This window comes from Sphingomonas daechungensis, assembly GCF_014489495.1.
GTDB classification, from domain to species: Bacteria; Pseudomonadota; Alphaproteobacteria; order Sphingomonadales; family Sphingomonadaceae; genus Sphingomicrobium; species Sphingomicrobium daechungense.
In genome coordinates this window covers 57,672-113,028 of record NZ_CP060780.1, presented here as the reverse complement: position 1 = coordinate 113,028, position 55,357 = coordinate 57,672, and the positions used below count along the sequence as shown (strand labels likewise).

Sequence of the window (55,357 nt, the reverse complement as noted above, 5' to 3'; positions counted from 1 at the left end):
GATCTTCGATCCGGTGGAAGTGCAGGCGACCGGGCTTCGCAATTATCCGCATTGCCAGCTCGGAAAGTTCACCGTCGTCAGCGTTCCAACCCGGAAGCCGTAGTCCGCAGGCCTATCTCGAAGGCTTCGGCGGCACCGGTTTCCGCTGTTCCAACAGCCACATCCAGAGTGCAGGATCGTTGTAGGCAGGCACCCACGACCAGTGATCGGTGTTCGGATAGATCGTCAGCCGTGGGGCAGGGGTTGAACCGCACTTCTTGAGCGCGTCGACCATCTCGAAGTCGCCGCGCGTGTCGACGGCGTCGTCATGGTCCCCGTGGAACGCCCAAATGGGCACGTCCTTGGCATTGCACGCATTCTTGGGATCCCGAACGCGGCGACTGGCGCCAGTGCAGCGAAATGTTCCGGATGGGTTGTGCCCCATTCCCAAGTGGCGATCCCACCAAGACTGAGACCGGTGAGGTAGACACGCGAGGGATCGACCCGGAGGGTCTTCATGGCGTGCGTCAGGATCGCCTCCAGCGGCTCGACCGGCCAATAGCGGCCGACCGTCGCCGATTGCTCCGGAAGCTGCGGCGAGATGACAATGAACGGAAAGGCGGGGTCCTTTTCCACCAGCATGGGTGGCCCGTGCTTCTTCACGACATTGATGTCGGTACCGCGCTCGCCAGACCCATGCAGGAAAATGAGCAGCGGCCAGCGATCAGTACCGCTCTCGTTGTAGCCCTTCGGAACGAACAGCAAATAGGGATAACCGTCATCCGCCACAGGCGGCTGGGCGGTCTGGCCCTCGACGGCGGGCGGTTGCGAGGCAGGTTTCCTGGCTTCCGCCAGCGTCGGCAGGCTTAGGACAAGGCAGGCGAGGGCGATGGACAAACGCATACGGCGGCTCCTTGAACAGAACCGCCGCAACGTTGCACAGCAATCGGCGAAAAACGATGCCTTAGAGGCAGGCCTCCAGATACGGCTGATCGAAGCCGTACTGCTTGGCCTTGTCGAGCGTGTAGGGGCGCAGGCCCATCGAGCGGTATTCGCCGACGATCTTTCCGTCCGCTGTCTCGTCTAGATACTCGAACTTGAACAGCTCCTGCGTGACGATGACGTCGCCTTCCATGCCGATCACTTCGGTGATGTTGGTCGTGCGGCGCGAACCGTCGCGGAGGCGCTTCACCTGGACGATCAGGTCGACCGAGTCGGCGATCTGGCGGGAGATCGCCTCCTTCGGAATCTTGATGTCGGACATCATGACCATGTTTTCCATACGGGCCAGGCATTCGCGCGGGCTGTTGGAGTGGAGCGTGGCCATCGAGCCGTCGTGGCCCGTGTTCATGGCGGCCAGAAGGTCGAAACACTCCTGACCACGAATTTCGCCGAGGATAATGCGGTCGGGACGCATACGCAGGGCGTTGATGACGAGGTCGCGAATGGTGATCGCACCTTGTCCCTCGAGGTTGGCCGGACGGGTTTCCAGCGGAAGCCAGTGGGGCTGCTGGAGACGAAGCTCGGCCGCGTCTTCGATCGTGATCACGCGCTCGCCCGGGTCGATCATCTTCGACAAAGCGTTGAGCATGGTCGTCTTACCGGAACCGGTACCGCCGGAAATGACCACGTTCATGCGGCTGGCGCCTGCGATCTTCAGCACCGTCGCCATCTTCTCCGACATCGAGCCGAAGCCCTTCATCATGTCGAGCGTGATCGGCTTCTCGGAGAACTTACGAATGGAGATGGCCGTACCGCGGAGCGACAGCGGCGGAATGATGACGTTGACGCGGCTGCCGTCCTGGAGGCGGGCGTCGGCGAGCGGCGTCGTCTGGTCGACGCGGCGACCGACCTTGTTCACGATGCGCTGGGCGATCTGGAACAGGTGCTCCTCGTCGCGGAACTGGATCTGGGCCAGCTCAAGCTTGCCTTTGCGCTCGACGAACGTCTGGTCGGGTCCGTTGACCATGATGTCGCTGACGGCCGGGTCGGCGAGGAGCTCTTCGAGAGGCCCAAGGCCGAGAAGCTCGTCAACCAGCACTTTCTCGAGGGCGAACTGCTCGCGGCGGTTCAGGGTGATCTTCAGCTCGGCGAGGACTTCGCCGATGATCGGACGGAATTCCTCCGCCAGCTCATCCTTGCTCAGCGTCGCAGCGGCTTCGGGGTCGACACGTTCCAGAAGGCGCGGGAGCACCTGCTCCTTGATACGGTGAACTGCTGCTTCGAATCCTTCGGTCTTGCTGCTTGCAGCATCGCCGCTGGCGTTCTGACGGCTGTTGAGCCTGTCCATCGCCGCCGTACCGGCATGAGTCGGCTCGGAAGCGCTGTCGAAGCTCTCGGTTAGGTCGTCGACTGGCGGAAATTGCTCAGCCTCATCCGGCACAGACGAGGAAGCACCACCCGACGACGATTTCATCGGTTTGGCGACACCGAACTGAGGACGACCATTGCCGCCGCCCAAGCCGCCACGTTTGCCGAATGCGTTCATTCTTAACCCGTTTCCTGCGGTTCCGCCGAAATCAGGAATGGTGAATAGGACTCAAACTTTTAGAAAAAGCTAACCGACTTTAGTTTGGCCCGCGATGAAGGGAGGGGTTTTGGCATGCTGTTGATGCTTGCGGCGTTCGTGGCGGAGGTTACTCCGCGTCCGGTCTTGCCGGTGTGGCTTACCGGGTGCTGGGAAAGCGAGGCGCACGGCAAGTGGATCGAGGAGTGCTGGAACGATCCCCGGGCGGGAATCATGATGGGAAGCGGTCGTAGCGGTCGCGCAGACGCGCTCGCAGACTGGGAAGTCATGCAGATCCAAATCGACCCAGCGTCATCGAAAATGACATTTTATGGCTCGCCCGAAGGCCAGAATCGAACCGCCTTCGAGTGGACGCCGAGCTCAGAGTCCGGAGTGACATTCGTCAATTCCGAGCACGATTACCCGCAGAAGATTCGCTACTGGCGTGAGGGCAGGGAGCTTGTCGCCGAAGTGTCACTGGCCGACGGCGGCAAGGCCCGTCGCTGGCGTTACCAGCCGAAGACGGATTAGGTGCCCGCGCTCTCGGCGAGCACGGTCAGGCCATTTTCGCTGACCTCGGCGAAGCCGCCCGTGACTGGGATGCGCTCCGGCTGGCTGCCGGCGGTGCGGTAGACGGCGAGTTCACCGTCCCGCAGCGTCGTCATGTAAGGCGCGTGGCCGGCGAGGATACCCGACTGGCCTTCGGTGCCGGGAACGACGACCATGTAGACGTCGTCCGACATCACCAAGCGCTCTGGCGTCACGAGCTCGAACTTGAGATCGGCCATTATTCCTTACCTTCAATCGCCGCGTCGAACGCGCTTGCTGCCTTTTCGAACTTGTCGCGGCAGCCGGTGTTACAGAAGCCGACGACCTTGCCCTTGTAGAGCGCCAGGCTGTCGGCGCTGACCGGCTCGCCCGACCAAGGGCACGTCTCGTTGACGCAGTCCTCGATGGCAAGCCGATCGGCCATTTTCGCTTAGGCTTCCTGAGCCAGCTTCTCGGCCTTGGCGACCGCTTCATCGATGCCGCCGACCATGTAGAACGCTGCTTCCGGAAGATGGTCGTATTCGCCTTCGACGACTGCCTTGAACGACTTCACCGTGTCTTCGACCTGCACGAACTTGCCCGGGATGTTGGTGAACACCTCTGCGACGTGGAACGGCTGCGACAGGAAGCGCTGGATCTTGCGGGCGCGGCTGACGACCAGCTTATCCTCTTCGGAAAGCTCGTCCATGCCGAGGATCGCGATGATGTCCTGCAGCGACTTGTACTTCTGCAGCGTCTCCTGAACCGCACGAGCCACTTCATAGTGCTCCTGGCCGACGACGGCCGGGTCAGAACGCGGCTGACGGAATCGAGCGGATCGACGGCCGGGTAGATGCCCAGCTCCGAAATCGCGCGGCTTAGCGTGGTGGTTGCATCCAAGTGGGCGAACGACGTCGCCGGCGCCGGGTCGGTCAAGTCGTCCGCCGGCACGTAAATGGCCTGCACCGAGGTGATCGAGCCCTTGTTGGTCGACGTGATGCGCTCCTGAAGGGTGCCCATGTCGGTCGCCAGGGTCGGCTGGTAGCCCACGGCCGAAGGAATGCGGCCGAGGAGCGCCGACACTTCCGAACCCGCCTGAGTGAAGCGGAAGATGTTGTCGACGAAGAAAAGAACGTCCTGCCCTTCCTGGTCGCGGAAATATTCGGCCTGGGTGAGGCCCGAGAGAGCGACGCGGGCGCGGGCGCCCGGCGGCTCGTTCATCTGGCCGAACACGAGGGCGACCTTGGAGCCTTCCGGCGTCGGGTTGCCGTCGGCATCCTTTGCGATGACGCCCGCCTCGAGGAACTCGTGGTAAAGGTCGTTGCCTTCACGGGTCCGCTCGCCGACGCCGGCGAACACCGACACGCCGCCGTGGCCTTGGCGATGTTGTTGATCAGCTCCTGGATGAGCACGGTCTTGCCGACGCCGGCGCCACCGAACAGGCCGATCTTGCCGCCCTTCGCGTACGGAGCGAGGAGGTCGATGACCTTGATGCCGGTGACGAGGATGGCGGCTTCGGTCGACTGGTCGACGAATGCCGGAGCCTCGGCGTGGATCGGAGCGGACAGGTCGCTGCCGATCGGGCCGCGCTCGTCGATCGGCTCGCCGATGACGTTCATGATGCGGCCGAGCGTCTTCGGTCCGACCGGCACGCGGATCTGCGAGCCCGTTGCGCGGACGATCTGGCCACGGGTGAGACCGTCGGTCGAGTCCATCGCGATGGTGCGGACGATGTTCTCGCCAAGGTGCTGGGCAACCTCAAGGACGAGCCGGCCGCCCTGGTTCTCCGTCTCGAGAGCCGCGAGGATCGGGGGAAGTTCGCCTTCGAACGCGATGTCGACGACGGCGCCGATGACCTGCGCGACGCGGCCGGTCAGGTTGCCGGTCTGCTGCTCGACTGCTCCGCCGGCGCCCGTGGCGGATCCGGCGTCGCCCTTCTTGGCGCGGCTGCGGGTCTTGGTCTCTGGAGCGGCGGTTGCCATGTCTGTCTTCCTTGGCTTCGTATCGGGTTAGAGCGCTTCGGCGCCGGAAATGATTTCAACGAGTTCGGTCGTGATCGCGGCCTGGCGCTGGCGATTATACTGGATCGACAAGCGGTTGATCATGTCGCCGGCGTTGCGGGTCGCATTGTCCATGGCGGTCATCTGCGAGCCGTAGAAGCCAGCCTGGTTCTCTAGCAGTGCGGTGTAGACCTGCACCGAAAGGTTCCGTGGCAGTAGCTCGGCGAGGATGCTTTCCTCATCGGGCTCATACTCGACAGCGGAAGGCGCCGCAGCGGTCTTGCCCTGCTCGGCGGTCCCCGACGGCAGGACGGGGAAGATCTGCTTGACGACGGGTTCTTGCGCCAGGACCGACTTGAACTCGCTGTACGCAAGGTGCGCGACGTCGAACTCGCCCTGCTGCAGGCGGCCGATGATATCGTCGATGATGCCCTGCGCGTCGGCATAAGCCGGCGACTTCATCTGACTGGTGTCGTACTGACCGATGATCGCCTTCGGAGCGATCCGCTGGATGGCCGGACGGCCCTTGCGGCCGACGATGTAGAACAGGACGGTCTTGCCCTCGGCCGTCAACTCGGTCGCCTTGGCACGGACAGCGCGCAGGATGTTCGTGTTGAACGCTCCGGCAAGTCCGCGGTCGCTGGTGACCACGACGATCAGGTGCGTCTGGTCCTTGCCCGTGCCGCGGACCAGGACCGGCGAGTTGTCGCTGATCGTGATCCGGCTGACGAGGCGCTCGACGGCTTGCGTCAGCCGCTTCGAGTAAGGACGGCCCGCCTCGGCGTTCTGCTGGGCACGGCGCAGCTTCGCCGCGGCGACCATCTTCATCGCCTTGGTGATCTTCTGCGTCGACTTCACCGAGCCGATGCGGATCTTGAGGGCCTTCAGGCTCGCCATGTTATGCGAACGTCTTCCCGAACTCGGTCAGCGCGTCCTTGAGCTTCGCGGCCGTGTCGTCGTCGAGGGCCTTGCTGTCGCGGATCGCCTTCAGCACGTCGGCCTTGTCGCTGCGCAGGAAGCTGAGCATCGCGGCTTCGTAGCGGACAACGTCCTTCACATCGACGCTGTCGAGGAAGCCCTGGGTACCGGCGTAGATTGACGCGACCTGCTCTTCGACCGGCATCGGGCTGTACTGCGGCTGCTTCAGCAGCTCCGTCAAACGCGCGCCGCGGGCCAGAAGGCGCTGGGTTGCAGCGTCGAGGTCCGAGCCAAACTGCGCGAAGGCAGCCATTTCGCGATACTGCGCGAGCTCCAGCTTGATCGAGCCGGCGACCTTCTTCATCGCCTTGGTCTGCGCGGCAGAGCCGACGCGGCTGACCGAGAGACCGACGTTAATCGCCGGACGAATGCCCTGGTAGAACAGGTCCGTCTCGAGGAAGATCTGGCCATCGGTGATGGAGATGACGTTGGTCGGGATGTAGGCCGAAACGTCGCCTGCCTGGGTTTCAATGATGGGCAGCGCGGTCAGCGAGCCATTGCCGTTAGCGTCGTTCAACTTCGCGGCGCGCTCGAGCAGGCGGCTGTGAAGATAGAAAACGTCGCCCGGATAGGCTTCGCGGCCCGGCGGACGGCGAAGCAGCAGTGACATCTGGCGGTAGGCCACGGCCTGCTTCGAAAGGTCGTCGTAGACAATGACGGCGTGCATTCCGTTGTCGCGGAAATACTCGCCCATCGCGGCGCCCGTGTATGGCGCAAGGAACTGCAGCGGAGCGGGCTCGGAAGCCGTTGCGGCGACGACGATGGAATATTCCATCGCGCCATTCTCTTCGAGGGCGCGCACGATCTGTGCGACGGTCGAACGCTTTTGCCCGACAGCGACGTAGATGCAGTAGAGCTTCTGGCTCTCGTCGCCGGACTTGTTGGCGTCCTTCTGGTTGATGAAGGTGTCTAGAGCGACGGCAGTCTTGCCGGTCTGGCGGTCGCCGATGATCAGCTCACGCTGGCCGCGGCCGATCGGGACGAGAGCGTCGAGCGCCTTGAGGCCAGTCTGCACCGGCTCGTGCACCGACTTCCTCGGGATGATGCCCGGCGCCTTCACTTCGACGCGGCGGCGTTCCACACCCTCGAGAGGGCCCTTGCCATCGATCGGGTTACCAAGAGCGTCGACGACACGGCCGAGCAGGCCCTTGCCGATCGGAACGTCGACGATGGTGCCGGTGCGGCGTGCGGTCGAGCCTTCGCGGATGTTCGCGTCCGAGCCGAAGATGACGACGCCGACGTTATCGGCTTCGAGGTTCAGGGCCATGCCCTTCACGCCGCCGTCGAACTCGACCATCTCGCCGGCCTGGACGTTGTCGAGGCCGTGGATGCGGGCGATGCCGTCGCCGACCGACAGCACGGTGCCGACTTCGGAGACCTGCGCTTCGGCATCGAAATTCGCGATCTGGTCGCGGATTACGCGGGAAATTTCAGCGGCGCGGATGTCCATATTCAGCCTTTCATCGCCTCGGCGAGTCTGTTGAGTTTGGTGCGGATGGATGCGTCGATCATCTGGCTTCCCAGCTTGACGACGATCCCACCAGGATTTCAGGATCGATGCGCGTTTCGATCGCGACGTCACGGCCGGCGCGCGCGCGAAGCTGCTGCTTCAGCGCGGCAAGCTGGTCGTCCTTCAGCGCGTGCGCAGTCACGATTTCGGCCGTCGTTTCGCCGCGATGTTCTGCGGCGAGCCGTCGGAACGCGCGGATGACGGCCTGAAGCTGGCCCTTCCGGCCGTTGCGAGCGAGCACGCCGAGGAAGTTGCTGGTGATCGAATCGATCGACAGCTCCTTGGCAACGCTCGCAAAGGCCTTGCCGGCTTCGTCGCGACCGATCAGCGGGCTTGAAACGAGCTCCGCGAAATCGGGCGAATCCACCAGCGCCTGCGCAAGCAGCCCAAGGCTGTTGCTGACCGCATCAATCTGCCGTTCGTCGCGTGCCAGGTCGAACAAAGCCGAGGCATATCGCCCTGCTAAGCTAGCCTGAATGCCGCCGGAGGTTTCCACCGCGCTTTAAGCTCCAGAACTGGAATTGCCCCCATGCGAAAAACGGGGCGCTCCCGGCGGTTAGACCGTGCGCCCCCATGGGTTGGCGCGCCACTAGCAAAGGGTGTTTTGCGATGCAAGGTGGTGGACGGCCAAGCTACAGCTTTAGGCTGAGAAATCGCGTGAAAGGCGTATCCGGATATCCGGCGAAGGGGTCGGACGGCCGAAATCCCTCGGATTCGTAGAGCCGAAGTGCTGCGGCAAAGGGTTCGGTGGAGCCGGTTTCGAGGCTCACTCGCGCGTAGCCGCGGCCCTCGCTTCAGCGATCGCGTGTCGCAGCAGGAACCTTCCGACGCCTCGGCCTAAAGCATCCGGGGCGGTTCGCATCGACTTGATCTCGCCATGGCCCGGCTCGAGCCGCTTCAGCGCGCCAAAGCCGAGCAGGTAACCGTCCTCGCGCAAGGTCCAGAAGCTGATGTCGTTCGATCGTAGGCCGTCTCCCGGAAGGACATGGCAGGCTTCGGGCGGAGAATTGCCCCTCATCTCGGCGAAATGAAAATCGAGGAGATACCTGACATCTTCTCGGTCCAGCTCCCCGAATGAATTGACCACCCATTCAACGGTCGCACGTCCGCAGACTCGCGACGGATGGAATCGGTGCCTGCGGGCGATCGAGCCGAACCGAACTCATCCGCTCTTTTTGAGCGAGAAATGTTTGACCGCAAGGTACGGGACGCGCTCCCGCCAGACGCCCGGTAGGTGGATCCTGACGAAGGAGACCCTCTCATGCCGACCTACCGCGTCAGGGGCCTGGACCCCGAGCCCTACAAGCCGCTCTTCGGACTCTCCGACGATGAACTGAGAAGTCGCGGCGTCGTTCGGATGACCGTGTCCAGCCCGACCTTTCCGTGCCGCGTCAGCCTGACCGACCGTGCGGTCGGGGAGAAGGTCTTGCTTTTGAATCACGTCAGCCATGATGTGGCAAATCCTTATCGCGCCGCCCACGCGATCTTCGTGACCGAGACGAACCAGCGGGCGGCGGAATATGTCGATGAGATCCCGCCGGTGTTCGAAAAACGGGTCCTCTCGCTTCGCGCCTTCGACGCAGAAGGCATGATGGCCGAGGCGATGCTCACCCAGCCTGGCGAAGCCGATGCCGGGATTCGCAAGCTGTTCGCCAACCCGGAGATTCGGACCATCCACGCTCATAATGCGACGCGAGGATGTTTCTCCGCCAAGATCGAAAGGGCCTGAACGATGGAAGCGCTTGCACGCAAAGCCAGCGAGCATAAACGGGAAGCCGTGACGAACGTGTCGCGCCTCGATGCCGATACGGCCTGGGCCGCATTCATGCGCCGCGACCGCGGCTGGGACGGCCGGGTGATCGGTGCGGTGAAGACCACCGGAATCTACTGCAAGCCGAGCTGCCCGGCGAAGCGCCCGAAGCGCGAGAACGTCGAGTTTTTCGCGACTGGAGCCGACGCACTCGAGGCGGGATACCGTCCATGCCTTCGTTGTAAGCCGGACGAGGTCGGCCGTGACCGCGAGGCGGTAGCGAAGGCCGTGAGTCTGATTGAAGCGGCGGAAGAAGCTCCGAGCCTCACCGCCCTTTCGGCAGCGGTCGACTACGCGCCGCACCACTTCCAGCGCATCTTCAAGCGCGACCTCGGCGTGTCTCCTGCGGAATATTGGCGTGGCCTCCGCGCCAAGCGCGCCGCCGACGCGCTCGCCGAGACCAGCCAGGTCACCGAGGCGATCTACGAGGCAGGCTATTCCGGCCCCAGCCGATTTTATGCGGACGCGAAGGATCGTCTGGGAATGACGCCGTCGGCTTGGCGCGATGGCGGGCGCGGTGAAACCATTCGATACGTCGTCACCGAAAGTCCTTGGGTCCATTGCTCGTCGCGGCGACGTCAAAGGGCATTTGCCGATTGACCTTCGACGAAGACGAAAGCGCGCTGGCCTACCGCTTCCCCAACGCGACGATCATACCCGACGACGGGACCATCTCGGCCTGGGTGGAAGGGGCATTGGAAGCGATCGAGCATCCGCATTCAGCGCCGGAGCTTCCGATCGACGTTCGGGGACGGCCTTCCAGGAAGCTGTCTGGCGCGAGCTCCGCCGGATCCCGCTCGGCGAGACGCGGAGCTATGCGGATATCGCAAAGGCCGTGGGACAGCCGGACGCCGTTCGCGCCGTCGGGACCGCGAACGGATCGAACCCGGTGGCAGTGCTGGTTCCCTGTCATCGCGTGATCCGGTCGGATGGCTCACTAGGAGGCTATGCCGGCGGGCTCGACCGGAAACGCAAGTTGCTGTCGGCCGAGGGAGCCGACCCGCTGTTGATCTAGCTGCCAGCGGGCTGTTCGTCCTTCTTCGACTTTCCGGCCTCTAGCGCGCCCTGAAGATCATTCGCGTCGATGCGTTCGATCATCTTGCGGGCCAGCTCGGCCGACCGTGTCGCGTGCGGGTCGTAGGCGACGGGTGCCATCGTCTGCCGCGCCATCTTCGGGTCCTTGTCCCGGAGATATTGATAGGCGGACATCAGGCGCAGGCTCGCGTCTTGCGGCACGAGAACGGATGCTCGGTGGAGAGCTTCGATCGCCCTCGCGCTCGGGCTTCTTCAGCCACTGCATAGGTGCGGAAATACTCGAACAACGGCTCAGGGTCCTGCGGGTCGGCGGAGCTCGCCTGCAGAAACCACTCGCGGGCGGTTGCAATCAACTTGGGATCCACCTTTTTGTCCGCTCCCGCCTTCGCGAGGAGCGCTCGTCCCTTGTATATCATCCCGTCGACGGAGCCGCGGTCGTTCGCTAGCACCCGGTCCGCCGCCGCCTCTGACGCATCGAAATGTCCGGCATCCAGCTCCGCTTCGGCAAGAGTGATCTCAACCAGGGATCGTGGGGAAACTGAGCCCGGATTTGTCGGACCTTGACCGCCAGCGGCTCCGCCGTGTCCTGGTTGACGCCGACCTTCGACTGCAAGCGAAGCGGCATCACCGCCGCCGCGCCCGGTGACAACGGAGTGATGGTGATTTGCGGCTTCGGAAAGAAGCTGGGCGGGATCTGAAGGACGCTAACCTTCCGCTGCAACCGATACGCCGTGAGGTTGCGATCGAGCTCCCGCAAGTCTCCAAATGCCTGCTTGGCGGCATCAAGCGGACGTACCCCGCTGCCGATCAGGCTGATGTACCGTTCCAGCTGACCTTTTCGTTCCGGTGCGAAGGTCAGATAATGGGTCAGCAGCCAGCCGCGGCCGTAGACGGATTCCTTCAGGCCGTCGCTGACCTGTCCGTAATCGGCCGAAAGCAGCATCTCGAGCGGCATGCTCTCACCCCAGAACAGCCCCATCGAACGATGCTGGGCCACCCGACCGAGCCAGACTGCGCCATCCTTTTCAAAGCTTGCCGTCGACATCATCTCGGCGAAGCCCTCGATCACCCATTCGGGTAGCGGTGCATTCAGCCCTGGAACATCAGGTGGTGAGCATATTCGTGGAAGAATATGGTCTCCGCAGAGAACTCGACTTCCCACGTGGACCCGCCGTTTTTCGGTACGACGGCAAGCGGACCGTTCACTCGCCCGATGTAAAAGCCGCCCGCGTTCTGGTTGCGGATCAGCTTCGCCACTTGCTCCATGTCTTTGACGACATAGACGGTCAGCCGGTTGCCATCGCCGACTTCGCTGTCCTTCATCTTGCGCGCGAGCCGAACGGCCCTGTCGAACTTCTCGAGCCGTGTCGCGAAGGTCGTCAGCTTTTCCGGATCATCGTCCGCGTAAATGATGAAGTGACGCGTGCTGACCTTTTGCCATGCTGCGTGCGCGGGTTGAGCGAGGCCCGCCGCAAGGAGGGCGGCAGCAGTCAGCAATGTCCGCATTCGACCCCCTTTAGCTTTCCCGCTGGCGCTTCTTCTCATCCTCATCGAGCATTTTCAGGGCACCGGCCGTATCGCCGGTGCTGATTTTGTCCATGATCTCGAGGTTGCGGCGCTTTTCCTTGGGGAAGTGGGGACTGTAGGCGATCGGCCCGAAGATTTCTTTCGCGTTGGCCGAATCGCCTTCCTTCAGCAGTTGGCGAACGGCCGTCCTGCGGAGGTCGAAGCCGCGCGGGACCAATTCTACTGCGAACAGCAGCCCATCGACTGCCTGAGCCGGTGGCGTCACCCCTGATCGACGAAGGTGTCGTAGTAATACATCAGCGGCTGCGGCGCGCTGGGATCCAGATGGTTCGCTTTCGAGAACCACCCGCGGATGGCGGACCAGTTCGCCGACTGAGGGCTTTTCTTGGCGAGTTCCAGCTCGGCCCGGCCTTTATAGACCAGGGCTTTGGGTGACTTTGGCTCGATGGCCAGGACCTTGTCCGCCGCCGCCGACGCCTCGGCATAGTTCTTCGCCTGGAGCTCGGCCTGGGCAAGAACCTCGGCTGCCGCAGCGCTTTGCGGATAGCGCGCGACGACTGACCTTGCCGCGCTGACTACGCCACGAGCAGTGGCGGAATCTTCGATCCGTGCCTCGAGCTTCATCCGGAGCGGAACGACGGCTTCTTCGTTTTCCGGCAATGGGCGGACTTCGACGGGCCGATCTTAATCATCGACGCAGGGATAATCCGCGTCGGGAGAGTGTCTCGCTCGTGATATTTCTCGAGCTCCCTGTCGAGTTGCCGCAAGTCGCCGAACGCCTGCTTTGCCGCGTCTAGCGCTGGGACACCTTTCTGGATCAGGTCGATATATTTGGACGCTTGGCCACGACGCGACGGCTCGAACGCGAGATAGTGGGCAAGCAGCCAGCCGCGACTGTACTGCGACACCCATTCCTGCCCCGTCGTCTGGTGATAGATGCCGCCAAGCATGTCTGGCAGCGTCATCCCGCGAAGGAGGCGCAGTTCGGCTCCACGATAATCAGGCGGCTCACCAAACTCGACGGAACCGTCCGCCAGGAACTCCGCAGGCGCGAAGAACTCGGCATATCCTTCAGTCATCCACGTTGGATATGCCTTGGCAGCGTCCTGCAGCATCAGATGGTGCAAATATTCGTGGAAGATCACGGTTCGCCCGTCGAGGTCCCAGCGGTTGCGCTTCGGCTCGCCGCTGGCAAACGAGGTCGCGCCGGACGCTCGACCAAAATAGACGCCCGCGATTCCGCCGATCCCTGTGACGTTTTGAACCACGCCGGAGTCGCGAAGCACGAAGAGAGTCACGCGGCTGGTGGACGTAGGCGGAGGGTCCTTCATCTGCCGGACAGCGCGAACTCCGCTGTCGAACCGCTCCAGGTCCGAGGCATATTTGCGCAACACCTCAGGTGACTGCTCCGAATAGATGATGAAGTGATTGGTCCTGGCTTCGCTCCATCTCGCGAAGGCCTGGGACGGCACGAGAACGAGCGCCGCCAGCGCAGTAACCCTTAGAAACATTGATGATTCCCTCGATACGAGGGAGAAAGTACCGTTGCTGCAACGGGAGTCTAGAGGAAGCTGTAAGGGTCGACGTCGACAGTCACCCGAACCTTGGGCTCCATTCGATCTCGGACAACCATTCACGGATGACGTCCTGGACGTCGAGGCTTCGGGCGGCGTGAACCAGCAAGCGTTGCCGGTGGCGCCCGCGCAGCATGGCTAGTGGGCCGGGGCAGGTCCGAAGACGGCCATTCCTTCAACCTCCGGTGCAGCATTGCCAATGCGCCGTGCGGTCGTTTCTGCCTGGGAAGACTCTTCCGCCGAAATGACGATGGCGGCGAGCCTTCCAAACGGCGGCATAGCGGCCTCGCGCCGGGCATCGGTTTCGGCCGAATAGAAGCCGGGCCCGTCTCCCGAAACGAGCGCCGCAATGACCGGTGCATCGGGTTCGTGGGTCTGGACGAGGACGCGTCCGGGCTTGTCGCCGCGCCCGGCCCGGCCGGCAACTTGCTGGATCTGCTGGAAGCTTCGCTCGGCAGCGCGGAGGTCGCCGCCAGCGAGCCCGAGATCAGCATCCACGACGCCGACCAAGGTCAGGTTCGGAAAGTGATAGCCCTTTGTTACCAGCTGGGTGCCGACCACGATGTCGATTGCGCCGGCTTCCATTTGCGCGACGAACTCGGCGGCGCGAGCAGGGACCAGATCGTGTCCGAGGTCACGATTGCCGTTCGCGCCTCGGGAAAGAGTGCAGCGACTTCGTCCGCGATCCGTTCGACACCGGGCCCGCAGGCGACCAGGCTGTCTTCCTCGCCGCATTCAGGGCAGGCCTTCGGCGGCGGCATGACGTGACCGCAATGGTGACAGGCGAGCCGCGCCATCAGCCGATGCTCAACCATCCACGCTGTGCAATTCGGGCACTGAAAGCGATGCCGCAGTGACGGCACAATGTCAGCGGGGCGAACCCTCGACGGTTGAGGAACAGCAGCGACTGCTCACCGCGCTCAAGGTTGGCCTCTAGCTCGGCGACCAGGCTTGGTGCCAGCCAGCGGCCGCGGAGAGGCGGATCCTCAGTCAGGTTGATTGCCCGAATGTCCGGCAGGCTCGCGCCGGCGAAGCGCTGGCTGAGAGTGACCTCCCGGTATCGGCCGATTTCGACCATGTGCCGCGTCTCTATGGCGGGCGTCGCCGAGGAGAGGATGACTGGAATGTCCTCGAACTTTGCCCGCATCACTGCGACGTCGCGTGCGTGATATTGAACGCCTTCTTCCTGCTTGAAGCTTGGCTCGTGCGCCTCGTCGACGACGATCAGGCCGAGGTTCGAATATGGAAGAAACAGCGCCGAGCGGGCGCCGACCGTGACCTTTGCCTCACCGCTGACAATCGCTCGCCAGGCTCGGCGGCGCTGCGACGATCGAAGATCGGAGTGCCAGGCGGTCGGCTCGCATCCGAAGCGGTTGGTGAAGCGCTTCAGGAACGGCTCCGTCAACGCGATCTCCGGCAGGAGGACCAGCGCCTGCTTCCCCTGACGGAGGCATTCGGCGATCGCTTCGAAATAGACTTCGGTCTTGCCGGAACCGGTGACGCCGTCGAGCAGGACGGGGTCGAACCCGCGTCCAACCGAAGTCGACAGGCTCTCCGCGGCCTCCTTCTGCTCTTCGCTAAGATCAGGCGGAGCGAAATCGGGATCGGGGCAGGGCAGGGGCCGGTCGGCTTCGACGGTCACGGCCTCAAGCGCGCCTGCATTCACAAGGCCCCGCATCACCGCGTCGCTGACGTCCGCATAGTCGGCGAGCTCGCGCACCGTTCCCTGCCGACCTTCGATCGCTGCAAGGGCCTTCAGCCGCTGCGGAGTCATCCGATCCGGAACTTGGCCCGTAGGGCGGTATTCCGTCAGCTGCCGCGGTCCTTCGAGCGCGCTCGAGGATGGCAAGATCATTCGCAACACCGAGGCCAGCGGCGACAAATAATAATCCGCCGTCCACTCGGCGAGCCGCCGGAGCGGCGCGGCGATTGGGGCACGTCCAATGTCCCGACGATCGGCCTCAGGCGATTATCGCCGACCTCTTCCGTCGGCAGCCGTTCCGGCTCCCACGCCACTCCAAGCAGCTGGCGCGGCCCGAGCGGGGCGACCAGGACCGTCCCGGCCTCGACATGCATGTCCGCGGGCACGCGATAATCGAGCGGTCCAAGCGCTGCATTCAGGGTGACGACACGGGCGCGGTTCATCGGTTAAGGGTTCGATCGGGCTGAGGGACGAGGCCCTCTAACAAGGGGACTAGTCCGATGATTGCAAGACGCTGGCACGGGAGAGTGCCTGCTGCGAAGGCCGTGGAATATCTGCGCCTGATGGAACAGTCGGGTTTGGCTGATTACCGGGCGACAAAAGGTAATCGCGGGCCTGGTGCCTGCACCGCACCGACGGCGAGGTCACGCACGTGGAGATGTTCACGCTTTGGGACGACGAAGCCGCGATCCGCCGCTTTGCCGGAGACGATCTTCTCAAGGCTAGATACTACGACTTCGACGCCGATTACCTCCTCGAGCTCGAGCCCGAAGTAGAGCACTTCGAGGTGTTCGGGCCTGAAGGCTACTTGCCCGCTTCTTGCGGTGCTGGTCGAAGTCGAGAACCGCATTCTCCTCGTCGCCCTGGAGTAGCCCGAGCCGCCTGGCGACTTCCTGGTAAGCTTCCTCGACGCCGCCGAGGTCCTGGCGGAAGCGGTCTTTGTCGAGCTTTTCGTTCGACTTGATGTCCCACAGGCGGCAGCCGTCGGGCTGATCTCGTCGGCGAGGATGATGCGGGCGTAATCGCCGTCCCAAACCCGGCCAAACTCGAGCTTGAAGTCGACGAGCCGGATGCCGATCGCGGCAAACATGCCGCTGAGGAAGTCGTTCACGCGGATCGCCATGTCGGCGATGTCGTTCATCTCTTCCTGGCTGGCCCAGCCGAAACAGGCGATATGCTCTTCGGAGATCATCGGATCGCCGAGTGCATCGTCCTTGTAATAATATTCGATGATCGTTCGGGGCAGCTGCGTGCCTTCCTCGATCCCGAGGCGCTTGGTCAGCGATCCTGCCGCCACGTTGCGGATGACGACCTCGATCGGGACGATCTCGACCTGCCGGATCAGCTGCTCGCGCATGTTCACCCGGCGGATGAAGTGCGTCGGCACCCCGATCGTTTGAAGCGCGAGGAAGATATGCTCGGAAATCCGGTTGTTGAGGACGCCCTTGCCGCTGATCGTGCCGCGCTTCTGTGCGTTGAACGCGGTCGCGTCGTCCTTGAAATACTGGATGAGCGTTCCGGGCTCGGGACCCTCGTAGAGGATCTTGGCCTTGCCTTCGTAGATCTGTCGGCGTCGGGCCATTTGGGTCGCTCTACTCCATGTGGTTGGTCAGGGAGCGGCGGCTATAGGGAGGTGCAGTTAAGGCGCAATTGAGGGAGGAAATCGGGGCGGCGTGCGTGCTCTCGTCACCGCCCTCGAGGGGTGCAGGCACCTGTCGTCATGCCAGGCGTGCACCTTTCTTGATGGATTTCCTGGAGTTCGCCCAGGGAGCGTTCCATTCGAAACGATGGACAGCTGACAGGCTCTTCCCAAGTTCGCGGCCGATCGAGCTGAACAGCTGCTCGATACCCGCGTTCAGTTGCGAGCGACCCGATTGATACTGACGGTCGACGATTTCATCGATCATGGTGATCATCCCTTTTCTCGTCGTGTCAGAGTGCGATCGGCAGGCGAGCACTGTCGTTCGCCGCGCCGCGGAGCGCCTTTTCGATCATCTCGAGCCGGTGGTCGGCGTCCAATCCCGCCCACGCACGATAGGAAGCGCTGGTCTTCCGCGAATGCGCTGCGGCGGCATGGTTTGCCGGGCCGTTCTCGAGGAACAGGCGCGGGTCTAGTCCATAAGCCATGTTTACCTCCTTTTGGTTTCGCCGCCGCCGGTTCGGGGGCTGGGGAGAGGATCCCATTTTTGTCCGGCGGCGGCTTGTGATCTATCTACTGATTCGATCGTTACGGGGCCAATCAAAGCCTCGACAAAGGTCATAAACTGCACTTATGTAGAACGATGCGACGCCTGCCTCCTCTCGCTGCCGTTCGTGCCTTCGAGGCCGCGGCCCGGAACGAAAGCTTCACCGCCGCAGCGGCGGAGCTGGGACTGACGCAGGCTGCCGTCTCCTACCAGGTGAAGGCGCTTGAAGAGCGGCTCGGCGCCCCGCTGTTCGTGCGGGAGCGGGGCGTGCCCGGCTGACGCCCCTCGGACATCGCCTGCTTCCAACCTTGAGCCAGGCCTTCGACTCCATCGAGGCCGCGTTCGCAACCCATCGTGAGGAGGACGAAAGCCTGCTGACGGTGACGACTACCCACACGTTTGCCAACACCTGGCTCGCCTGGCGGCTGGGCGCGTTTCAGATGGCGCATCCTGAACTCGCGGTGCGGATGGCGACCAGCAACGACGTGGTCGACCTGAAGGCAGGCGACGCAGACGTCGCGATCCGCGCGGGACCCGGAAACTGGCCGGGCCTCGAGTGCATCAAGCTGTTTGAATCCGAATTCACTCCGATGGCCAGCCCGGATTGCATCGCCGCCGAAGAGCGGAGGCTCGGCCGCAAGCTGGAGCAGTCGGACATGCCCAGCCTGCACATCATCAATCCGGGCGACGACTGGTGGCAGCAATGGTTCTGCGACAACGGGGTCGCCGCCGACGAGGAAGTCCTCCGGCGGCCCGGCGTTCGCCTCGACAACCAGGCGAACGAGGGTCATGCGGCGATGGCCGGGCAGGGGTTCGCCCTTCTGACCCCCTTCCTGTGGAAAGGGATGTTGCCGCCGGGCGCCTTGCCATTCCCTTCCCGAAGAGTGTCTCGGCCCGGGCTGGGCCTATTGGCTGTGCCTTCCGCCGGAGCGGCGCATGGTGCCCAAGGTGAAGCGTTTCCGCGAATGGTTGCTGGCGGTGATGGAGGAAGCCGGCCGCCCGAACACAGCGGACAACGACGCGACGCCGCCTGCCGCGATCGAAGGATAGCCTAAGCGCCTGCGGACGCCTTTTTGGCGGTGACGAGCGGGCTTTCGCATTGCTAAGCGTGCGCCATGGATCCGACTGAATCGTCCGTCATCGACACGCCCTTCGACGCTGCCTTATCCGAACGTTACCTAGTCTACGCGTTGTCCACGATCACCGCGAGATCGCTGCCGGACGTTCGCGATGGGCTGAAGCCGGTTCATCGGCGTCTGCTGTGGGCGATGCGGCTGCTGCGGCTCGACCCGGCCGGCGCCTACAAGAAGAGCGCCCGCGTCGTGGGCGATGTCATCGGCAAGTACCACCCGCACGGCGATCAGTCGGTTTACGACGCGATGGTCCGCCTCGCCCAGGATTTCGCGCTTCGTTACCCGTTGGTCGACGGGCAGGGGAACTTCGGCAACATCGACGGCGATAACGCCGCTGCCTACCGCTACACCGAAGCCAAGCTGACACCCGTAGCCATGGCGCTGATGTCGGGCATCGACGAAGGCGCGGTCGACTTTCGCCCGACCTACAATGGCGAGGAGGAAGAGCCGGAAGTCTTTCCCGGCCTGTTCCCGAACCTGCTGGCCAATGGCGCCAGCGGCATCGCCGTCGGAATGGCGACGAGCATTCCGCCGCACAACGTCAGCGAGTTGATCGAAGCGGCCACCCACCTGATCGACGATCCCAAGGCCGAAGATTCGGCGCTGATGGATTTCGTCTCCGGCCCTGATTTTCCGACGGGAGGCGTGCTGGTCGACAGCCGCGAAAGCATCGCAAACGCCTATGCCACGGGCCGCGGCAGCTTCCGCCTTCGTGCCTCGGTGAGCGTCGAGAAGGAAAAGGGAGGCGGCTACCACCTGCTGGTCAGCGAGATTCCGTACGGCGTCCAGAAGGGCAAATTGATCGAGCAGATCGCGACGCTGATCGCGGACAAGAAACTGCCGATCCTCGCCGACGTCCGCGACGAAAGCGCCGAAGACCTTCGCATCGTCCTCGAGCCTCGCGCCCGCACCGTCGACCCGGACCTGCTGCTCGAAAGCCTGTTCCGCCTGACCGCCCTCGAGGTTCGCTTTCCGCTGAACCTCAACGTCCTCGACGCGAACCGGACGCCGCTGGTGATGAGCCTCAAGGAGGCGCTCAGCAACTGGCTGCAATTCCAATTCGAGGTCCTCGTCCGCAAATCGCAGGTGCGGATCGGCAAGATCGACGACCGGCTCGAACTGCTCGACGGGTTCCTGATCGCCTATCTCAACCTCGATCGCGTCATCGAGATCATCCGCGGCGAGGATGAACCGAAGCCGGTGCTCATGGAGGAATTCAAGCTCTCCGACCGGCAGGCTGAAGCCATCCTCAACATGCGCCTGCGCAGCCTTCGCAAGCTCGAGGAGATGGAGATCGGCCGCGAGCGGGAGAGGCTGGCGAAGGAGCGCGACGAGCTTCAAAAGCTCATCGAGAGTCCGGCGCGCCAGCGCACGCGGATGAAGCGCGACCTTGCGGCGATCAAGGACCAGTTCGGCGACGACCGCCGCACGCGCATCGAGGAAGTCGCCGCGACCCGCGAGATCGACTGGTCGGCAATGATCGAGAAGGAGCCGATCACGGTGATCCTCTCGCAGCGCGGATGGGTCCGGGCCATGCGCGGCCATGTCGCACTAGACGACGCCGAGACGCTGAAATTCCGCGAGGGCGACGCGCTCGACACGATTTTCCACGCGCAGACAACCGACCGGCTGGCGCTCTTTGCGGCGAATGGGAGGGTCTACACGTTGGGTGGCGACAAGCTTCCTGGCGGCCGCGGCTTCGGCGAGCCGGTGCGCCTTTCCATCGACCTCGATGCCGAAGTGGAGATCGTGGCCCTGATGGTTGTCCGGCCGGACACGAAGCTTCTGATCGCATCGAGCGACGGCAAGGGCTTTGTCACAAGCGGGGTGGCGACCTTGGCTGAAACGCGCAAGGGCAAGCAACTCGTCAATCTCCGCACCGGCGCGCACGTTGCTGTCATCCGAGTGATCGAAGAGGGCGCCGACACTGTCGGCGTCGTTGGCGAGAACCGAAAGATGCTCATCTTTCCGCTCGCTGAGCTGCCAGAGCTCGCACGCGGACAAGGGGTGACGCTGCAGCGCTACCGGGATGGCGGACTCTCCGACGCCAAGGCTTTCAGACTTGCGGATGGGATCAGCTGGGCGCTCGGCGGCGACAGCGGGCGAACAAGAACTGAAACAGACCTGACTGCCTGGCGGGCCGCGCGAGGGCCGCTGGTCGCATGCCACCGATTGGATTCCCCCGCTCGAATAAGTTCGACTAAACGACAATAGCAACCAAGATTAAGCCGTTTTCCCTCTGTGGCAGATACTTGGAATTAACCTAGCGGCTGTAAACCGGCGTCATGCAGGCTGCCGTTAACCGCCAGCTGAACGACGTTTCCGTTCAGCAGGGGGCAAAATCACATGACCATATCGGCCCTGCGATGGCCGACGATGCAGCCTTGCTTGGCGCGCTGCCCATCGCCGCAGCGATCATCGGTAGCTCTTCTGAGGGCGCCAAGGTCCTCTCCTTCAACGAACGCTTCCGCGATACGATCGAGCTCTCGACCTGCACGGCACTTAACTGGGACGACGCGGCCTGCCTGAAGGAAGGCAAGATTGCCGACGCGCTCAATTCCTATTTCTCCGGCTCCGGTCCGGACGGCGAGCTCGATTTTCGCGACGGCGAAGGGTCTCCGCGCGCTACTTCCGTTTGAAGCTCGCACCGTTGCCGCTCGGAGATCAGGGCATGGCGCGCTGCCTCCTGAGCCTTGTCGATCGCACGGTTGAAGCGCAGGCCGAACGCACGCTCCGCGCGGAGATGCTTCGCGACAGCCTGACCGGCCTTCCCAATCGACTGTCGTTCACGGAGAAGATCGAGCAGCTGGACCAGAGCGCATCCGGCGACATCCAGCACGCCGTGCTCATCGTCGATATGCTGCGCTTCTCGCGAATCAACGAGAGCATGGGCAGTCTTGCCGGCGACGAGCTTCTCATCACCTTCGCGCGCCGCCTGATGTCGGCACTCCGCGGTGGCGACGTACTGGCCCGGACCGGCGGGAACGAGTTCGGCGTCCTCGTCAGCCTGCGGCGCGGCAAGACGGACGCTTTGGCCGCGGCCGAGCGCATCCAGGAGGTGCTCGCCGCGCCATTCAAGCTTTCCGACCTCGAAATCCGGGTCGAATGCGCAATCGGCTTGGCCCTGATGACGGGCGGGCAGGACGCGGAAGAACTGTTCCGCAATGCCCAGTTCGCAGTGAAGCAGGCAAAGCAGGCGGGTAAGCCTCAAGTCTACGAACCGCAGCGGGCTAGCGAAGCCCGCCGCCGTTTTTCCATTGAGACCGAGCTTCGCCGGGCGCTCGATAAGGACCAGCTCAAGCTCTTCTATCAGCCGCTGATCGATCTGAAATCCGGCGAAGTTGCCGGCTTTGAGGCGCTCGCCCGCTGGGAACACGAGGATCGCGGCGAAATCAGCCCGACCGAGTTCATTCCGGTTGCCGAGGAGTCCGGTCTCATCCTGCAGCTCGGCCGCTGGGCCATGCACAGGGCCGCCGACACGCTCGCAGAATGGGACCGTAAGGCCGGTGAACCGCTGCCGTGCTACGTGGGCGTCAACCTTTCCGCCATTCAGGTCGCTCGCGACGATATCGCAGCCGTTGTTTCGAGCGCCCTGAAGTCGAGCGGTTTGACGGGCGACCGCCTCACCCTGGAGCTCACCGAGAGTTCGATTGTCCAGGATCCGGCCCGCGCAACGAGGGTGTTCGACGCCCTGAAGTCGCTCGAAGCGACGGTTGCGATGGACGACTTTGGGACCGGCTATTCGAGCCTCGCCTACCTTCAGCGTCTGCCGATCGATGTTCTCAAGATCGACCGCAGTTTCGTGACCGGCATGATGATCGACCCGGACAGCGTTGCGATCGTCCGGGCGGTCCTCAGTCTTGCCGACGCGCTTGGAATGTCCACCACAGCGGAGGGCATCGAGACCGTGGAGCTCGCGACCACGCTAGCCACACTCGGGTGTGCAAGCGGTCAAGGCTTCTACTTCGCCAAGCCGCTCGAAGCCGAAGCCGCGCTTGAGTATTGGAAGTCCCGCAAACGCCTTTGACCGGCCTCGCGAAGGCCCGCCTTACGCAAGTCCTTGTGAAAACTGTGTTCTCGACCACACATTTCGGGCTTGGAAGCCCTACGGGTCGTCCCTAGGTTGAACCTCTGCGGTCGTACGGGCATTGTTCAGCCAGAGCTGGGTAGAGGGACAACGTGAGCATTCATCATCTGAAGACGATCGCCATGGCATCGGTCATGGCGCTAAGCGGACCAGCAACGGCAGTTGCAGCGGAGCAGGGCCCGTTCCCGCCGCGAGTGTGCAGGCGATTAGCCTGCCGAGTGCCGGCTCGGTCGCGGCCTTGTACAATCAGTACAAGCTCAAGCCGATCTGGTTCAAGAACGGCGCGCCAACGGTCGCAGCTACGCAGCTGACCCAGATTCTGCGGCGTGCTCCGCTCGACGGTCTTGGCAGTGGTCCCCAGCTGGCCGATCAGATCGACGCGGCAGTGGCGGGCGCGACAAACCCGACCGCAATTTCGCAGGCCGAGCAGCTGATGTCGTCGGCGTGGGTGCTATATGTTCAGACGATCCGGCGTCCGACCTCCGGCATGGTCTACGCTTACGACGTGCTCAAGCCCCAGGGCACCCGACCCGATCAGATCCTGCTCGGTGCGTCGTCCGCGCCCTCGCTTGAGGCGCATGTCAGCTCCGTCGCCGCGGTGAATCCAATTTATTCGAGCATCCGGGATGCCGAATGGAAGCGGATGCAGGCGACCGGCAGCTCTACTCCGGACCCCCGGGTTGTGGCGAACCTGGACCGAGTCCGGTCGATCCCTTCGAAGGGCCGCTTCATACTGGTGGACTCCGCTTCGCAGCGCTTGTTCATGTACGAGAACGGCATCCCCGTGGATTCGATGAAAGTGGTGGTCGGGATGCCGACCATGCCGACTCCGCTGATTTCGAGCGTGATGTATTACGTGACTTTCAATCCGCAGTGGAACGCGCCTGTGCACCTCGTGAAGGGCCCGATTGCCACGAAGACGCTTGCGGGCGGAATGAAGTACTTCGATCACATGGGGTACGAAGTCATGGCGGACTGGACCGCGAACTCCGCGGTTCTTCCCGCAGATTCGGTCGACTGGAAAGCCGTGTCCACAGGCAAGGCGCCTCCTCCGCGCATCAGGCAAAAGCCTGGCAAAGACAATTTCATGGGGCTGCTGAAGTTCACCTTCCCGAACTCGCAGGATATCTACCTTCACGACACTCCCGCGAAGGAGAAGTTCAAGCTTGCCTCGCGCGACGTTTCCAACGGCTGTGTCCGCCTGGAAGACGCGCAGCGCTTCGGCCGCTGGTTGCTTGGTCGTGAACCCGTTGCACCGGGCACCGATCCGGAGATCCCGGTGCAGATGCCGCAGGGTGTGCCGATCGTGATCACATACATCACAGCCCAGCCATCCGCGGACGGTAGCAGCCTAACGTTCGCGAAGGACATCTACGGCTGGGACAAGCCCGGAGCGCAGATTGCCTCGTCTTACGTGAGCCCGGTCGCAGCCGCACGCTAGCCTGACTCAGCGGGGCGCTTCCCCCGCAAGCTGCGTCAATTCGCTGCGCAGGCAAAGAAAAAGCCGGCCCGGGTGTTCCCGGACCGGCTCTTTTCTTGTGTGCCGGTGATTAACCGCGCTCTGGCGCCGGCGGCGGCGGCGGAGGCGGAGGCGGCGGAGCCGGGCAGGCTTCGGTCGCCAAGATCACCGAACCGTCCGGGCACGTCTGCGTCGCCGGAGGCGGCGGAGGCGGCGGGGCGGCGGCGGAGGGGTGGCGGCGGCGGCGGCGAATAGAAGTTATACGTCAGCGTCGCCAGCAGGCTGTGCGAGCGCCAGCGTCCTTCCAGGGACTCCGTGCCATCGCTGAACTTCATGCGTGCGGTGTTCATGAACCGATAGCGCACACCGGCGTCGATGTTGGCGCTGACCGGGAACTTAAGGCCGGCGAGGACCTGCCAGGCAACGCCCGAGTCCTTATCGTCGACCGATCCGCCACCGGCTGCAGTGGCATCGAGATCGACGCTAGCGAAACCGACACCGGCACCGACGTAGCCGCCGAGACCATTGTCGTCACCGAAGTCGAGCAAGAGGTTGCCCATTGCGGACAGCACGCTGGCGTGTCCGTCAGCGTCCTGAATGCAGTTCGTGATCGTCGAGCAGAGCGGCGCGTCAAGAACGACCTCGTTCACACCTGCGCGCTTGTACGACAGATCGACTTCCGTACGGATCATGCCGAAGTCGTAACCACCGTAGAGACCGAGGTCCCAGCCGGTGTTGTAATCGACGGCAACCGTGTCGGTGAAGCTGTTTACGCCGTCGTCGTAATCGAGCTTGGTGTCTTCGGCGAGCATCGGCCCGAGCTCGACACCCACATAGCCGGAGCCATCGCGAGCAACTGCCGGCGAGGCAATTGCAGCGGCAGCAACCGCGGCAAGTAGAATATTACGCATGTAAGGACCCCTCTTTGGTCAAGTGCGGTTATCCCGCTCATGCATCGGATTAATTCCGTATTCAACATCGCGACCGTTCTCGGTCACGTGTGTTGTAATTGCGCCACGCCAAGATCAGGGAAGTGCGGAGCGGATCGCGTCATTGACGATGGTGTCGAACCCGCTGTCCTTAGGAAAGCCGCTCGCAACCCAGCGCTCCTCGATTGCTCGCAAAGCCTTTGCCACGGCGGGACCGGGCGTCAGCCCGCGCTCGATCAGCCCGCCGCCGCTGATCGGCAGCCGTGGCGCTCGCCATACCGCGATTTCCGCTGCTGCTTCTGGCTGGCCATTCAGGAGAAGCCGGTCGACCGCGGGCTCCGTCCCTGAGAAATAGGCGAGCGCCATGGCGTTCTCTTCACCGCCTCCGCCCGCCGCAAATCCAAGACGCTTCCGCGCCTTGTTCGACAGCTTCAGCCTTGCAGCAACCCGTTCTGCGGAGGCAGCGTCCCGAGGGAGGAGCGAGGCGAGCCGCCGCAGCGGATCACCCTCGATCCCGGCGGCTCGCTCTCCCTCCACGAGGGCACGGAGTCGACCGATCGCGCCTGGCTGAATCTCCGGCAGGACGGGCAGAAGGATTGACCGATCCAGCATGACCGCAACCGTCGGCGCCGGATCGGCAACCGAGAGAAGTTTCAGCAACTCATCGGCAATTCGCTCGCGGGACAACGCCATGAGGTCGTTTGCGCGCGTCTCGCACGCGTCAAGCGCCGCTGTGTCCATCTCGCCTTGGCCGAAGCGGGCGTGGAAGCGAAAGTAGCGCAGGATTCGCAGGTGATCCTCGGCAATCCGTTCGAGCGGGTCGCCAATAAAACGCACGCGCCGCGCAAGCAGGTCGTCCTTGCCACCGAAATAGTCATGCACTTGGCCGGTATTCGGATCGGCTGACAGAGCGTTGATCGTGAAGTCTCGCCTCGCCGCATCTTCCTGCCAATCGTCCGTGAAGGCGACTGTCGCACGGCGGCCGTCGGTGGAAACGTCCTTGCGCAAGGTCGTAACCTCGAACGCATGACCATTGCTGATCGCGGTGATCGTCCCGTGCTCGATTCCGGTCGGGACCGCACGAATCTTGGCCGATTCCAGGCGCGAGATGACCTCGTCGGGCCTCAGCTTCGTAGCAAGGTCGACGTCGTTGACCGGGATGCCGAGCAGTTGGTCGCGTACCGCGCCACCGACATAGCGGGTTTGCCCCTCGCTGGCGCCGAGAGCGTCGAGCAGCCGAGCGGCGCCTCGCAGCCGGCGCCACTTCGGTGCGTCGATGCTCAGTTCCATTGGATCCTTCGCGACAAATTCACGAGCATCGCGGCGGTCGCCCCCCATATTCTCCGGCCGTTCCACAGGATCTCGTAGTAGTGGCGCTCGCGCCCTTGGAACAGCGCGCTCTTTCGCTGCTGGTTCGCCGGATCGAGAACGAATTCAAGCGGAGCTTCGAACCAGTCGGCGACTTCCTCCTCGTGCGGCGACAAGGCCTGGTCCGGCCTGACGACCGCCAGCACTGGCGAAACCCTGTAACCAGTAATCGTACGGTAAGGATCGATCTCGCCCACTACCTCCGCTGCCGCGGGATCGAGGCCGAGCTCTTCCCAAGCCTCCCGAAGGGCCGCAGCAGTGGCGTCTTCGCCAGGATCGAGCCGTCCCCCTGGGAAAGCCACTTGGCCGGCGTGGGTACGCATGTTCTCGCGCCGCACAGTCAGGATCAGTCCCGGTTCAGCTCGATCGGTAATGCCAACGAGCACGGCGGCCGGAACATCGGCGGTCCCGGCCTGCTCAACGAGATCGCCTGTCAGCAATGGTCCCGCAGGCTCGTCGTCGAGCATCCTGCGCAGGCGGTGAGCGAGGTTCACGCGTCCTCGGCGACTTCGAGAGCGAAGAATGCGCCATTGCTCCACACGCCCGGCGGATCATGCTCCTCGGACAAAGCGATTCCCGCCAGCTCGTAGTAGATGGACCGCGAAAGCTCGGCCTCCAGCCCATGTCGGACCAGGACGCGGGGCGAGGGGCCGCGGACGGTATCGACCATTGTGAGAGGATGGACCGGCCCGAGCATCACTGCGTCGCCGCTGTCCAGCTTCAAGGCAATTTGCCGATCGCTTCCCGTGCCGTCGCTCTGCATTTCGATGGCCCTGAAAGCGGTCCCTTCGACGTCGATCTCAAGCTTTTCGACCGGTGTGACAAGGACATGACTTCCATTCGATTCGCGCCTCAAGACCGATGAGAAGAGCCGAACCATGGCCGGCCGATTGATTGGGCTGCCCTGATGATACCAGGTGCCGTCGCGAGCGATGCGCATCTCGCTGTGACCGCAAAGCTCCGGATCCCATTGGTCTACGGGCGGCAAACGGCGCTCGTCGATCATTCGCTGAAGATCGGACATGCTGACGCCTTGCAACTCCAGTGATGGACGGCTTTCGGGCATCGGACGTCATTGCTTCCCCGCGCGCGCGATGACAACAGGCTCCAATGAGCGAGTTTCAACGCACAGCGATCGTTACCGGCGCGGGCAAGCGCGTTGGCGCGATAGTTGCTGCCGAGCTGCTGAGGGATGGCTGGTCCGTAATCGCGCACGTCCACCATGTGGATGACGATGCTCCGGCAGGCTCGACGAAGGTCGTCGCCGAACTCCAGGATGCTTCGTGCGCCGAGGAAATATTCGCGATCGCCGAAAGACTCCCTCCGGTCGCCTTGCTCGTAAATAATGCGTCACGTTTTGCGCCCGATAGTCTTGGCGCGTTCTCACAGGCCGAACTCGATGCGCACATGGCGGTCAATCTCCGTGCTCCGATCCTGCTCACCGAAGAGTTTGCGCGGCGGCATAGCTCGGGAATGGACGGCTTGATCATCAACGTGCTCGACTCCAAGCTGGTCGCGCCCAACCCGGATTTTCTCAGCTACACATTGTCGAAGCAGGCGCTTGCAGGATTTACCGATCTGGCCGCGAGGGCGCTTGCGCCGCAGGGAATCCGCGTCAACGGAATCGCGCCCGCCTTGATGCTTCGCTCGCCAGGCCAGAGCGAGCAAAATTTCGCGCGCATGCATGACCGCAACCCGCTCGGCCGGGGCGTCGAGCCGGAAGACGTTGTCTCGACTATTCGATATCTGGTGTCGGCGCGTTCCGTGACCGGAGAGATTATAGTGATCGACGGCGGTCAGCGCTTCTCGCCGCCGCAACGTGACGTGCAATTCCTGGAGGATGAATGAGCGACGCTCTCCCGATACTGACGGGAATGGTCCCGGAAAACCTGCGGCCGCGAAGCGCGCGAATATTCCTCGATTCGCTGGACGTGATGGCGGACATTGGATTCCACGAATTCGAAATCGGTGTTCCGCAACGATTGTCCGTTACGGTGGAAATCTGGCTCGACCATATTCCGCCCGCCGACTGCGATGATCCAGCGTTCGCGTGGGATTATGATTTCATCCGCGAACAGGTCGAAACGCTCGCGAAGGCGAGACGGTACAACCTCCAGGAATCGCTCGCTCACGCCATTTATGACCGAATCGCGGGCCTTCGCGGCGTCCGTGCGTTGCGCGTGCTCACCGCAAAACCTGATATTTACCCCGATGCCAAAGCGGTCGGCGTTGAATTAGCTTCTTTCAAGGGCTGCGTACCCGATGTCGCCACAATGTAACTTGGCTGGAACAAAATCGATTGCGCGGCACTTGGAGCGAATATAAGGAGGCGCGCTTGCTGCTGATGTAACCATAGTACATGAGTAGCTCCCTTCCTCAGGCCCTGCGCAGGGTGACGCGTGGCCTGAACCAGTGGATTGCGGTGTCGAGGAGAATTGCGCGTTAATGTCATACGCCCAACACAAAGAGCTTAGTGGCAACCGTACGGTCGCGATCGTGATTGTCGCTTTGCTTCACGCAGCGCTCGGCTATGCGATCGTTACGGGCCTTGCCTACAACGTCATCAAGAAAGCCGCCGAGGATCTGAAGACCTTCGACGTCGAGGAGGAGCCGCCGCCCCCGAGGAGCCGCCGCCCCGCCGCCGGATCAGCCGGAAACGCCGCCGCAGGTCGTTGCGCCGCCGCCGCTGGTTCGCACCAACGTTGCTCCGCCGCCGATCGTGCAGACGGTTCAACAGGCCCCGCCGCCGGTGATCACGCCGACCGCGCCTCCGGCGCCTCCGGCGCCGCCGGCTCCAGCCGTGGTGACCAAGGCGTCGAGCGTGAAGGGCAACCTTCAGGGCTTGATCAGCGGTGACGACTATCCGGCCGACGCGCAGCGTAACGACGAGCAGGGTTCTGTTCGAGTGAACTTGGCGATCGGGACGGATGGACGTGTGACGAACTGCAGCGTTACGAAGTCCAGCGGCTCACGTTCGCTCGACAGCGCGACATGTCGCATTCTGAAGAGCCGCGCACGGTTCACGCCTGCAAAGCTCAGCAACGGTCAGGCGACCACCGATAATTTCCCGCAGACAATTACCTGGCGTCTCGAGGGCTAAGCCCAGCAACGTCGAACTGAACTGAATTTTTCGAGAGGAAAGTAGACGGATATGTCAATTCTCGCACTTACCGCGGCAGCCGCTGCGGCCCCGGCAGCAGCCGCGGGCGAAAACCCCTACGGCCTTTTCCAGGCCCTTGAGCAGGGTGGTATCATCGCATGGTCGGTGTTCATCATCCTGGTCGGTATGTCGATCTTCTCATTCTACATCCTGTTCACCAAGCTGATGCAGCAGCAGAAGATCATCGCCCAGGGCCGCAAGGTCCGCGCGTCCTTCTGGAACTCGCCGAACCTTCGTGAGGCTTCCCAGAAGCTGGAGTCGCGCAGCGCCTATCGCGCAATCGTCGACGATGCGCTGGTCGCCCAGGAGCAGCACGACAAGCTGACCGACCCCATCGACCGCCACGACTGGATGGGCAACAGCCTCGCCCGCAGCCAGGGTGCGATCGGCGCCCGTCTCGGCGAAGGCCTGGCCTTCCTCGCGACCGTCGGTTCGACCGCTCCGTTCATCGGTCTGTTCGGTACCGTTATCGGCATCTACCGCGCGCTGATTAAGATCGGTGCGTCGGGTCAGGCATCGATCGACGTCGTCGCCGGCCCGGTCGGTGAAGCGCTCATCATGACCGCTCTCGGCCTCGTCGTCGCCGTTCCGGCCGTGCTTGCCTACAACTGGCTCGTTCGCCGCAACAAGTCGATCATGGAGGACCTCGCGGCCTTCACGAACGACCTCCACGGCTACCTGATGTCCGAAGGTCGCGTGAAGCCGCGCATCGGCGGTCCGGCTCCGAAGGCCGACGCTGCTCGCGCTGCCGCTCCGGCTGCTCGCACGCAGGAGCCGACGCGTCCGACCACGAACGCGTAACCCGTTTGCGGAAATCCGTGTCGGGCGATCCGTCCCCGGCACGGAATCCGTGACGACATTGAACTGAAGAAGGCCAAAACCGTATGGCAATGGGTGTTTCACAGGACGGCGACGAAGACGTCCCCATGTCGGACATCAACGTGACTCCGCTCGTCGACGTCATGCTCGTGCTTCTGATCATCTTCCTGATCGCGGTTCCGGTCGTGTTGCAGACGGTTCCGGTCTCGCTTCCGAAGGTCCGCTACGAAGCGACCACGACGAAGCCGGAGAACGTCAACCTCTCGGTCAAGGCCGGCCCGGTGGCGAGTGCGAGGTTTACTGGAACCTGACCAAGGTCGATTCAAAGGAGCTGCTGGACCGCGCGGTCAAGAAGCTTGAGGACACGATCACCGCTGTCGGCGGCGTCGACAACATCACCGAGGAGAACATGCCGGAAGCGCATATCCGCGGTGACATCAACACGCCCTACCGCTGCATTGGCGGCGCGGTGTTCACGATGCAGCGTGCAGGCTTCGCTCGCGTCGGCTTCATTTCGGAGCCGCCGGCGGCCAGGTCACGACGCGCCTGTAATTTAGGAGCTTATCGCCATGGCGATGCAAACCACCAGTGACAACACCAGTGGCGAGCCCATGATGGACATCAACATGACGCCGTTGATCGACGTCATGCTCGTGCTTCTCATCATGTTCATCATCACGATCCCGATCCAGACGCACGCGGTGAAGCTCGACCTTCCCGTCGATCAGACGAACACCCCGCCGCCGCCGATCGACCCCGTCAAGAACAAGGTCGTCATCACGGCAGGTGGTGAAATTCTCTGGAACGGCGGCCCGGTCAACCAGCAGCAGCTGCGCCAGTACCTGGAGCTTTCGCAGCAGATCCAGCCGATCCCGGAACTGCACCTGCAGCCGGAACCGGATGCCCGCTACGAGCTCGTCGACGAAGTGCTCGCGATCACCAAGCGCGCCCACGTCGAGAAGATGGGGTTCGTCGGCAACGAAGCCTACATGAACTTCTAAGCGGGAATATCCGTATTCCTCTTAAGGGCGGTCCTTCGGGGCCGCCCTTTCTCGTTGGCGATTTCCGACCGCTGTCTTGACGCCCGATATCTGGTATGAGATGTTGTAACATCCAAAGAGGAGGTGTGCATGGCCATTTCCGCTGCGTCCAGCTCCGCCCCGATGGGCGAGATCAACATGACTCCGCTGATCGACGTCATGCTCGTCCTGCTCGTGATGTTCATCATCACCATTCCACTCCAGACCCATGCGGTGAAACTCGATCTTCCAAGGGATTGCTCGACTTGCGGGACGATCGACAATCTCAAGAACAAGGTCGTTATCACCCAGGACGGGCAGATCGTCTGGAATGGAACGCCCGTCACTCTGGATGGACTGAAGTACAATCTCATCCGTATGACGAGCATCGATCCGCAGCCTGAGCTGCACGTCCAGCCTGACCCGACAGCGCGCTACGAGGTCGTCAACGATGTCTTCGTCGCGGCAAAGAGGGCGGACGTGAGGCGCCTCGGGTTCGTCGGCAATGAGGCTTATCGCAGCTTCTGACGCCGTCGCGCGGGCGGGGGCTTGAACAAGGTCACCGCGCGGGACACTACCGCGACATGGCAACCCGCACCCTCATTCGCCCGACCGGTTTCGTCGACGCTCCCTTCGGCTACGACGGAAAGGTCGCGCGCCTCGCGGGCGGCATGACCTTCTTCGCCTCGGTGGAACTACTTCACATTGACGGCAATCGCCGCGCCTCGACCGAACTTCTCTCGGTGGAAGCGCTGGAATCTCGGCTCGACGACAGCCTCGCGCCGCAGTGGCACGTCTTGACCGGCAGCCGCGCCGCGCTGCAGCTGGGCGAGCGCATCGTTCGGCTCGACCAGCCGCAGGTCATGGCGATCCTCAACGTCACTCCTGACAGCTTTTCCGACGGCGGTCGCTTCGGCGATCCGATGACGGCAGTCGAAGCCGGCGTTCGAATGGCCAGCGAAGGTGCTGCAATCCTCGACGTGGGCGGCGAATCTACGCGTCCCGGCGCGCAATCCGTCTGGGCGCAGGACGAGATCGAACGCGTTCGTCCGGTCATAGAGCGCCTTTCCGCGGGCGGTTCAGCTGTGTCCGTCGACACCCGCAAGAGTGAGGTCATGACCGCGGCGCTGCAGGCCGGCGCACGGCTTGTGAATGACGTCTCCGCATTGACCTTCGATCCGCGCTCCGCGGAGGTGGTCAGCGCCGCGGGCGCCCCCGTCATCCTGATGCACCATCTGGGTCCGCCGGAAACGATGCAACAGGACCCGCGCTACGATGACGTCCTCGTGGAAGTTTACCTGTGGCTCGAAGAGCGCATCGCAGCGGCCGAAGCTGCCGGCATCGAGAAATCTCGCATCCTGATCGACCCCGGTTTTGGCTTCGGCAAAACCGTCGCTCACAACCTAGAGCTTATGAACGGCCTCGCGTTGTTCCATTCGCTCGGCTGCGCGCTGGTCGTTGGCGCCAGCCGCAAGCGGACGATTGGCGCCCTGTCGAACGAAGCGCCGGCTGACGAACGCCTCGGCGGGAGTCTTGCGTTCGCACTGAAGGCGGTGGAGCAGGGCGCTCAAATTCTCCGGGTCCATGACATTCCGGAGACGATTCAGGCACTGCGGGTCTGGCGCGGCTTGCGCGACCAGGCGCTCACCCCGCGGATGGCCTAAGCAGCGCTACGTGGCCTTGTAGACAACGATCATGGGACCGAGCGGCTTGGTCAGGTCCCTTCGCCCGACGGCCGGATCCCACAGCGCGCTGACCGCACCGTCCAGGAAGAGCGCATTCGGGTTTTCAGATCGTCACGGAAGAAGCGAGCGAGCTTGCCAAACGATACCGGCCCGTCGCTGATGACGAAAATCGCTCGTCCGTCCGCACCGACGCCGACAGCGTTGCGGACATAGCGGGACGTGCCGTCAGCATCGAAAGCCGGGTGCAGCTTGCCGTGGATAACCAGCATCGGTCCAGATTGCGTCGCGAGCCGGATGGCGGGTGAGGGCGTCCATTGATCACTCGCAACGACTGCGGAGCGTCCGTCGTTGAAGACCTGGAAGACGCCGTTGGGCATCAGGTGAAAATTGCCTCCGCCCTTGCGCCGGTTGATCGGATGCTTCTGCACACCATCGGCAATGGCCAATCCGATCGGGCGACCGCCTTCGTCGTACATCCCGGCATTCATCGCGAACGCAACGCCGCGAGCACGCGGTCCAAGGCTGGCTTCCAACTCGGCAAGACGGCGCACCGGCTGCTCCGAAGGCCCGGCTGCGACCAGCTCGATGGTACCGCCAGCAGGGTCGCACACCGTAAAGCGGCTTTCTTCGAACACTTTTGAATGACAGGCTGACTGCTCCTCAGGCGTAGAAGCGTCCGGCTTGGAGCACGCCGTGATCAGCAGAAAGAGAAAGAAAGCTCGCACGCGGCGAGGCTAGAGCATCAGGCGGCGGTGTCGATGCCGATGTCGCTGAGCTTGCGATAGAGCGTGGAGCGGCCAATGCCGAGGCGGCGAGCGACTTCGGTCATCCGCCCGCGATAATGGCCGATGGCCAGGCGAATGATGTCGGCTTCGATCTCTTCGAGAGTCCGAAGGTGCCCCTCGCTGGTGAAAAGGGTCACGCCATTGCCGGCGCTCATGGCCGCTTCGCTAGATTGCGCACTGATGTTGGTCGCGAAGTCGCTCTTGCGATTGGTGAACCGCGACTGCGAGGCAATGTGCGGGAAATCTTCGGCCGTCAGTCCGCCGCGATCGCACTGCAGCCCAGCGCGGAACAGCACGCTGGCAAGCTGGCGGACGTTGCCCGGCCAGCCGTAGCGCATCAACACTGCCAAGGCGTCGTTGCCGATCGACAGCGGCGGCAACAGTTCCTGCTCGGCGAAACGCTGGAGCAGGTGCCGCGCGAGCATGGGGATGTCGCCGCTGCGTTCCCGCAGGGGCGGCAGATTGACGACAGTCGTGCAGACCCGCTCGCCAAGCATCTGATTGAAGCTTTCGGGTAGCGGCGCGCTCGATGTCGCAATTAGGCGGATGTCGATCGACGAACTTCCGTTGCAGCCCACCGGGCGGACTTCGCCGGTCGCGAGGACGCGATCGAGCGTCTCCTGCGTCGAATGGGGGAGCGCGGCAATCTCGTCGAGTACCAGCGTGCCCATGTCCGCTTCCAGCATCCGGCCCGACTTCTCTGAAAACGCACCGGGAAACGCACCTTTGACGTGACCGAACAATTCGCTGTCGACCACATTTGCCGGCACAGCCTTGCAATCGACGATGACGAACGGCCCGCGCGAGCGGAGGCTTGCAGCATGGATCGCGCGAGCGACAGTTTCCTTGCCCGTTCCGGGTTCACCGACGATGAGAATCGGCAGCCGATTGCGCGCTGCTTTCGCGGCAACGGCGAGTGCGGCGCGATATTCGGGAGCCGCACCAATCAACTGTTCGAGCGACAGCTCCGGGGACAGCTTTTCAGAAACCGGAATCAGCTCGCCTGCAGGCTTACGGCGGTCTCCATTGGCTGCGAGCGCTTCGACCAGCCGCTCGGGAGCCACGGGGCGCGATAGGAAATCGGTCGCTCCGGCACGCATTGCGGCGACGGCCTCGGCCACGGAATCGCTCTTGGCGACGACGATGACCGGCAGGTTGGAACGGCGTTCGCGAAGGGCAGCAATGCTCGCCGCACCGCTCTCTTCGTCCCAGTTTGCGATCAGCGCAGCCTGCACCTCACGGCCATGAGGCCCTTGAAGCAGGCTGACCGCCATTTCGGTGCAGTCGGCGCCAACGGTGATCCAACCCGCGCGTGTGGCTACGGCGGACACGAGGCGGCGCTCGGCCGGATCGGCCTCCACAACCAGCAGGGATTTCGTTTCTTGTTCGCGCATGATCTTCCAAGGGCAACCCTACGTCGAAAGGAGTAAATGCCGACTTAAGACTTCGGGGTTGGGGCCAGCGAATGCCCTTGTTATGGAACGGCTCAACGCATTCTCATCAAAAGGGGAGAGACATGGCCCACGACGAGCCGCTTCTGGATAATCCGCCGACCCAGGAAATGGCGCATCACGTTCGCGACTATGAGGGATTCATCCGGCTCTTTAAGTGGGGCGCGATCATTTGCCTGATTATCGCGTTCCTCGTCATCCAGATCATCACCTAAGGGCGCTGGCGAGGATGAAGATCGCCGTCGTTCGGGAAACCGCTCCCGGGGAAACCCGCGTCGCCGCGTCGCCGGAAACTGTCAAGAAGCTGACGGCCCTCGGCGCGCAGCTTGCTGTGGAAGCGGGGGCGGGCGAAGCCGCTTCAATCTCGGACGCGGATTTTGAGCAGGCCGGTGCAACAGTCGCCACTTGTGCCAAGGTCCTCGACGGCGCCGATGCGATCCTCTGCATTAACGGCCCGGACGCGGCATCGCTCAAGGGGGCCAAGGCCGGCGCCTTGCTGATCGGAGCGCTCGACCCCCTGCGCCGCCGCAAAGCCGTGGATGCTTATGGGTCTGCGGGCCTCGATGCACTGGCGATGGAATGGATGCCGCGCATCACCCGCGCCCAATCGATGGACATCCTCTCGTCTCAATCGAACCTCGCCGGTTACAAGGCGGTCGTCGATGCCGCTTCGGCGTACGGCCGTGCCTTTCCGATGATGATGACGGCGGCAGGCACGATTAGCGCCGCCCGCGTCTTCGTCATGGGCGTCGGTGTGGCCGGTCTTCAGGCGATCGCGACCGCGCGCCGCCTCGGCGCCCAGGTCAGCGCGACCGACGTGCGTTCCGCAACCAGGGAGCAGATCCAGTCGCTCGGCGCGAAGCCGATCTTCGTTGAGAATGTTGCCGGTATCGAAGGCGAGGGTAGCGGCGGCTACGCCACGGAAATGTCCGAGGACTATCAGAAGGCGCAGGCGGAGCTGGTCTCAAGCCATATCGCTAAGCAGGACATCGTCATCACAACGGCCCTCATCCCCGGTCGTCCCGCGCCGCGGCTGATCAGCGACGCTCAGCTTGCCACCATGCGGGCGGGCAGCGTCGTGGTCGATCTCGCCGCCGATGCCGGAGGCAACGTCGAAGGCTGTGTCCCGGGTGAGAATGTCGTGAAGCATGGGGTCACGATCATCGGCGCTTCGAACTTGGCGCGGAGCCTTGCGGCGGATTCGTCGGCCCTGTTCGCGCGCAACCTTTTCAACTTCCTCTCGGCCTTCTGGGACAAGGACCAGGGCAAGCTCGTGCTTCCGGATGATGACGAGATCGTCAAAGCCATCCGCCTGACACAGGGTGGCAGGGTCGTGAACGAGAGGCTCACGAGCGTCAGTTGAGATCGAGCGACATCATCGTCATCGGCGGTGGCGTTGCCGGGCTCTCGGCCGCGGCCGCTTTATCCCGAAACGCCAAAGTCACCGTTCTCGAAGCGGAGGAGGCGGTCGGCTACCACTCTTCCGGGCGCAGCGCGACGATGCTGCACTACGCACTCGGCGATCCGCACGTTCGTGCGCTGACGCTCTCAAGCCGGACCTTCTTCGAAGATCCGCAGCCCGGCTTCACCGACGCTCCGCTCGGCCACCGAATGCCTGTGCTCGTCCACGCACGAGAAGATGAACTGGGTGAACTCGACGCCCTGACCGAGGCGATTGCGCCGTTCGCCGCTCTTGAACGCGTCGGCGAGACCGGGATCGGCGAACTCTGCCCGCGATCCGCACGGGTGAAGGCGGTGCTGTTGCAGCTCTCGTTGACCACGACGGGATCCGGCTCGACACCCACGCCCTGCTGCAGGGCACGTCCATGCGCTTCGGGCCAATGGCGGCGAGCTGGTCCTCGGCGCCCCGGCGGCGAATCTTCGTCGCGATGGCGGGCACTGGACCCTTATGACCGCGCGCGGCGATGCCTTTGCCGCGCCACTGATCGTCAACGCGGCGGGCGCCTGGGCGGATACACTCGCCATGGCGGCAGGGCTCGACCCGATCGGCCTGGCTCCACTGCGCCGGACCATCATCACCTTCGACGGCCCGGCGGGCGTCGACACTGCGGGCTGGCCCTTTGCCAAGACCGTTGGGGACGCCTTGTACTTTGCGCCCGAATCCGGCCGCCTGTTCGCCTCCCCCATGGACGAAGTGCCAACGGAGCCCTGCGACGCTCAGCCCGACGAATACGAGGTTGCCCTCGCGGCACACCGGGTCGAGGAGCGGACCACGATGCAGGTTGGCCGCATTCACAGCCGTTGGGCGGGGCTGAGGACCTTCGCGCCCGACCGCCACCTCGTTGCCGGCTTCGACCCTCGTTCCGAGGGCTTCTTCTGGCTGGCCGGGCAGGGCGGTTACGGTCTCCAGACATCGCCGATAATGGCCAAAGTCGCGGAATCTCTGATTGCGGGGACGCCATGGCCAATCGGAGCTGTCACGCCCGATGAGCTAAGTCCCGTCCGTTTCCTCGGATAGGCGGGTCAGGTCGACCCACCTGTCGCCGACCAGCTCGAAAAGCCGCTCCGTCTCCACCCGCACCGACGTGTTGAGCGAGCCTCCGGCCGGATACACCACGTCGAACGCCTTCAGCGACAGATCGAGATAGACCGGCAGATCCGTCGCAAGGCCGAACGGACACACCCCGCCGACTGGATGCCCGGTCAGCGCGAACGTTTCCTCGACGCCGAGCATCCGCGGGCGGGCGCCGAACTCGGCCTTGGACTTCGCATTGTCGAGGCGCGCATTCCCCTCGCGACCAGAAGGAACGTCTGCTCGCCAGCCCGGACCGCAAGCGTCTTCGCAATCCGGCCGGGTTCGACGCCCAGTGCCTTGGCCGCCGTGTCCACCGTCGCCGTGCTCTCCTCGACCCCGATCAGCGGAAGCTCGGGCGCATGTTGCGCGAGCCAGGCGCGGACGGACTCCAGGCTCATTCGCCCACCAGGTGAAGCGCGATCTCGCGGCGGGAGGGCTCGCGGCGATGCTCGAACAGATAGATGCCCTGCCAGGTGCCGAGCGCCGTTCGGCGGCCACGGACCGGGATCGACAGCTGGGTTGAGGTCAAAGCTGCGCGCAAATGCGCGGGCATGTCGTCGGAGCCCTCGTCATTGTGCGTGTATAGCGAGTGATCTTCGGGAGCGATGCGCGCGAAATAGGCTTCTAGATCGCGTCTGGCGGCAGGCGCGGCATTTTCCTGGATCAGCAGCGAAGCAGACGTGTGACGGCAGAAGAGGGTCAGCAATCCATCGCCAATCGACTGCTCGCGAACCCAGGATTCCACGTCCTTGCTGATGTCGTGAAGGCCCGGGAGAGGAGCGATGACATGGAGTGCGCCAAGTGACTGTCGAAGCATGAAGCGCGTCTAATCCGGCAATCTACCGGATTCCAGCGACTCGGAATGGTTAAGGCTTACGGCCGATTCGCGCCCCGGCTCACAGCCCCCAAACACCTCGGAATCGGCATGCGCCGAGAACCCTTACCCGAGATCCAAAGCGGTACGGGAACCAGACGCACGAAAGCACCCGCAATCATGCAGGCGCTTAGCATGCTCTTGAATTCACAAAAGAAAACGGCCGCCAGAGGCGACCGTTAACTGTTAGCCCTGGGCGCCCGTGTTGCCGGTGCCGCCACCAAGGAGCCAGGTCCAGAAACCGACCTTGGTCTGAGTTGCCTTCTTCATATCCTACCCCTGTGCTTCGAACTTTGATTCGGCAGATGAGGAGGACATTAACCTTAATAGAAATGGTTAGCAACTCGTTAACCTTTATTAACGCGCACGCGTTACTTGGGCGCAACTTGGCACCCTGCAAACTATTCGAATCTGGAGTGGTTCAGGCTACGCTGGAGCGGCGGTCGTTCGACAGTCTCTTGACGAGGCTGTCCATGCTCATCGGCCTGCCGATGATATATCCCTGGGCAACATCGCAGCCCATGTCGACCAGTGCGTCGAGTACCGTCTGATGCTCCACGCCTTCCGCGACCACCTTGCGACCGAGTGAGTGGGCAAGGGCGATGGTCGACTGAACCATCACGAGGTCACTGCGGTTATCGAGCATCGACTTCACGAAGCTTTGATCGATCTTGATCTCGCTTGCAGGGATCTTCTTCAAGTATTCGAGCGTCGACAGCCCGGTGCCGTAGTCGTCGATTGCAATGGTGATGCCGAGGTCACGCAGCGAGGCCAGCATGTCGAGCGCCGGACCGCTGCTTCCAAGCTCGGCGGTCTCTGTCAGCTCCAGCGTCAGCAACTCGGCCGGCAGCTTGTGCCGTGCAAGCATGGCCCCAAGTCGAAGAACAAGTCCTTTGTCACTCAGCAGGCGCGCGGAAAGATTGACGGCGATGCCGAAGCCAGGATGCTTTCGGTTCACGTTCGCGGCGGCGGAAATCGATTGCTCCAGGATGAAGTCGGTAAGCTTGCCGATGCGGTCGTGCTGTTCGGCCGCGGACACGAATTCGGTGGCTGAGATCGGACCCTTTTCGGGGTGCGTCCAGCGCGCCAGCGCTTCCGCTCCAACGACCTTGCGCGTGCGCAGGTCGAACTTCGGTTGGTAGGCGACCCAAACCTCGCCCTTGTCGACGGCGTCGTCGAGCTGGCTGAGCATGGACAGCTTCCAGGACGCGTCCTCGAGCGTCTCGGGATCGTGGTACTTCCACTTGAGGCCATCGTGCGCGGCTTCGTCGGCAGCGACGAGCGCGCTCGCCAGGCGATTGGTCAGCGAACGTCCGCTTCCGAGCTCGATCCCGAAGCTGACCGCAAGGTCGATGGACATACCATCGACCCGCGCCGGATTGCGGAAAAGTGTGTGAAGCGCCTCAATGTGATTTGCGAACGGCGCCTGCGAATCTTCGAACCAGGCGAAGATGCCGCCATCACCCTCGTAGAGCGTGCGCTGCGGTGAGCCGACGCGTAGCCGCGAAACGATCTGATCGACGAGCAGTCGCTCCTGTTCTGGCGGCAACGCCGCAGAGATTTCGGCGTAGTTCAGGACCCTCGCTGCAATCAGGGCTTGCTCGCGGCCGGCTTTGTTCGCGCGCAGGGCGCTCAGATTCGGAAGACCGGAGACCGTGTTGACCAGACCGCGCTGGCGCCAACGCTGCCAAGTCAAGGCCGTGGCGACGATCATCAGGGAGAACAGTCCGGGCGTTATCTCGACCGTAATGAGGTAAGTCTCGAGAACGGCAGGTACCGAGAGGAATGCCGAAGTCGCCGCCACAAGGATCAGGTTCGATTGAATTGCTGACCGGCGGGTGGCTGCGGCCCAGGCAGCTGCCAGGGCCAGAAGCAGGGCAGGGATCCACCCGTAGGAAACGGGATTGCCGGATTTCAGCGTCTCGGCGCCAATGATCTGGACATAGGCGCCACCCATCTTCGCGGCGCCAGGGATGTAATACTGGTCGATGCCCTCGGCCGTTGTTCCAATGACGACATCCTTGCCCTTGATCGCCTCGGGCTTCGTACGCCCCGCCAGGAGATCCGCGGCGGAAATCAGCGGAATGCTTTTCGGGTCGATCGAATAATCCGGGGTGAAAGTCTTCCCGACCGGTCCCTTGGCATTCGCCAGCTTGGCTGCGTAAGTTTCGATGTCACGGCCCGCGATTGTCCTCGCGTAGTCCAGGCTCCAGACGGTATTCTGATAATCATATTCAACGCCGATCAGCCCAAGGTCCGCATGCTTGCTGGCGATCGTTGGCGTCAGGAACTCCTTGTCGGCATAGCCCACATTCGACTTTGCACTTACCGGAATGGTGACGTTGCCGGCCTTCGCAAGTGCCTTGGTGAACTGCACGTCGTCCGCGGGATTGCTTTGCCCATTGAACTGAATGTCAAAGAAAATTCGTTTTGCGCCCGCTTCGGCCAGTCGGTTGGTGAGGTTTGCATGCTGGCTCCGCGGCCAGGGCCAACGGCCGACCTTCCGGATGGAGCGCTCGTCGATGGCGACGAGCACGATATCTCCGCTGGCGTCATGTGTGTGAAGGCGATTGCGGGCGACCCGGAGGATATGCTCGACCGGTTCGCCGAAGCTGATCAGGCCGAACACGAGCGAGGCCACCGCTGTCCACAACAGCAGTTTCCAGTGGGATCCTTCTCCCTTCTGAGACCTTCGCAAGCGCACCGAGCACTTTTCCTTCAGCCTTGGTGCTGCCGGTTTGCCGCATAAAGGTTATCAAATCGGAAACCGTAACGCGGTTAACAGCGGAAAATCTCGCTCGCTTTGTGACTGTCCTACAGCCCTGAATTGTGCATTGTGCGCTCGGCGATGAACACTGGCGCTGTGGCCAAACCACGTGCGTTAGTGCGAACATTGGGAACATTCGAGCCGAGGCGCTGATGGACTTTATCTCGATCCTGTCGATTTTCGTGCTGGCCTGTTTTGTCGGCTATTATGTGGTCTGGTCGGTCACCCCCGCGCTCCACACGCCGCTGATGAGCGTCACGAACGCGATTTCCTCAGTGATCATCGTCGGTGCTCTGATCGCAGCCGCGGCCGCGGGCAGCGCTTCATCGAAGTGGTTGGGCCTAGTCGCGGTTGCGCTCGCCAGCGTGAACATCTTCGGTGGCTTCGCAGTCACCGCGAGAATGCTCGCGATGTACAAGAAGAAGGAGCGTTAGAGCGTGGAGGCCGCACACGCCACTCCCGCCTGGGTGCTTCTCGCCTATCTCATCTCCGGCGTTTGCTTCATCCTCGCGCTAAGAGGGCTGTCGAGCCCGGAAAGCAGCCGCAGAGGTAATCGCGCAGGAATGATCGGCATGCTGATCGCGGTGGTCACGACGATTGTCGTTCATGCGCCCCGCATAAGCGGTACAGCTCCTGACGAGTATCTGCACAATCTAAACGTCGATTGGGCCGTCGCAGGCCAGATTCTTGCGGCTGTGATGGTAGGGGCGCGATCGGTCTCGTAACCGCCCGGAAGATCCAGATGACGGCGATGCCGCAGTTGGTGGCGGCGTTTCACAGCCTTGTCGGCATGGCGGCAGTGCTCGTCGGTGCCGCGGCATTCCTGAACCCTTCAGCATTCGGCATCGTTGATTCTGCGGGTGCCATCCTCGGGCCAAGTCGTATCGAGATGATCCTCGGCGTGGCCATTGGCGCCATCACCTTCTCCGGCTCGGTGATCGCCTTCCTCAAGCTCAATGGAAATATGAGCGGGAAGCCGATCCTCCTTCCCGCGCGGCACTGGATCAATCTCGCCATCGTCGTGGCGATTGCCTTCTTCTCGTTTGGCTTCTGGCATTCGCAATCGCCGATGGATTTCTGGCTGGTGATGGCGCTTGCCTTCGCCATCGGTTTCCTTCTGATCGTTCCCATCGGCGGCGCCGATATGCCCGTCGTGATCTCGATGCTGAACAGCTATTCGGGTTGGGCCGCGGCGGCGATGGGCTTCACGCTCCACAACAGTGCGATGATCATCACCGGTGCGCTCGTCGGCAGTTCGGGCGCGATTCTCAGCTACATCATGTGCCGTGCGATGAACCGCAGCTTCATCTCGGTCATCGCCGGCGGCTTCGGCGGGGATTCTGCGGCGGCTGGCGGCGGCGAAGTCATCGACCGTCCGTACAAGCGGGGTTCGGCCGAGGACGCGGCTTTCCTGATGAGCCAGGCCGACCAGGTCATCATCGTTCCGGGCTACGGCATGGCCGTCAGCCAGGCGCAGCATGCGCTCCGTGAGATGGCGGACCTGCTCAAGGAGCAGGGTGTTCGCGTCAAATACGCCATCCACCCGGTCGCGGGCCGTATGCCCGGCCACATGAACGTTCTGCTGGCCGAGGCCAACGTGCCTTACGACGAGGTGTTCGAATTGGAGGACATCAACAGCGAGTTCGCCCAGACCGATGTCGCCTTCGTTATCGGCGCCAACGACGTCACCAATCCGGCGGCGAAGACGGATAAGAGCTCGCCGATCTACGGCATGCCGGTTCTCGACGTGGAAAAGGCCCGCACGGTACTGTTCGTGAAGCGCTCGATGGGCGGCGTCGGTTATGCCGGCGTCGACAATGAGCTGTTCTACCGCGACAACACGATGATGCTGCTCGCCGACGCCAAGAAGATGGTGGAAGAGATCGTCAAGAACATCGGCTGACTCGCGGCAAGAACTGCTGGCCGCACCCCGATTAATTTTCCGGTAAATCAGTAATTTACGTCTTGCCAAGCTTGGTTTTCCGACGGCAAATCGTCAACGGGAGCCAGGTGTCGCGTCTGCTCCATTCAAGATAGTGGGGAAGGGCAGCGGCTTTGCGCAAGCTGGGAATCATCGGCGGGACGAGCTGGTCGTCGACCGCATTATATTACAATCACATCAACCGCGCGGTCGCCCAGCGGCTCGGCGGCTTCCACAGTGCGAGGCTGGTGCTTGAAAGCGTCGACTTTGCGGACCTGATCGCGCTCGAGGATGCTAACGATTGGGACGGCGTCGCCAAGCTCAACATCGACGCTGCACAACGCCTCCAGGCAGCCGGCGCCGAGGCATGCTGATGGCCTGCAACACGACACACAAGGTTTATGACGCCGTCGCCGCAAACGTCGACATTCCGGTGTTGCACATCGCCGATCCGACCGGCGATAGGCTCGCGGCGGATCGCATCGGGCGCGTCGCCTTGCTCGGCACGCGCTTCACCATGACAGAGCCATACGTCCGCAGTCGCCTTGAATCGCGCGGCATCGATCTCGTTACGATCGATCCCGCGTGGATCGCCGAAGTTGACCGGATTATCTTTGAGGAACTTGCCCGAGGACGCGTGGTCCGCGACAGTCAGCGCAAGCTCAAGACGCTGATGACCGAGCTCGCCAAGCACAAGGCTCAGGCCGTCGTCCTCGGCTGCACCGAGCTGGCGCTCGCCGTCGACACGCGCGCCAACGTCCTTCCGGTCTACGACACCGCTGCCATTCACGCCCGTGCGGCGGTCGAATGGATGCTCGAGGAAGCGGAGCAAGCGCGCGCCGCCGCTTAGGCGATTTGCCCTTCGGTCGGTCGGCAACTAGCCTGCGATCTAAAGGGGGCGCCGATGCGAATAATTCTGCTTGCAGGCGCGGCATTGCTTATTGCCGCGTCTCCTGGTCTTGCTCAGCACGAGCACGCGGCGTCCTCGACGAATTCCGCAAGAGTCGGCTCGGTGAAGATGAAAAACGAGGGCAATGCCGCTGCGCAGGCGCCTTTTCTCCGCGGCCTCGCGCTGCTCCACAACTTTGAGTATTCGTCCGCGGAGGAAGCATTTCGCGCGGCCCAGGCTGCCGATCCTGATTTCGTGCTCGCCTATTGGGGCGAAGCGATGACTTACAACCACCCGCTCTGGGCCGAACAGGATGCGGCGGCGGCGCGCGCGGTACTCACGCGCCTTGGTCCAACGCCCGCCGCTCGCAAGGCAAAGGCGAGGAGCCCTCGCGAAGCGCAGTGGCTCGACGCGGTCGAGGCCTTGTACGGCAACGGTTCCAAATACGAGCGGGACTTCGCCTACGCCGACAGGATGAAGGTCGTGTTCGACGCCGACCCGAACGACATCGACGCGCGATCCTTCTACGCTTTGTCGATCATGGGCACGGCCCATAACGGGCGCGACATCGGGCTCTATATGCAGGCCGCGGCCTTGCTCGAGGAGGCCTTTCCAGCTCACCCCGATCACCCCGGCGTCGTTCATTACCTGATCCACACGTACGATGACCCGGCCCATGCGCCGCTCGGAGAACGTGCGGCCAGCCGATATGCGCTCGTTGCGCCCGATGCAGGTCATGCCCAGCACATGGTGTCGCACATCTATTTGGCCCTTGGACGTTGGCCGCAAGTCGAACTTGCCAACCGGCAGGCGATGGCGGTCGTCAACGGCCAGCGCGCGGCGCAAGGGAAGCCCGCGACGTCGTGCGGGCACTACAATGAATGGCTCGCCTACGCGCTCGACCAGCAGGGTAAGGACAGCCAGACGCTGGTCGATGCGTGCAAGGCGGAAGCGTTGGGCGATCAGTCGTCCGTCGCCGACAAGTCGGTTCTAGGTGGTTCTCGGAACCTGATCACCAACTGGGCGCAGATCGCCACGCGCCACGGTGTGGATACCGGTCGCTGGCCAGCTACCGCTTTGCCAGTCGGCGATAAACTGGCGGTTGCACGGTTCACGCTGGCCTATGCGGACCTGCTTGCTGCAAGAAGATCGCCTGCTCGGGCCGAAACTGCGCTGGGAAAAATGAAGGCCCAGCGAGAGTCCATCGCCGCCGCGATCAAGACAGAATGGCCCGACGACGACGAATCGCTACCGTGGTTCGACCGCGCAATCGCCCAAGGCGAGGCCGCCGTCGCGCTCTCGCGAGGCGAGCGCGAGAAAGGTCTGCGGCTCCTACGCGAAGCCGCTGCTGCCGAATCCCGATTGCCGGTTCCGTTCGGGCCGCCAGTACTTGCCAAGCCAAGCGCCGAAATGCTCGGAGAGGAGCTCCTCGCCGACGGCAGGAAAGCCGAGGCCGCAGCGGCGTTCAGCAGAGCGCTCGAGGCCGCGCCGAACCGCAGGCTGTCGGTGCAAGGGCTTGCCACCGCGTCCGCCAACGATGCCCTCGCAAGCGGAGAGGTCACGCACTAAGTCGGAAACATGAATCGCACGCCCGCCGATCGACCTGAGCATCCCGGCGCGGCCGAACGCTTCAATGAGGACCAGGCGACGTATGCCGTTCGAGGAGCTGACCAGCCGGACCTCGAAAAAGGCGTCGCAGCAATCCGCGAGGTTTTGAAGACCCTCCCGGTCCGACCAGGCGTCTACCGGATGCAGGATGCTCGGGGCGACGTGCTCTACGTCGGCAAGGCGCGCGCGCTACGGAACCGGGTCACGAACTACACGCAGGTGGCTCGCCTTCCGAAACGGCTGCAGCGGATGGTCGCGCAGACGCGGTCGATGACCATTGTCACGACACGAACCGAGGCCGAGGCGCTGCTGCTGGAGGCGCAGCTGATCAAGCGTTTCCGGCCCGCCTACAACGTCCTTCTTCGCGATGACAAAAGCTTCCCCTTCATCCTGCTCCGTGAGGATCACGCGTTCCCCCGGGTCCAGAAGCATCGCGGCGCTAGGCGGACGAAGGGTCAGTATTTCGGACCGTTCGCCAGCGCCGGATCCGTCACCCGAACGCTCAACGCGTTGCAGAAACTGTTTCTGCTGCGGAGCTGCTCGGACAGCTATTTCGAGAATCGATCCAGGCCGTGCTTGCTCTATCAGATCAAGCGCTGCTCGGCGCCTTGCGTCGGCCGGATCAGCGAAACCGACTATGGTGAGCTGGTCGAGGACGCGAAGAACTTTCTCTCCGGCAAGTCGACGGGCGTCCAGGCGCGCCTTTCGAAGCAGATGGCGGCAGCCGCCGAGAAGCAGGATTATGAACTGGCCGCCGTTTACCGCGACCGGCTGCGGGCGCTGACTTACATCCAGGGCTCACAGACCGTGCACGCGGAGGGTCTCGGCGATGCGGACGTGTTCGCGCTGGCCTGCAAGGCGGGAACCGTGTCGATCCAGGGCTTTTTCATCCGTGGCGGCCAGAATTGGGGACACCGCGCTTTCTTTCCGGCGCACACCAGCGACGTCCCGGAAGAGGAGGTCATGTCGAGTTTCCTGGTCCAGTTCTACGAGGACATGCCGCCACCCAAGCGCATCCTGGTCGATCGCGAGCTGGCCGACTTCGAAGTGCTGGAAGAAGCGCTGTCGGAGCGGGCAGGGCGCCGCATTGCCATCGAAATTCCCAAGCGCGGCGACCGCAAGAAGCTACTCGACCAAGCCCGTCGCAACGCCGAGGAAGCCCTGGATCGCCGGCTCGCGGAGACCACGACGCAGGGCAAAATCCTGCGCGAGCTTGCCGACACGTTCGAGCTGGCCGACATCCCCAAGCGCATCGAAGTTTACGACAACAGCCACATCATGGGCACCAACGCGACCGGTGCGATGATCGTCGCCGGCCGGAAGGGTTCCGCAAGAACAGCTACCGCAAGTTCAACATCAAGCGGGCCGAGACGCAGCCGGGCGACGACTATGCGATGATGCGTGAAGTGCTGGAGCGGCGCTTCGCCCGGCTGGAGAAGGAGGATCCTGACCGGCAGAGCGGCGAATGGCCCGACCTGCTCTTGATCGACGGCGGCAAGGGACAGCTATCCGCAGTCTGTGAAGTCATGGAGGATGCCGGCGTTCACGACGTGCCTGTCGTCGGTGTCGCCAAAGGCCCGCATCACGGGCGCGAGGGCCGCGAGGTATTTCACTTCCCAGGTGGGCGTGAGATCACCTTGCCCCGAACTCGGCCCTGCTGTTCTACATCCAGCGCCTGCGGGACGAGGCGCATCGGTTCGCCATCGGCACGCATCGCGCGAAGCGTGCGAAGAGCCTGACGACGTCGACGCTGGATGATGTCCCTGGCATCGGCCCGAGCCGCAAACGCGCCTTGCTCATGCACTTCGGCACCGCCGAGCGGTCAAGGGGGCTGCGCTGGAGGACCTCGAGCGCGCACCCGGCATCAGCAGGACAATGGCGCGGCAGCTCTACGATTATTTTCATCCGGCCGGCTGACGCGTGAACATCGATACGCCTGCCATCGTCTGCGCATTGAGAACGCATGCGGAGCATGGCGCGGTCGTTCGGCTGATGACGCCGAAGGATGGATTGCAGGCAGCATACGTGCGCGGCGCTCGCGGCCGGCGGATGCGGCCGGTGCTGGTGCCCGGGAACCTGGTACAGGCGCGGCTGCGGTCGCGGACCGAGGAACAGCTCGCCCATGCCGAAGTGGAATTGGAACACAGCCGCGCACCACTGATCACCGAACCGCTTCCGGCGGCGGCGATCGACTGGGTTACGGCGCTGACCGCAGCCGCGCTTCCCGAGGGACAGCCCTATCCGCGCCTCTACGATGCGCTGGACGCCCTTCTTGCGCTGATCGAAGCCGCTCCTTCCGCGCTTGGCTGGTCAAGTCTGCTGGTCCGCTACGAGCTGCTCTTGCTGGCGGAATTGGGGTTCGGCCTCGATCTTGAGACTTGCGCGGTAACCGGGTCGAACGACGGCCTCGTCGCGGTCAGTCCAGGTTCGGGGCGGGCGGTCAGCGCGGCCGAGGCAGAGCCGTATGCGGGCAAGCTGCTCATCTTGCCAAGATTTGTTCGTGAAGGCGGTCCGGCGAGCTGGGAGGACATCCGCGACGGGCTTGTGCTTAGCGGTCATTTCCTGTCCCGCGACATCCTTACGGGCCGTGTTTCGGGTCTGGGGGAAGCGCGATCGAGACTGGTCGGGCGAATTCTTCGCGCCGGCGGGATCTAGGCGTTGTTTGCCCGGCCAAGCTGCATTAGCTCAAGCGTGTGACCGGTCTCGACACACTCGCGATGCTGTTTTCGAACGTCGCGACGACGAACGGCATCACAGTGCGCGTCGCGGTCAGCTTCCTCGCCGAGCAGTCGGATCCTTCGATCAACCGCTGGTTCTGGTCCTATCACGTCCGCATCGAGAACGGCGGCAGCCGCTCCGTCCAGCTCCTTTCGCGCAGCTGGACGATCACGGACGGCCGCGGCGGCGTTCACGAGGTCCACGGCGAAGGCGTCGTCGGAGAAATGCCGCTGATCGCTCCCGACGGGAGCTTTGATTATGTTTCCGGATGCCCGCTGGATACGCCGACGGGGTCGATGGCGGGTCTTATCGGATGGTCGATGAGGATGGCGGGGCGTTCGATGTCGACATCCCGAAATTCGCGCTACTCGCGCCCGTAAACTAGCGCAGTCTTAACCGCGCTCGCCGGCGCGTGCCTGCTCGGGAGCTGCCTGGTTTGTGCCGAGTGCAGTCCAGCGCGATGCCGCGTTGCAGCTGCTGGTCAGCGTGACTTGCTGACCGGCCTTGAAAGGCTGCGCGTAGGGCCAGCATTCCTGCGCTCCGCCCGTCGTCAGGCAAAGTTGCCCGTTTGCGGTGGCCCAGCTCCCGGGGACCATGATGCCGCGAGGAGTCTGGATCCGCGCTACTCCGCCGGGGTCGAAGAAGACGGTGTTGGTGACTCCGTTGGTTTCGACCTGGACCGACTGCCCGGTGATCTCTGCGCCAGGCACCCAGCCGGTCTGCGTAAAGCCGGTCGCGGGCGCGGCGAGGAGCATCGCTCCTATGAGTGCCTTCGTGATTTCGCCCTTGCCCATGCCTGTCTCCCTTTGTCGAACGGTTGCTGGAACCGGGCGTTACGGGCTGATTGGGAAGTTGATCGTATATGCGATCAAGACATCCGGTCCGACATCGCGGATCAGGCGCCGCACATCTCGGAAGGATTGCAACATGGCGAACGGATTGAGGCTGGCGTTGACTAGCGAAAGTTCCCGCGGCTCCGCTCCGCGGTCCCGAAGCTGCTCGGCGATTTCGGCCGAAATCTGCGGTGCCGCGGCGACGACTCTGTGGCCTCGCTGCGCGATCGCCGCGATCAGTTCGCCTCTAAAATGCACCAGCGATGGCGCGTAGGAACCGAGGATCAGGACGGTCTTGCCGCTCACCCCCTTAGGCTGGCGAGCGGCGGTGCGACTTGCAACGCCTATTCGCCGGATTCCGCATGGCGATGATTCCACAGCCGCCAGAGGTAGCCGACGACGAGAACGGCAAGGATCGCGTTGGACGCGGTGCCAACATATTGGTCGATCTCGCTGAAATTCTCTTTCAGCTTGTAACCAGCCGTCGCGAGCAGGGCAGTCCAGCCCGCCGTCCCCAGTGTAGAGGCGATGAAGAAGGTCTTGAACCGCATCTTCAGGAGGCCGGCCGGAACCGAGACTAGCGAGCGGACCGTCGGAAGCAGCCGCCCGAGGAAGACGAAGAAGACGCCGTTGCGGCGAAACCAGACCTGGGCCCTCTCGACTTCGGGCCAGGTCATCGTCACCCAACGTCCGTGCTTGCGGATGATCGGCTCCAGGCGGTTCACGCCAAGCGCGCGAGCGGCCAGGTACCAGACAATGTTTCCAAGCATCGCGCCCGCGGTGCCGCTGGCGACGACCAGCCAATAGCTCAGCGTGCCCTCGGCAGCAGCCATCCCCGCGACCGGCATGATCACTTCCGAAGGGATCGGAGGGAAAACGGTTTCCAGGAACATCAGGAAGCCGACTCCGAGGTAGCCCGATTGCTCGATCAGGCGGATGACCCAGTCATTCATAGGATCACGCGCTCCGCCGTGCCTCGAGACGTGCCTCGATCGCATCCCATATGCGCGCAGGGGTATCGGTACCGTTAAACTTGTCGATTGCGACGATGCCGGTGGGCGATGTGACGTTGATCTCCGTCAGCCACTTGCCGCCAATGACATCGATCCCGACGAAAAGGAGACCGCGCCGCTTGAGCTCCGGGCCGAGCACGGCGCAGATTTCGAGTTCCTCAGCTGTCAGTTCCGTTTTTTGTCCCTTGCCGCCGACCGCGAGGTTGGAACGGATTTCACCGGCGCCGGGCACGCGGTTGACCGCGCCGGCCACTTCGCCGTCGACAATGACGATTCTCTTGTCGCCCTCGGAGATCTCCGGGAGAAATTTCTGGACGACGTGCGGCTCGCGGTAGGTGCGGTTGAACAGCTCCATCAGCGAGGCGAGGTTGCGACCATCGGCTCCGATGCGGAAGACGGAGCCGCCGGCAAAGCCGTGGAGCGGCTTCACCACGATGTCGCCATGCGTCTTCAGGAACTCGCGAGCGGCGCCGATCGAGCGCGTCACCATTGTCGGCGGCATGAACCGGGCGAAGTCGAGAACCCAGACCTTTTCGGGAGAATTCCGGACGGCGGTCGGATCGTTGACCACCAAGGTCTCGTCCTTGATCCGCTCAAGCAGATGGGTCGCGGTGATGTAGCCAAGGTCGAAGGGCGGATCCTGCCGCATCAGAACTACGTCCACGTCCCGGCCGAGGTCGAGGATCACGAACTCGCCGCGCTTGAAGTGAGCACCAGCGACCGGCTGCACTGTGACTTCGTGCGCGCCGGCGTACAGGCGGCCGTCCTGCCAGGTCAGGTCTTCGGCGAGGTAGTGGTAAAGCGTGTGCCCGCGCTGCTGCGCTCCAAGCATGATCGCGAACGTCGAATCGCCGGAGATATTGATGCTCTCCAGCGGGTCCATCTGAACGGCGACGCGCAGCGACATTGCCGCCGACTAGGCGAGGCTCAGGCCTTTGTCACCCTTGCCAAATGTTCGGGGCATGGCGCGGCAGGCGGCCCGGCACGACGTAGATCGCGTCGATCCGAATGTCGTCACCGGGCTTTTGGAAGCGAGGCGCCAGCCGCTCGGCGGCAACGACGACGCGACGAATTCGCCAGGGATCGAGCGACATTGCTGCGGCCTGCTCGGTCGCTCGAGCTTTGACCTCGACGAACGCCAGCGTCCGCCCACGCCGCGCGATGATGTCGACCTCGCCGCCGGGCACGCGGGCCCTTCGCGCGAGGATTCGCCAGCCACGGAGGCGCAGCCACCAGCAGGCAATCGTCTCGGCACTGCGGCCACGTTTCTCGGCCGCTTCGCGATTCACTTCGAGCGTTCGAGGGCGCGTGCGTAGGCGCGCTTCTTGGGGACATTCAGCAATGAAGCGACTTCGGCGGCCGCGCGCGATGGCGATTGAGTCCTGAGAGCTTCGTCGAGGGCGAGATCGAGTTCTTCATCGCTTGCTTCGGAGCGCTCGGGTGGGGGACCCACGACGATAACGATCTCGCCCTTCGGAGGTTTGTCTGCGTAACGCTCAACAAGGTCCGCAAGGGAGCCGGTGACCGTTTCCTCGTGGAGCTTGCTGATTTCGCGCACGACGGCGGCCTCGCGATCTCCCAGCCCTTCACGCAGGGCGGCGATTGCGTCGGCCAGGCGCGGACCGCTTTCGAAGAAGACCAAGGTTGCGCGAATGGTGGAAACTTCCTCGATCGCGTCGGTGCGCGCCTTCGCCTTGGACGGGAGAAAGCCTGCGAACAGGAACCGGTCGGTCGGCAGCCCAGCGAGGGTGAGTGCTGCGATCACCGCAGACGGGCCAGGAACGGTGTGCACGTCATGACCGGCCTCCCGGGCAGCGCGAACGAGCTTGTAGCCGGGGTCTGAAATGAGCGGGGTCCCGGCATCACTGACGAGCGCGATCGCCTCCGATCCAAGCCGCGCGACGATCGCATTCCGCTCCGCCTCGCTCGTGTGATCGTTGTAATTTGCGAGTCGTGTCCTGGCGCCCGTGTGCGACAGTAATTTCGCGGTCACCCTCTTGTCTTCCGCGAGCACCAGATCCGCGCCCCGAAGCGTGTTCGCTGCTCGCGGCGAGAGGTCTCCCAAATTCCCAATGGGGGTCGCGACGATATAGAGGCCGGGCGGAAGGCGATCTTCGGTCATTCGCAGTCGTGAATGGCACCCGATGTGCCAACCCGGCAACCCTTCAAGCAAGTCACTTCCAAAGGCGAAGGAAAAGAGTCATCCTCCGATCTCTTAAGGCTCTGGGAGAGGGTCATGATCGTTTTGTTCGTGTCGTCCGCAATCTGGGCGGCGGCGTTCCAGACCGCAGCGGCCAATGATGCACGCACCGCGTTCCGCGCTTGCCTCAAGCAAGCGTCGGCCGAGGCCAAGGACCAGAAGGTGGCCACGGACGCATTTTCAGCCTTCGCACGGCAGAAATGCTCGGCGCAGGAATCCGGATTTAAGTCCGCGATCTGGGCCTTCGATTCCAAGAACAAGATGTCGAAAAAGGAGTCGGAGTCCAACGCCGAAGCGCAGGTGGAGGACTTTGTCGCGACGGCTTCCGATCACTACGCGGCAGACGCGCCGAAATAGGTCACGTAGCCGCAATCTCCGCGAGAACGCGATCGAGCACGAGCCGCCCCGCGGGGTGGCACGCAAACGCGCACCGTGCTGCTCCAGGTGACCGCTCTCGATAAGTCGCTCGACGGCGCGATGATCGAACACCAGTCTGCCGAAGCGGAGAGACAGTCTTTCGGGCTCGATGCCCTCCGATAGTCGAAGCCCCATGACCAGCGCCTCGTCGGCCGCCTCGGAAGGCTCCAGCGGTTCCTCTTCGACGATGCCGTGGCCGTTCCGCTTCAATCCCGACAGGAAGTTTTCCGGCTTTCGATGACGGGCAGTGCGCTGGCCCAAGCGCCGCCCATGCGCTCCGGGCCCGATCCCCGCGTAGTCGCCATAGCGCCAGTAGGTGAGATTATGCCGGCTCTCGTGCCCGGCGCGAGCGTAATTGCTGACTTCGTAGCTCGGGATGCCGGCCGCCTGCGTTCGCGATGCGGTGACCTCGTAGAGTTCGGCGGCCTCATCGGAATCCAGCGGCTTAAATTCTGATTTCGCAACCATCGACGCGAAGCGCGTCCCGGGCTCAATCGTCAGCTGATAGAGCGACAGATGCGACGTGCCCTCGAGAGTGCTCGGTCGAGGGTGGCGGACCAGTCTGCCTGGGTCTCGCCGGGCAGGGCGTAGATCAGGTCGAAGCTCACTCGCTCGAAATGCTCTTGGGCAAGGTCGAGCGCCCGCTGCCCTTCGGCCGCCGAGTGTGCACGCCCGAGAAAGGCGAGCTTCTCATCTTCGAAGCTCTGCAATCCCAGCGACAGACGATTGACGCCCGCGGAGGCGAGATCTGCGAAGCGGTCTGCTTCGACGGAGTTCGGGTTCGCTTCGAGAGTGATTTCGATGTCGTCGGATGCATCCCAGTTCTGGCGCGCGCTGCGGATGATGTCTCCGACCGTCTTCGGTTCCATTAGGGAGGGGGTACCGCCACCGAAGAAGATCGACGTCAGCGTCCTGCCGGGCAGCAGCCGCGCTTCATGTGCGAGGTCGGCGAGGAGTGCTTCACGCCACTCATTCTGGTCGACGCCCGATCGGACGTGACTGTTGAAATCGCAGTAAGGGCATTTGCTGACGCAGAACGGCCAGTGGACGTAGAGAGCCAGTGGCTCGGCAGTCACTGCAACGCTTCTACCAGCTTTCGGAAGGCTTCCGCGCGATGGCTCATGCGGTGCTTGTCGTCGGGCTCCATCTCGCCGAACGTCAGTTCGTGTCCCGCTGGCACGAAGATCGGGTCGTAGCCGAAGCCCTTTTCTCCCCGTGGTGGCCAGGTCAGCGTCCCGTCGACACGACCCTCGAAATTCTCGGCCTGTCCATCGTTCGGCCAGGCGATTGCCAGCGCGCAGACGAAATGCGCTGCCGGAGCAGCGTCGGGCTCGGTCGCCTCGCACTCCCGCCAGACTCGGTCCATCGCACGCATCCAGTCGCGGTTGCCCTCTTCGTCCTCAGCCCAGCGTGCTGAAAAGATGCCAGGAGCGCCATGAAGCGCATCGACGCACAACCCGCTGTCGTCCGCCAACGCCGGAAGGCCCGACAGGTCTGCCGCCTCACGCGCCTTCAGGTCGGCATTGTCGGCGAAGGTATTCCCGATCTCTTCCGGCTCCGGCAGGTCGAGCTCTTTCGCGCTGAAGCATTGGATGCCGAGCGGCTCGATCAGCGCCGCAATCTCGCGCAGTTTGCCCGCATTATGAGTGGCGATGACGAGCTTGTCGCCGATCGGCCTCACTTGCCCGTCGCCTTGCGCTGCGCCTCGAAGATATCCCCGCAGCCTATGCGTGCGAGCCGTAGCAGTCTCAGCAATCCCTCTTCGTCGTAGGTTTCGCCCTCGGCCGTCACCTGTGCTTCGACGATCGAGCCGTCGGACGTCAGGACGAAATTGCCGTCCGACCCGGCCGAGCTGTCTTCCTCATAGTCGAGGTCCAGCACCGCGTTGCCCTGGTGGATGCCGCAGCTCACTGCTGCGACCTGCATACGGATTGGATCTTTCTCGATCGCCTTCGATGCGAGCAACTTGTCGACCGCAATCCGAAGCGCGACCCAAGCACCCGAAATGGATGCCGTCCGCGTTCCTCCGTCCGCCTGGATCACGTCACAGTCGACGATGATCTGCCGCTCGCCGAGCGCCTTCAGGTCGACCACTGCCCGCAGCGAACGACCGATCAGGCGCTGGATCTCCTGCGTGCGCCCCGACTGCTTGCCCTTGGCGGCCTCTCGATTGCCGCGGGTATGGGTCGCGCGCGGGAGCATCCCATATTCGGCCGTGACCCAGCCTTGGCCCTTGCCGCGAAGGAAGGGTGGAACCTTGTCCTCGACCGATGCCGTAACCAGCACGCGGGTGTCGCCGAACGAGACGAGGCACGAGCCCTCCGCATGACGCGTGAAGCCGGGTTCGAAGC

General features: G+C 63.2%; 56 protein-coding genes and 13 pseudogenes (2 of these 69 only partly in view). 31 read left to right on the top strand and 38 right to left on the bottom strand.

Features of this window, described 5'->3' with window-relative positions; genetic code table 11:
* Window positions 1-103, top strand: partial view of a hypothetical protein gene (locus H9L15_RS00665; protein ID WP_187714835.1) — the 3' portion only. Its footprint begins 302 nt before the window's first position; the window shows 103 of its 405 coding nt (coding positions 303-405); its start codon lies off the left edge, out of view; its stop codon occupies window positions 101-103.
* 122 nt (window positions 104-225) lie between these two features.
* Here H9L15_RS00665 and H9L15_RS00660 read toward each other — a convergent pair whose 3' ends face one another.
* Window positions 226-882: a carboxylesterase family protein gene (locus H9L15_RS00660; protein WP_187714834.1), complete on the bottom strand. Its 657-nt coding sequence runs from the start codon at window positions 880-882 to the stop codon at window positions 226-228.
* 61 nt (window positions 883-943) lie between these two features.
* Window positions 944-2,467 (bottom strand): CpaF family protein, encoded by a 1,524-nt coding sequence (locus tag H9L15_RS00655; protein ID WP_187714833.1) that lies wholly within the window; start codon window positions 2,465-2,467, stop codon window positions 944-946.
* A 114-nt stretch (window positions 2,468-2,581) separates the two neighbouring features.
* Between H9L15_RS00655 and H9L15_RS00650 the strand changes: the two genes are divergently transcribed.
* Window positions 2,582-3,016 (top strand): DUF6265 family protein, encoded by a 435-nt coding sequence (locus H9L15_RS00650; protein WP_187714832.1) that lies wholly within the window; start codon window positions 2,582-2,584, stop codon window positions 3,014-3,016.
* On the opposite strand, the gene H9L15_RS00645 is transcribed toward H9L15_RS00650, so the two are convergent.
* From H9L15_RS00645 to H9L15_RS00615, 7 genes and pseudogenes are all read right to left on the bottom strand, one after another.
* The gene (locus tag H9L15_RS00645) at window positions 3,013-3,273 is read right to left on the bottom strand and encodes an ATP synthase F1 subunit epsilon (protein ID WP_187714831.1); all 261 of its coding nucleotides are present in this window, start codon (window positions 3,271-3,273) and stop codon (window positions 3,013-3,015) included. The two genes, H9L15_RS00650 and H9L15_RS00645, sit on opposite strands and share 4 nt — an antisense overlap.
* Window positions 3,273-3,458 (bottom strand): glutathione S-transferase, encoded by a 186-nt coding sequence (locus H9L15_RS00640; RefSeq protein ID WP_187714830.1) that lies wholly within the window; start codon window positions 3,456-3,458, stop codon window positions 3,273-3,275. Before H9L15_RS00640 ends, H9L15_RS00645 begins: the two co-directional genes overlap by 1 nt.
* Before the next feature lie 6 nt (window positions 3,459-3,464).
* Window positions 3,465-4,890, bottom strand: a pseudogene (gene atpD / locus H9L15_RS00635) (F0F1 ATP synthase subunit beta).
* A gap of 132 nt (window positions 4,891-5,022) precedes the next feature.
* A complete protein-coding gene (locus tag H9L15_RS00630; protein WP_187714829.1) occupies window positions 5,023-5,910 on the bottom strand; it encodes a F0F1 ATP synthase subunit gamma in 888 nt (295 codons plus the stop codon).
* A gap of 1 nt (window position 5,911) precedes the next feature.
* Window positions 5,912-7,441, bottom strand: a complete 1,530-nt coding sequence (gene atpA, locus H9L15_RS00625; protein ID WP_187714828.1) for a F0F1 ATP synthase subunit alpha — start codon at window positions 7,439-7,441, stop codon at window positions 5,912-5,914.
* A gap of 2 nt (window positions 7,442-7,443) precedes the next feature.
* Window positions 7,444-7,997, bottom strand: a pseudogene (locus tag H9L15_RS00620) (F0F1 ATP synthase subunit delta).
* A 270-nt stretch (window positions 7,998-8,267) separates the two neighbouring features.
* On the bottom strand, window positions 8,268-8,519 hold the full coding sequence (locus H9L15_RS00615) for a GNAT family N-acetyltransferase (protein ID WP_223276362.1): 252 nt from the start codon (window positions 8,517-8,519) through the stop codon (window positions 8,268-8,270).
* A gap of 243 nt (window positions 8,520-8,762) precedes the next feature.
* On the opposite strand from H9L15_RS00615, the gene H9L15_RS00610 reads away from it, so the two are divergent.
* Window positions 8,763-9,230 carry a DUF1203 domain-containing protein gene (locus H9L15_RS00610; RefSeq protein ID WP_187714827.1) on the top strand — a complete coding sequence of 156 codons (468 nt, stop codon included), beginning with the start codon at window positions 8,763-8,765 and terminating at the stop codon, window positions 9,228-9,230.
* Window positions 9,231-9,326: 96 nt separating this feature from the next.
* Window positions 9,327-10,326 (top strand): annotated as a pseudogene (locus tag H9L15_RS16475) (bifunctional transcriptional activator/DNA repair enzyme AdaA).
* Here H9L15_RS16475 and H9L15_RS00595 read toward each other — a convergent pair.
* The 11 genes and pseudogenes from H9L15_RS00595 to H9L15_RS00545 all read right to left on the bottom strand — a co-directional run bounded on the left by H9L15_RS00595 (window position 10,323) and on the right by H9L15_RS00545 (window position 17,276).
* A complete protein-coding gene (locus H9L15_RS00595) occupies window positions 10,323-10,520 on the bottom strand; it encodes a hypothetical protein (RefSeq protein ID WP_187714824.1) in 198 nt (65 codons plus the stop codon). The pseudogene H9L15_RS16475 and the gene H9L15_RS00595 sit on opposite strands and share 4 nt — an antisense overlap.
* Complete coding sequence (locus H9L15_RS00590; RefSeq protein ID WP_187714823.1) at window positions 10,520-10,795, bottom strand: hypothetical protein; 276 nt, start codon at window positions 10,793-10,795, stop codon at window positions 10,520-10,522. The genes H9L15_RS00595 and H9L15_RS00590 overlap by 1 nt, the downstream gene beginning before the upstream one ends.
* Complete coding sequence (locus H9L15_RS00585) at window positions 10,789-11,415, bottom strand: hypothetical protein (RefSeq protein ID WP_187714822.1); 627 nt, start codon at window positions 11,413-11,415, stop codon at window positions 10,789-10,791. The genes H9L15_RS00590 and H9L15_RS00585 overlap by 7 nt, the downstream gene beginning before the upstream one ends.
* Before the next feature lie 20 nt (window positions 11,416-11,435).
* Window positions 11,436-11,852: a hypothetical protein gene (locus H9L15_RS00580; protein WP_187714821.1), complete on the bottom strand. Its 417-nt coding sequence runs from the start codon at window positions 11,850-11,852 to the stop codon at window positions 11,436-11,438.
* A 10-nt stretch (window positions 11,853-11,862) separates the two neighbouring features.
* Window positions 11,863-12,138, bottom strand: coding sequence for a hypothetical protein (locus H9L15_RS00575; protein ID WP_187714820.1), 276 nt, complete (start codon window positions 12,136-12,138; stop codon window positions 11,863-11,865).
* A complete protein-coding gene (locus H9L15_RS00570; RefSeq protein WP_187714819.1) occupies window positions 12,135-12,497 on the bottom strand; it encodes a tetratricopeptide repeat protein in 363 nt (120 codons plus the stop codon). The genes H9L15_RS00575 and H9L15_RS00570 overlap by 4 nt, the downstream gene beginning before the upstream one ends.
* On the bottom strand, window positions 12,494-13,384 hold the full coding sequence (locus tag H9L15_RS00565) for a hypothetical protein (RefSeq protein WP_187714818.1): 891 nt from the start codon (window positions 13,382-13,384) through the stop codon (window positions 12,494-12,496). The genes H9L15_RS00570 and H9L15_RS00565 overlap by 4 nt, the downstream gene beginning before the upstream one ends.
* Window positions 13,385-13,434: 50 nt before the next feature.
* Window positions 13,435-15,592: pseudogene (locus H9L15_RS00560) on the bottom strand (primosomal protein N').
* 279 nt (window positions 15,593-15,871) lie between these two features.
* Window positions 15,872-16,731, bottom strand: a pseudogene (gene purC / locus H9L15_RS00555) (phosphoribosylaminoimidazolesuccinocarboxamide synthase).
* Between the two features lie 136 nt (window positions 16,732-16,867).
* Window positions 16,868-17,065, bottom strand: coding sequence for a hypothetical protein (locus tag H9L15_RS00550; protein ID WP_187714817.1), 198 nt, complete (start codon window positions 17,063-17,065; stop codon window positions 16,868-16,870).
* Window positions 17,066-17,081: 16 nt separating this feature from the next.
* The gene (locus H9L15_RS00545) at window positions 17,082-17,276 is read right to left on the bottom strand and encodes a hypothetical protein (protein WP_187714816.1); all 195 of its coding nucleotides are present in this window, start codon (window positions 17,274-17,276) and stop codon (window positions 17,082-17,084) included.
* A 155-nt stretch (window positions 17,277-17,431) separates the two neighbouring features.
* Here H9L15_RS00545 and H9L15_RS16470 point away from each other — a divergent pair, with 155 nt between their 5' ends.
* The 6 genes and pseudogenes from H9L15_RS16470 (at window position 17,432) to H9L15_RS00520 (ending at window position 23,996) form a co-directional block, all read left to right on the top strand.
* Window positions 17,432-17,614 carry a LysR family transcriptional regulator gene (locus H9L15_RS16470; protein WP_223276361.1) on the top strand — a complete coding sequence of 61 codons (183 nt, stop codon included), beginning with the start codon at window positions 17,432-17,434 and terminating at the stop codon, window positions 17,612-17,614.
* A gap of 29 nt (window positions 17,615-17,643) precedes the next feature.
* Window positions 17,644-18,390 (top strand): LysR substrate-binding domain-containing protein, encoded by a 747-nt coding sequence (locus H9L15_RS00540; protein WP_223276360.1) that lies wholly within the window; start codon window positions 17,644-17,646, stop codon window positions 18,388-18,390.
* Between the two features lie 60 nt (window positions 18,391-18,450).
* Window positions 18,451-20,672 (top strand): annotated as a pseudogene (gene parC / locus H9L15_RS00535) (DNA topoisomerase IV subunit A).
* A gap of 81 nt (window positions 20,673-20,753) precedes the next feature.
* Window positions 20,754-21,107 (top strand): hypothetical protein, encoded by a 354-nt coding sequence (locus H9L15_RS00530; protein ID WP_187714815.1) that lies wholly within the window; start codon window positions 20,754-20,756, stop codon window positions 21,105-21,107.
* 32 nt (window positions 21,108-21,139) lie between these two features.
* Window positions 21,140-22,495, top strand: a complete 1,356-nt coding sequence (locus H9L15_RS00525; RefSeq protein ID WP_187714814.1) for a putative bifunctional diguanylate cyclase/phosphodiesterase — start codon at window positions 21,140-21,142, stop codon at window positions 22,493-22,495.
* A 256-nt stretch (window positions 22,496-22,751) separates the two neighbouring features.
* Complete coding sequence (locus tag H9L15_RS00520) at window positions 22,752-23,996, top strand: L,D-transpeptidase family protein (RefSeq protein ID WP_187714813.1); 1,245 nt, start codon at window positions 22,752-22,754, stop codon at window positions 23,994-23,996.
* 35 nt (window positions 23,997-24,031) lie between these two features.
* Here H9L15_RS00520 and H9L15_RS00515 read toward each other — a convergent pair whose 3' ends face one another.
* The 4 genes from H9L15_RS00515 to H9L15_RS00500 all read right to left on the bottom strand — a co-directional run bounded on the left by H9L15_RS00515 (window position 24,032) and on the right by H9L15_RS00500 (window position 27,335).
* On the bottom strand, window positions 24,032-24,925 hold the full coding sequence (locus H9L15_RS00515; RefSeq protein ID WP_187714812.1) for an outer membrane protein: 894 nt from the start codon (window positions 24,923-24,925) through the stop codon (window positions 24,032-24,034).
* Between the two features lie 114 nt (window positions 24,926-25,039).
* A complete protein-coding gene (locus H9L15_RS00510) occupies window positions 25,040-26,233 on the bottom strand; it encodes a CCA tRNA nucleotidyltransferase (RefSeq protein WP_187714811.1) in 1,194 nt (397 codons plus the stop codon).
* Window positions 26,224-26,805, bottom strand: a complete 582-nt coding sequence (locus H9L15_RS00505; protein WP_223276359.1) for a CoA pyrophosphatase — start codon at window positions 26,803-26,805, stop codon at window positions 26,224-26,226. The genes H9L15_RS00510 and H9L15_RS00505 overlap by 10 nt, the downstream gene beginning before the upstream one ends.
* Entirely contained in the window at window positions 26,802-27,335 is a 534-nt protein-coding gene (locus H9L15_RS00500) for a DUF1285 domain-containing protein (protein WP_223276358.1), read from the bottom strand. Before H9L15_RS00500 ends, H9L15_RS00505 begins: the two co-directional genes overlap by 4 nt.
* Before the next feature lie 86 nt (window positions 27,336-27,421).
* On the opposite strand from H9L15_RS00500, the gene H9L15_RS00495 reads away from it, so the two are divergent.
* The 8 genes and pseudogenes from H9L15_RS00495 (at window position 27,422) to folP (ending at window position 32,973) form a co-directional block, all read left to right on the top strand.
* Window positions 27,422-28,159, top strand: a complete 738-nt coding sequence (locus H9L15_RS00495; RefSeq protein ID WP_187714809.1) for an SDR family oxidoreductase — start codon at window positions 27,422-27,424, stop codon at window positions 28,157-28,159.
* Between the two features lie 86 nt (window positions 28,160-28,245).
* Entirely contained in the window at window positions 28,246-28,590 is a 345-nt protein-coding gene (locus H9L15_RS00490; protein WP_262984997.1) for a dihydroneopterin aldolase, read from the top strand.
* A gap of 440 nt (window positions 28,591-29,030) precedes the next feature.
* The gene (locus H9L15_RS19270) at window positions 29,031-29,411 is read left to right on the top strand and encodes an energy transducer TonB (protein WP_317617552.1); all 381 of its coding nucleotides are present in this window, start codon (window positions 29,031-29,033) and stop codon (window positions 29,409-29,411) included.
* Window positions 29,412-29,462: 51 nt separating this feature from the next.
* Window positions 29,463-30,272, top strand: coding sequence for a MotA/TolQ/ExbB proton channel family protein (locus tag H9L15_RS00480; protein WP_187714807.1), 810 nt, complete (start codon window positions 29,463-29,465; stop codon window positions 30,270-30,272).
* Window positions 30,273-30,355: 83 nt separating this feature from the next.
* Window positions 30,356-30,882: pseudogene (locus tag H9L15_RS00475) on the top strand (ExbD/TolR family protein).
* Complete coding sequence (locus H9L15_RS00470) at window positions 30,860-31,291, top strand: ExbD/TolR family protein (protein WP_395622951.1); 432 nt, start codon at window positions 30,860-30,862, stop codon at window positions 31,289-31,291. The pseudogene H9L15_RS00475 and the gene H9L15_RS00470 overlap by 23 nt, the downstream one beginning before the upstream one ends.
* A 129-nt stretch (window positions 31,292-31,420) precedes the next feature.
* Window positions 31,421-31,837, top strand: a complete 417-nt coding sequence (locus H9L15_RS00465) for an ExbD/TolR family protein (RefSeq protein WP_187714806.1) — start codon at window positions 31,421-31,423, stop codon at window positions 31,835-31,837.
* 56 nt (window positions 31,838-31,893) lie between these two features.
* Window positions 31,894-32,973: a dihydropteroate synthase gene (gene folP, locus H9L15_RS00460; RefSeq protein ID WP_187714805.1), complete on the top strand. Its 1,080-nt coding sequence runs from the start codon at window positions 31,894-31,896 to the stop codon at window positions 32,971-32,973.
* A gap of 50 nt (window positions 32,974-33,023) precedes the next feature.
* On the opposite strand, the gene H9L15_RS00455 is transcribed toward folP, so the two are convergent.
* Together H9L15_RS00455 and H9L15_RS00450 are read right to left on the bottom strand one after the other, a co-directional pair.
* On the bottom strand, window positions 33,024-33,719 hold the full coding sequence (locus H9L15_RS00455; RefSeq protein WP_223276357.1) for a phosphodiester glycosidase family protein: 696 nt from the start codon (window positions 33,717-33,719) through the stop codon (window positions 33,024-33,026).
* 17 nt (window positions 33,720-33,736) lie between these two features.
* The gene (locus H9L15_RS00450; RefSeq protein ID WP_187714804.1) at window positions 33,737-35,173 is read right to left on the bottom strand and encodes a sigma-54-dependent transcriptional regulator; all 1,437 of its coding nucleotides are present in this window, start codon (window positions 35,171-35,173) and stop codon (window positions 33,737-33,739) included.
* Between the two features lie 122 nt (window positions 35,174-35,295).
* On the opposite strand from H9L15_RS00450, the gene H9L15_RS00445 reads away from it, so the two are divergent.
* The 4 genes and pseudogenes from H9L15_RS00445 to H9L15_RS18275 all read left to right on the top strand — a co-directional run bounded on the left by H9L15_RS00445 (window position 35,296) and on the right by H9L15_RS18275 (window position 37,709).
* On the top strand, window positions 35,296-35,445 hold the full coding sequence (locus H9L15_RS00445; RefSeq protein WP_223276356.1) for an aa3-type cytochrome c oxidase subunit IV: 150 nt from the start codon (window positions 35,296-35,298) through the stop codon (window positions 35,443-35,445).
* Window positions 35,446-35,459: 14 nt separating this feature from the next.
* Entirely contained in the window at window positions 35,460-36,593 is a 1,134-nt protein-coding gene (locus H9L15_RS00440) for a Re/Si-specific NAD(P)(+) transhydrogenase subunit alpha (protein ID WP_187714803.1), read from the top strand.
* Window positions 36,590-36,928 (top strand): annotated as a pseudogene (locus tag H9L15_RS19965) (FAD-dependent oxidoreductase); the annotation flags it as partial. The gene H9L15_RS00440 and the pseudogene H9L15_RS19965, both read left to right, overlap by 4 nt.
* 154 nt (window positions 36,929-37,082) lie before the next feature.
* The gene (locus H9L15_RS18275; protein ID WP_187715724.1) at window positions 37,083-37,709 is read left to right on the top strand and encodes an NAD(P)/FAD-dependent oxidoreductase; all 627 of its coding nucleotides are present in this window, start codon (window positions 37,083-37,085) and stop codon (window positions 37,707-37,709) included.
* Here H9L15_RS18275 and H9L15_RS00420 read toward each other — a convergent pair.
* From H9L15_RS00420 to H9L15_RS00410, 3 genes and pseudogenes are all read right to left on the bottom strand, one after another.
* Window positions 37,683-38,164: pseudogene (locus H9L15_RS00420) on the bottom strand (YbaK/EbsC family protein). The gene H9L15_RS18275 and the pseudogene H9L15_RS00420 sit on opposite strands and share 27 nt — an antisense overlap.
* Window positions 38,161-38,583 carry a secondary thiamine-phosphate synthase enzyme YjbQ gene (locus H9L15_RS00415; RefSeq protein WP_187714802.1) on the bottom strand — a complete coding sequence of 141 codons (423 nt, stop codon included), beginning with the start codon at window positions 38,581-38,583 and terminating at the stop codon, window positions 38,161-38,163. Before H9L15_RS00415 ends, H9L15_RS00420 begins: the two are co-directional and overlap by 4 nt.
* 478 nt (window positions 38,584-39,061) lie before the next feature.
* On the bottom strand, window positions 39,062-41,281 hold the full coding sequence (locus tag H9L15_RS00410; protein ID WP_187714801.1) for an EAL domain-containing protein: 2,220 nt from the start codon (window positions 41,279-41,281) through the stop codon (window positions 39,062-39,064).
* A gap of 278 nt (window positions 41,282-41,559) precedes the next feature.
* Here H9L15_RS00410 and H9L15_RS00405 point away from each other — a divergent pair, with 278 nt between their 5' ends.
* From H9L15_RS00405 to apaG, 8 genes and pseudogenes are all read left to right on the top strand, one after another.
* A complete protein-coding gene (locus H9L15_RS00405; RefSeq protein WP_187714800.1) occupies window positions 41,560-41,841 on the top strand; it encodes an NAD(P) transhydrogenase subunit alpha in 282 nt (93 codons plus the stop codon).
* Window positions 41,842-41,844: 3 nt separating this feature from the next.
* Window positions 41,845-43,310 (top strand): annotated as a pseudogene (locus tag H9L15_RS00400) (NAD(P)(+) transhydrogenase (Re/Si-specific) subunit beta).
* 152 nt (window positions 43,311-43,462) lie between these two features.
* The gene (locus tag H9L15_RS16455) at window positions 43,463-43,702 is read left to right on the top strand and encodes an aspartate/glutamate racemase family protein (protein WP_223276355.1); all 240 of its coding nucleotides are present in this window, start codon (window positions 43,463-43,465) and stop codon (window positions 43,700-43,702) included.
* Entirely contained in the window at window positions 43,696-44,178 is a 483-nt protein-coding gene (locus tag H9L15_RS00395; protein ID WP_223276354.1) for an aspartate/glutamate racemase family protein, read from the top strand. The genes H9L15_RS16455 and H9L15_RS00395 overlap by 7 nt, the downstream gene beginning before the upstream one ends.
* A 162-nt stretch (window positions 44,179-44,340) precedes the next feature.
* The gene (locus tag H9L15_RS00390; RefSeq protein ID WP_187714799.1) at window positions 44,341-45,786 is read left to right on the top strand and encodes a tetratricopeptide repeat protein; all 1,446 of its coding nucleotides are present in this window, start codon (window positions 44,341-44,343) and stop codon (window positions 45,784-45,786) included.
* Between the two features lie 9 nt (window positions 45,787-45,795).
* Window positions 45,796-47,564: pseudogene (gene uvrC / locus H9L15_RS00385) on the top strand (excinuclease ABC subunit UvrC).
* Between the two features lie 181 nt (window positions 47,565-47,745).
* Complete coding sequence (gene recO, locus H9L15_RS00380; protein ID WP_187714798.1) at window positions 47,746-48,480, top strand: DNA repair protein RecO; 735 nt, start codon at window positions 47,746-47,748, stop codon at window positions 48,478-48,480.
* A 62-nt stretch (window positions 48,481-48,542) separates the two neighbouring features.
* Window positions 48,543-48,928, top strand: a pseudogene (gene apaG / locus H9L15_RS00375) (Co2+/Mg2+ efflux protein ApaG).
* 7 nt (window positions 48,929-48,935) lie between these two features.
* On the opposite strand, the gene H9L15_RS00370 reads toward apaG, so the two are convergent.
* The 6 genes from H9L15_RS00370 to rsmI are packed head-to-tail and all read right to left on the bottom strand — an operon-like array spanning window position 48,936 to window position 52,511.
* Complete coding sequence (locus tag H9L15_RS00370; RefSeq protein ID WP_187714797.1) at window positions 48,936-49,337, bottom strand: hypothetical protein; 402 nt, start codon at window positions 49,335-49,337, stop codon at window positions 48,936-48,938.
* A gap of 39 nt (window positions 49,338-49,376) precedes the next feature.
* Window positions 49,377-49,682 (bottom strand): glycosyltransferase, encoded by a 306-nt coding sequence (locus H9L15_RS00365; protein ID WP_187714796.1) that lies wholly within the window; start codon window positions 49,680-49,682, stop codon window positions 49,377-49,379.
* 38 nt (window positions 49,683-49,720) lie between these two features.
* On the bottom strand, window positions 49,721-50,329 hold the full coding sequence (locus H9L15_RS00360; protein WP_187714795.1) for a DedA family protein: 609 nt from the start codon (window positions 50,327-50,329) through the stop codon (window positions 49,721-49,723).
* Between the two features lie 4 nt (window positions 50,330-50,333).
* Entirely contained in the window at window positions 50,334-51,296 is a 963-nt protein-coding gene (gene gshB, locus H9L15_RS00355; protein ID WP_187714794.1) for a glutathione synthase, read from the bottom strand.
* A 31-nt stretch (window positions 51,297-51,327) separates the two neighbouring features.
* Entirely contained in the window at window positions 51,328-51,678 is a 351-nt protein-coding gene (locus tag H9L15_RS00350; protein WP_187714793.1) for a YraN family protein, read from the bottom strand.
* The gene (gene rsmI, locus H9L15_RS00345; RefSeq protein ID WP_187714792.1) at window positions 51,675-52,511 is read right to left on the bottom strand and encodes a 16S rRNA (cytidine(1402)-2'-O)-methyltransferase; all 837 of its coding nucleotides are present in this window, start codon (window positions 52,509-52,511) and stop codon (window positions 51,675-51,677) included. Before rsmI ends, H9L15_RS00350 begins: the two co-directional genes overlap by 4 nt.
* A gap of 114 nt (window positions 52,512-52,625) precedes the next feature.
* On the opposite strand from rsmI, the gene H9L15_RS00340 reads away from it, so the two are divergent.
* Window positions 52,626-52,946, top strand: coding sequence for a hypothetical protein (locus tag H9L15_RS00340; RefSeq protein WP_187714791.1), 321 nt, complete (start codon window positions 52,626-52,628; stop codon window positions 52,944-52,946).
* 1 nt (window position 52,947) lies between these two features.
* Here the strand turns inward: H9L15_RS00340 and hemW are convergent.
* The 3 genes and pseudogenes from hemW to rph form a co-directional block, all read right to left on the bottom strand.
* Window positions 52,948-54,082, bottom strand: a pseudogene (gene hemW / locus H9L15_RS00335) (radical SAM family heme chaperone HemW).
* Complete coding sequence (rdgB, locus tag H9L15_RS00330; protein WP_223276353.1) at window positions 54,079-54,687, bottom strand: RdgB/HAM1 family non-canonical purine NTP pyrophosphatase; 609 nt, start codon at window positions 54,685-54,687, stop codon at window positions 54,079-54,081. Before rdgB ends, hemW begins: the two are co-directional and overlap by 4 nt.
* Window positions 54,684-55,357: the 3' portion of a ribonuclease PH gene (gene rph, locus H9L15_RS00325; RefSeq protein WP_187714790.1), read on the bottom strand. It continues 43 nt past the right edge of the window; only the last 674 of its 717 coding nucleotides appear in the window; the start codon falls outside the window, past its right edge — the gene reads right to left on this strand; it ends in the stop codon at window positions 54,684-54,686. Before rph ends, rdgB begins: the two co-directional genes overlap by 4 nt.

Coding starts and splice junctions, on each gene's coding strand:
- H9L15_RS00340 (WP_187714791.1), top strand. CDS start 52,626: ATGATCGTTTTGTTCGTGTCGTCCGCAATCTGGGCGGCGGCGTTCCAG.
- H9L15_RS00500 (WP_223276358.1), bottom strand. CDS start 27,335: ATGTCCGATCTTCAGCGAATGATCGACGAGCGCCGTTTGCCGCCCGTA.
- H9L15_RS00630 (WP_187714829.1), bottom strand. CDS start 5,910: ATGGCGAGCCTGAAGGCCCTCAAGATCCGCATCGGCTCGGTGAAGTCG.
- H9L15_RS00655 (WP_187714833.1), bottom strand. CDS start 2,467: ATGAACGCATTCGGCAAACGTGGCGGCTTGGGCGGCGGCAATGGTCGT.
- H9L15_RS00490 (WP_262984997.1), top strand. CDS start 28,246: ATGGCGGACATTGGATTCCACGAATTCGAAATCGGTGTTCCGCAACGA.
- H9L15_RS00550 (WP_187714817.1), bottom strand. CDS start 17,065: ATGATCACCATGATCGATGAAATCGTCGACCGTCAGTATCAATCGGGT.
- H9L15_RS00415 (WP_187714802.1), bottom strand. CDS start 38,583: ATGCTTCGACAGTCACTTGGCGCACTCCATGTCATCGCTCCTCTCCCG.
- H9L15_RS00645 (WP_187714831.1), bottom strand. CDS start 3,273: ATGGCCGATCTCAAGTTCGAGCTCGTGACGCCAGAGCGCTTGGTGATG.
- folP (WP_187714805.1), top strand. CDS start 31,894: ATGGCAACCCGCACCCTCATTCGCCCGACCGGTTTCGTCGACGCTCCC.
- H9L15_RS00370 (WP_187714797.1), bottom strand. CDS start 49,337: ATGGGCAAGGGCGAAATCACGAAGGCACTCATAGGAGCGATGCTCCTC.
- H9L15_RS00445 (WP_223276356.1), top strand. CDS start 35,296: ATGGCCCACGACGAGCCGCTTCTGGATAATCCGCCGACCCAGGAAATG.
- H9L15_RS00595 (WP_187714824.1), bottom strand. CDS start 10,520: ATGTCCGCCTATCAATATCTCCGGGACAAGGACCCGAAGATGGCGCGG.
- H9L15_RS00530 (WP_187714815.1), top strand. CDS start 20,754: ATGCAGGCTGCCGTTAACCGCCAGCTGAACGACGTTTCCGTTCAGCAG.
- H9L15_RS00660 (WP_187714834.1), bottom strand. CDS start 882: ATGCGTTTGTCCATCGCCCTCGCCTGCCTTGTCCTAAGCCTGCCGACG.
- H9L15_RS00360 (WP_187714795.1), bottom strand. CDS start 50,329: ATGAATGACTGGGTCATCCGCCTGATCGAGCAATCGGGCTACCTCGGA.
- rsmI (WP_187714792.1), bottom strand. CDS start 52,511: ATGACCGAAGATCGCCTTCCGCCCGGCCTCTATATCGTCGCGACCCCC.
- H9L15_RS00495 (WP_187714809.1), top strand. CDS start 27,422: ATGAGCGAGTTTCAACGCACAGCGATCGTTACCGGCGCGGGCAAGCGC.
- atpA (WP_187714828.1), bottom strand. CDS start 7,441: ATGGACATCCGCGCCGCTGAAATTTCCCGCGTAATCCGCGACCAGATC.
- H9L15_RS00545 (WP_187714816.1), bottom strand. CDS start 17,276: ATGGCTTATGGACTAGACCCGCGCCTGTTCCTCGAGAACGGCCCGGCA.
- H9L15_RS00565 (WP_187714818.1), bottom strand. CDS start 13,384: ATGTTTCTAAGGGTTACTGCGCTGGCGGCGCTCGTTCTCGTGCCGTCC.
- gshB (WP_187714794.1), bottom strand. CDS start 51,296: ATGTCGCTGCGCGTCGCCGTTCAGATGGACCCGCTGGAGAGCATCAAT.
- H9L15_RS00405 (WP_187714800.1), top strand. CDS start 41,560: ATGGACTTTATCTCGATCCTGTCGATTTTCGTGCTGGCCTGTTTTGTC.
- H9L15_RS00470 (WP_395622951.1), top strand. CDS start 30,860: ATGGCGATGCAAACCACCAGTGACAACACCAGTGGCGAGCCCATGATG.
- H9L15_RS16470 (WP_223276361.1), top strand. CDS start 17,432: ATGCGACGCCTGCCTCCTCTCGCTGCCGTTCGTGCCTTCGAGGCCGCG.
- H9L15_RS00465 (WP_187714806.1), top strand. CDS start 31,421: ATGGCCATTTCCGCTGCGTCCAGCTCCGCCCCGATGGGCGAGATCAAC.
- H9L15_RS00640 (WP_187714830.1), bottom strand. CDS start 3,458: ATGGCCGATCGGCTTGCCATCGAGGACTGCGTCAACGAGACGTGCCCT.
- H9L15_RS00615 (WP_223276362.1), bottom strand. CDS start 8,519: ATGAGGGGCAATTCTCCGCCCGAAGCCTGCCATGTCCTTCCGGGAGAC.
- H9L15_RS00450 (WP_187714804.1), bottom strand. CDS start 35,173: ATGCGCGAACAAGAAACGAAATCCCTGCTGGTTGTGGAGGCCGATCCG.
- H9L15_RS00650 (WP_187714832.1), top strand. CDS start 2,582: ATGCTGTTGATGCTTGCGGCGTTCGTGGCGGAGGTTACTCCGCGTCCG.
- H9L15_RS00525 (WP_187714814.1), top strand. CDS start 21,140: ATGGCGCGCTGCCTCCTGAGCCTTGTCGATCGCACGGTTGAAGCGCAG.
- H9L15_RS00610 (WP_187714827.1), top strand. CDS start 8,763: ATGCCGACCTACCGCGTCAGGGGCCTGGACCCCGAGCCCTACAAGCCG.
- H9L15_RS00480 (WP_187714807.1), top strand. CDS start 29,463: ATGTCAATTCTCGCACTTACCGCGGCAGCCGCTGCGGCCCCGGCAGCA.
- H9L15_RS00510 (WP_187714811.1), bottom strand. CDS start 26,233: ATGGAACTGAGCATCGACGCACCGAAGTGGCGCCGGCTGCGAGGCGCC.
- H9L15_RS00515 (WP_187714812.1), bottom strand. CDS start 24,925: ATGCGTAATATTCTACTTGCCGCGGTTGCTGCCGCTGCAATTGCCTCG.
- H9L15_RS00440 (WP_187714803.1), top strand. CDS start 35,460: ATGAAGATCGCCGTCGTTCGGGAAACCGCTCCCGGGGAAACCCGCGTC.
- H9L15_RS00395 (WP_223276354.1), top strand. CDS start 43,696: ATGCTGATGGCCTGCAACACGACACACAAGGTTTATGACGCCGTCGCC.
- H9L15_RS00570 (WP_187714819.1), bottom strand. CDS start 12,497: ATGAAGCTCGAGGCACGGATCGAAGATTCCGCCACTGCTCGTGGCGTA.
- H9L15_RS00580 (WP_187714821.1), bottom strand. CDS start 11,852: ATGCGGACATTGCTGACTGCTGCCGCCCTCCTTGCGGCGGGCCTCGCT.